The organism is Vibrio algicola (assembly GCF_009601765.2).
Taxonomy (GTDB): Bacteria; Pseudomonadota; Gammaproteobacteria; order Enterobacterales; family Vibrionaceae; genus Vibrio; species Vibrio algicola.
In genome coordinates this window covers 1,845,488-1,903,158 of record NZ_CP045699.1, presented here as the reverse complement: position 1 = coordinate 1,903,158, position 57,671 = coordinate 1,845,488, and the positions used below count along the sequence as shown (strand labels likewise).

General features: G+C 40.8%; 46 protein-coding genes, 1 other RNA gene and 1 pseudogene (1 of these 48 cut by a window edge). 30 read left to right on the top strand and 18 right to left on the bottom strand.

The features are described from left to right. From GFB47_RS08695 to xseA, 3 genes are all read right to left on the bottom strand, one after another. Positions 1 to 690, bottom strand: partial view of a sensor domain-containing phosphodiesterase gene (locus tag GFB47_RS08695; RefSeq protein WP_153447630.1) — the beginning only. 948 nt of this gene lie to the left of the window's left edge; only the first 690 of its 1,638 coding nucleotides appear in the window; the start codon lies at positions 688 to 690; its stop codon lies beyond the left edge, outside the window. Next, positions 668 to 889 (bottom strand): hypothetical protein, encoded by a 222-nt coding sequence (locus GFB47_RS08690; RefSeq protein ID WP_153447629.1) that lies wholly within the window; start codon positions 887 to 889, stop codon positions 668 to 670. The genes GFB47_RS08695 and GFB47_RS08690 overlap by 23 nt, the downstream gene beginning before the upstream one ends. A gap of 68 nt (positions 890 to 957) precedes the next feature. Continuing rightward, the gene (gene xseA, locus GFB47_RS08685) at positions 958 to 2,289 is read right to left on the bottom strand and encodes an exodeoxyribonuclease VII large subunit (RefSeq protein ID WP_153448198.1); all 1,332 of its coding nucleotides are present in this window, start codon (positions 2,287 to 2,289) and stop codon (positions 958 to 960) included. A 362-nt stretch (positions 2,290 to 2,651) separates the two neighbouring features. Between xseA and guaB the strand changes: the two genes are divergently transcribed. The 3 genes from guaB (at position 2,652) to GFB47_RS08670 (ending at position 6,961) form a co-directional block, all read left to right on the top strand. Beyond that, on the top strand, positions 2,652 to 4,115 hold the full coding sequence (gene guaB / locus GFB47_RS08680) for an IMP dehydrogenase (protein ID WP_153447628.1): 1,464 nt from the start codon (positions 2,652 to 2,654) through the stop codon (positions 4,113 to 4,115). Between the two features lie 219 nt (positions 4,116 to 4,334). Beyond that, positions 4,335 to 5,912 (top strand): glutamine-hydrolyzing GMP synthase, encoded by a 1,578-nt coding sequence (gene guaA, locus GFB47_RS08675; protein ID WP_153447627.1) that lies wholly within the window; start codon positions 4,335 to 4,337, stop codon positions 5,910 to 5,912. Between the two features lie 206 nt (positions 5,913 to 6,118). After that, positions 6,119 to 6,961 carry an ion transporter gene (locus GFB47_RS08670; RefSeq protein ID WP_225874260.1) on the top strand — a complete coding sequence of 281 codons (843 nt, stop codon included), beginning with the start codon at positions 6,119 to 6,121 and terminating at the stop codon, positions 6,959 to 6,961. Here the strand turns inward: GFB47_RS08670 and GFB47_RS08665 are convergent. Further along, positions 6,958 to 7,812, bottom strand: coding sequence for a LysR substrate-binding domain-containing protein (locus GFB47_RS08665; RefSeq protein ID WP_153447625.1), 855 nt, complete (start codon positions 7,810 to 7,812; stop codon positions 6,958 to 6,960). The genes GFB47_RS08670 and GFB47_RS08665 overlap by 4 nt on opposite strands. Positions 7,813 to 7,990: 178 nt before the next feature. Here GFB47_RS08665 and GFB47_RS08660 point away from each other — a divergent pair, with 178 nt between their 5' ends. The 6 genes from GFB47_RS08660 to GFB47_RS08635 all read left to right on the top strand — a co-directional run bounded on the left by GFB47_RS08660 (position 7,991) and on the right by GFB47_RS08635 (position 13,673). Then, entirely contained in the window at positions 7,991 to 9,115 is a 1,125-nt protein-coding gene (locus GFB47_RS08660) for an S-(hydroxymethyl)glutathione dehydrogenase/class III alcohol dehydrogenase (protein ID WP_153447624.1), read from the top strand. Between the two features lie 14 nt (positions 9,116 to 9,129). Beyond that, a complete protein-coding gene (fghA, locus tag GFB47_RS08655; protein WP_153447623.1) occupies positions 9,130 to 9,990 on the top strand; it encodes an S-formylglutathione hydrolase in 861 nt (286 codons plus the stop codon). A gap of 432 nt (positions 9,991 to 10,422) precedes the next feature. After that, positions 10,423 to 11,169: an amino acid ABC transporter ATP-binding protein gene (locus GFB47_RS08650; RefSeq protein ID WP_153447622.1), complete on the top strand. Its 747-nt coding sequence runs from the start codon at positions 10,423 to 10,425 to the stop codon at positions 11,167 to 11,169. A gap of 7 nt (positions 11,170 to 11,176) precedes the next feature. Beyond that, positions 11,177 to 11,965: an amino acid ABC transporter permease gene (locus GFB47_RS08645; RefSeq protein ID WP_407701702.1), complete on the top strand. Its 789-nt coding sequence runs from the start codon at positions 11,177 to 11,179 to the stop codon at positions 11,963 to 11,965. Positions 11,966 to 11,973: 8 nt separating this feature from the next. Beyond that, positions 11,974 to 12,792 carry a transporter substrate-binding domain-containing protein gene (locus tag GFB47_RS08640; RefSeq protein ID WP_153447620.1) on the top strand — a complete coding sequence of 273 codons (819 nt, stop codon included), beginning with the start codon at positions 11,974 to 11,976 and terminating at the stop codon, positions 12,790 to 12,792. Then, positions 12,792 to 13,673 (top strand): amino acid ABC transporter permease, encoded by an 882-nt coding sequence (locus GFB47_RS08635; RefSeq protein WP_153447619.1) that lies wholly within the window; start codon positions 12,792 to 12,794, stop codon positions 13,671 to 13,673. Before GFB47_RS08640 ends, GFB47_RS08635 begins: the two co-directional genes overlap by 1 nt. Positions 13,674 to 13,914: 241 nt before the next feature. Here the strand turns inward: GFB47_RS08635 and dgt are convergent, their stop codons facing one another. The 4 genes from dgt to GFB47_RS08615 all read right to left on the bottom strand — a co-directional run bounded on the left by dgt (position 13,915) and on the right by GFB47_RS08615 (position 20,735). Next, entirely contained in the window at positions 13,915 to 15,417 is a 1,503-nt protein-coding gene (gene dgt, locus GFB47_RS08630) for a dGTPase (protein WP_153447618.1), read from the bottom strand. A gap of 70 nt (positions 15,418 to 15,487) precedes the next feature. Continuing rightward, positions 15,488 to 16,387, bottom strand: coding sequence for a phosphoadenosine phosphosulfate reductase family protein (locus GFB47_RS08625; RefSeq protein ID WP_153447617.1), 900 nt, complete (start codon positions 16,385 to 16,387; stop codon positions 15,488 to 15,490). 18 nt (positions 16,388 to 16,405) lie between these two features. Beyond that, positions 16,406 to 19,768, bottom strand: a complete 3,363-nt coding sequence (locus GFB47_RS08620) for a hypothetical protein (RefSeq protein ID WP_153447616.1) — start codon at positions 19,766 to 19,768, stop codon at positions 16,406 to 16,408. A 1-nt stretch (position 19,769) separates the two neighbouring features. Next, a complete protein-coding gene (locus GFB47_RS08615) occupies positions 19,770 to 20,735 on the bottom strand; it encodes a DUF4007 family protein (protein ID WP_153447615.1) in 966 nt (321 codons plus the stop codon). Positions 20,736 to 21,025: 290 nt separating this feature from the next. Here GFB47_RS08615 and GFB47_RS08610 point away from each other — a divergent pair, with 290 nt between their 5' ends. The 5 genes from GFB47_RS08610 (at position 21,026) to GFB47_RS08590 (ending at position 28,928) form a co-directional block, all read left to right on the top strand. Next, complete coding sequence (locus tag GFB47_RS08610) at positions 21,026 to 22,078, top strand: cysteine desulfurase family protein (protein WP_153447614.1); 1,053 nt, start codon at positions 21,026 to 21,028, stop codon at positions 22,076 to 22,078. 115 nt (positions 22,079 to 22,193) lie between these two features. Next, on the top strand, positions 22,194 to 23,843 hold the full coding sequence (locus GFB47_RS08605; RefSeq protein ID WP_153447613.1) for a DEAD/DEAH box helicase: 1,650 nt from the start codon (positions 22,194 to 22,196) through the stop codon (positions 23,841 to 23,843). Then, complete coding sequence (locus GFB47_RS08600; RefSeq protein ID WP_153447612.1) at positions 23,843 to 25,651, top strand: ATP-binding protein; 1,809 nt, start codon at positions 23,843 to 23,845, stop codon at positions 25,649 to 25,651. Before GFB47_RS08605 ends, GFB47_RS08600 begins: the two co-directional genes overlap by 1 nt. Next, complete coding sequence (locus GFB47_RS08595; RefSeq protein ID WP_153447611.1) at positions 25,651 to 26,568, top strand: phospholipase D-like domain-containing protein; 918 nt, start codon at positions 25,651 to 25,653, stop codon at positions 26,566 to 26,568. Before GFB47_RS08600 ends, GFB47_RS08595 begins: the two co-directional genes overlap by 1 nt. Before the next feature lie 23 nt (positions 26,569 to 26,591). Beyond that, a complete protein-coding gene (locus GFB47_RS08590) occupies positions 26,592 to 28,928 on the top strand; it encodes a DUF262 domain-containing HNH endonuclease family protein (RefSeq protein ID WP_153447610.1) in 2,337 nt (778 codons plus the stop codon). Here GFB47_RS08590 and GFB47_RS08585 read toward each other — a convergent pair. From GFB47_RS08585 to smpB, 4 genes are all read right to left on the bottom strand, one after another. Then, positions 28,920 to 30,959 (bottom strand): DNA phosphorothioation-associated putative methyltransferase, encoded by a 2,040-nt coding sequence (locus tag GFB47_RS08585; protein WP_153447609.1) that lies wholly within the window; start codon positions 30,957 to 30,959, stop codon positions 28,920 to 28,922. The genes GFB47_RS08590 and GFB47_RS08585 overlap by 9 nt on opposite strands. A gap of 24 nt (positions 30,960 to 30,983) precedes the next feature. Then, positions 30,984 to 31,517, bottom strand: coding sequence for a hypothetical protein (locus tag GFB47_RS08580; protein WP_218619082.1), 534 nt, complete (start codon positions 31,515 to 31,517; stop codon positions 30,984 to 30,986). Between the two features lie 128 nt (positions 31,518 to 31,645). Then, positions 31,646 to 32,012: a transfer-messenger RNA gene (gene ssrA / locus GFB47_RS08575) on the bottom strand. A gap of 303 nt (positions 32,013 to 32,315) precedes the next feature. Further along, positions 32,316 to 32,795 carry an SsrA-binding protein SmpB gene (smpB, locus tag GFB47_RS08570; RefSeq protein WP_153447608.1) on the bottom strand — a complete coding sequence of 160 codons (480 nt, stop codon included), beginning with the start codon at positions 32,793 to 32,795 and terminating at the stop codon, positions 32,316 to 32,318. A 114-nt stretch (positions 32,796 to 32,909) separates the two neighbouring features. On the opposite strand from smpB, the gene GFB47_RS08565 reads away from it, so the two are divergent. Next, positions 32,910 to 33,347 carry an SRPBCC family protein gene (locus GFB47_RS08565; protein ID WP_153447607.1) on the top strand — a complete coding sequence of 146 codons (438 nt, stop codon included), beginning with the start codon at positions 32,910 to 32,912 and terminating at the stop codon, positions 33,345 to 33,347. Positions 33,348 to 33,435: 88 nt separating this feature from the next. Beyond that, positions 33,436 to 33,750, top strand: a complete 315-nt coding sequence (locus tag GFB47_RS08560) for an RnfH family protein (RefSeq protein WP_153447606.1) — start codon at positions 33,436 to 33,438, stop codon at positions 33,748 to 33,750. Positions 33,751 to 33,859: 109 nt separating this feature from the next. Here the strand turns inward: GFB47_RS08560 and bamE are convergent, their stop codons facing one another. Further along, positions 33,860 to 34,225 carry an outer membrane protein assembly factor BamE gene (gene bamE / locus GFB47_RS08555; RefSeq protein ID WP_153447605.1) on the bottom strand — a complete coding sequence of 122 codons (366 nt, stop codon included), beginning with the start codon at positions 34,223 to 34,225 and terminating at the stop codon, positions 33,860 to 33,862. 344 nt (positions 34,226 to 34,569) lie between these two features. Here bamE and recN point away from each other — a divergent pair, with 344 nt between their 5' ends. After that, positions 34,570 to 36,234 (top strand): DNA repair protein RecN, encoded by a 1,665-nt coding sequence (gene recN, locus GFB47_RS08550; protein WP_153447604.1) that lies wholly within the window; start codon positions 34,570 to 34,572, stop codon positions 36,232 to 36,234. 252 nt (positions 36,235 to 36,486) lie between these two features. Here recN and nadK read toward each other — a convergent pair whose 3' ends face one another. Next, positions 36,487 to 37,371, bottom strand: a complete 885-nt coding sequence (nadK, locus tag GFB47_RS08545; RefSeq protein ID WP_153447603.1) for an NAD(+) kinase — start codon at positions 37,369 to 37,371, stop codon at positions 36,487 to 36,489. A 154-nt stretch (positions 37,372 to 37,525) separates the two neighbouring features. On the opposite strand from nadK, the gene grpE reads away from it, so the two are divergent. The 11 genes from grpE to rpoS all read left to right on the top strand — a co-directional run bounded on the left by grpE (position 37,526) and on the right by rpoS (position 48,085). Beyond that, positions 37,526 to 38,137, top strand: coding sequence for a nucleotide exchange factor GrpE (grpE, locus tag GFB47_RS08540; protein ID WP_153447602.1), 612 nt, complete (start codon positions 37,526 to 37,528; stop codon positions 38,135 to 38,137). Between the two features lie 282 nt (positions 38,138 to 38,419). Then, positions 38,420 to 40,321 (top strand): molecular chaperone DnaK, encoded by a 1,902-nt coding sequence (dnaK, locus tag GFB47_RS08535; protein WP_153447601.1) that lies wholly within the window; start codon positions 38,420 to 38,422, stop codon positions 40,319 to 40,321. A gap of 272 nt (positions 40,322 to 40,593) precedes the next feature. Continuing rightward, positions 40,594 to 41,730, top strand: coding sequence for a molecular chaperone DnaJ (gene dnaJ / locus GFB47_RS08530; protein ID WP_153447600.1), 1,137 nt, complete (start codon positions 40,594 to 40,596; stop codon positions 41,728 to 41,730). Positions 41,731 to 41,921: 191 nt separating this feature from the next. Further along, positions 41,922 to 42,233, top strand: a complete 312-nt coding sequence (gene ftsB / locus GFB47_RS08525) for a cell division protein FtsB (RefSeq protein ID WP_153447599.1) — start codon at positions 41,922 to 41,924, stop codon at positions 42,231 to 42,233. Positions 42,234 to 42,370: 137 nt separating this feature from the next. After that, positions 42,371 to 43,174 (top strand): 2-C-methyl-D-erythritol 4-phosphate cytidylyltransferase, encoded by an 804-nt coding sequence (gene ispD, locus GFB47_RS08520; RefSeq protein ID WP_153447598.1) that lies wholly within the window; start codon positions 42,371 to 42,373, stop codon positions 43,172 to 43,174. A 9-nt stretch (positions 43,175 to 43,183) separates the two neighbouring features. Beyond that, positions 43,184 to 43,669, top strand: coding sequence for a 2-C-methyl-D-erythritol 2,4-cyclodiphosphate synthase (gene ispF, locus GFB47_RS08515; RefSeq protein WP_153447597.1), 486 nt, complete (start codon positions 43,184 to 43,186; stop codon positions 43,667 to 43,669). A gap of 30 nt (positions 43,670 to 43,699) precedes the next feature. Continuing rightward, the gene (gene truD, locus GFB47_RS08510; protein ID WP_153447596.1) at positions 43,700 to 44,749 is read left to right on the top strand and encodes a tRNA pseudouridine(13) synthase TruD; all 1,050 of its coding nucleotides are present in this window, start codon (positions 43,700 to 43,702) and stop codon (positions 44,747 to 44,749) included. Positions 44,750 to 44,817: 68 nt separating this feature from the next. Further along, the gene (gene surE / locus GFB47_RS08505) at positions 44,818 to 45,555 is read left to right on the top strand and encodes a 5'/3'-nucleotidase SurE (RefSeq protein WP_153447595.1); all 738 of its coding nucleotides are present in this window, start codon (positions 44,818 to 44,820) and stop codon (positions 45,553 to 45,555) included. A gap of 61 nt (positions 45,556 to 45,616) precedes the next feature. Continuing rightward, positions 45,617 to 46,243, top strand: coding sequence for a protein-L-isoaspartate(D-aspartate) O-methyltransferase (locus GFB47_RS08500; RefSeq protein WP_153447594.1), 627 nt, complete (start codon positions 45,617 to 45,619; stop codon positions 46,241 to 46,243). Between the two features lie 16 nt (positions 46,244 to 46,259). Beyond that, positions 46,260 to 47,066, top strand: coding sequence for a peptidoglycan DD-metalloendopeptidase family protein (locus GFB47_RS08495; protein WP_153447593.1), 807 nt, complete (start codon positions 46,260 to 46,262; stop codon positions 47,064 to 47,066). Positions 47,067 to 47,119: 53 nt separating this feature from the next. Then, positions 47,120 to 48,085 (top strand): RNA polymerase sigma factor RpoS, encoded by a 966-nt coding sequence (rpoS, locus tag GFB47_RS08490; RefSeq protein ID WP_153447592.1) that lies wholly within the window; start codon positions 47,120 to 47,122, stop codon positions 48,083 to 48,085. Between the two features lie 285 nt (positions 48,086 to 48,370). Here the strand turns inward: rpoS and GFB47_RS08485 are convergent, their stop codons facing one another. From GFB47_RS08485 to GFB47_RS08475, 3 genes are all read right to left on the bottom strand, one after another. Beyond that, entirely contained in the window at positions 48,371 to 49,291 is a 921-nt protein-coding gene (locus GFB47_RS08485) for an IS5 family transposase (RefSeq protein WP_153447591.1), read from the bottom strand. A gap of 372 nt (positions 49,292 to 49,663) precedes the next feature. Next, positions 49,664 to 52,258 carry a DNA mismatch repair protein MutS gene (gene mutS, locus GFB47_RS08480; protein WP_153447590.1) on the bottom strand — a complete coding sequence of 865 codons (2,595 nt, stop codon included), beginning with the start codon at positions 52,256 to 52,258 and terminating at the stop codon, positions 49,664 to 49,666. A gap of 182 nt (positions 52,259 to 52,440) precedes the next feature. Further along, complete coding sequence (locus tag GFB47_RS08475) at positions 52,441 to 53,361, bottom strand: IS5 family transposase (protein WP_153447589.1); 921 nt, start codon at positions 53,359 to 53,361, stop codon at positions 52,441 to 52,443. Positions 53,362 to 53,441: 80 nt separating this feature from the next. Here GFB47_RS08475 and GFB47_RS16725 point away from each other — a divergent pair. Both GFB47_RS16725 and GFB47_RS08470 read left to right on the top strand, forming a co-directional pair. Beyond that, positions 53,442 to 53,624: pseudogene (locus tag GFB47_RS16725) on the top strand (RNase H family protein); the annotation flags it as partial. A 119-nt stretch (positions 53,625 to 53,743) separates the two neighbouring features. Beyond that, on the top strand, positions 53,744 to 53,923 hold the full coding sequence (locus tag GFB47_RS08470) for an AlpA family transcriptional regulator (protein ID WP_153447588.1): 180 nt from the start codon (positions 53,744 to 53,746) through the stop codon (positions 53,921 to 53,923). A 708-nt stretch (positions 53,924 to 54,631) separates the two neighbouring features. Here GFB47_RS08470 and GFB47_RS08465 read toward each other — a convergent pair. Further along, a complete protein-coding gene (locus GFB47_RS08465) occupies positions 54,632 to 57,574 on the bottom strand; it encodes an autotransporter family protein (protein ID WP_153447587.1) in 2,943 nt (980 codons plus the stop codon). Positions 57,575 to 57,671: the final 97 nt, after the last annotated feature.

The following is a 57,671-nucleotide window of genomic DNA, read 5'->3' as shown; positions in this document are numbered from 1 at the left end:
AATATTTTTATTATTCATCTGAATTGGTTCAGCAAAAACCTGTTGCACCGCGTTAGCAAGATCTTGTGCGGTTACTTCTAGTAATTCAGCTTGCTCAACATCATGCACCAAGATCATCTCAGAATTGCTGATGTAATAAAGCGCAGCACCTTCAGGTAGAATGCTCTTTACTTTGGAATAAAATACTTTGGTAAACCGTTGAGCATCAAATAAGCCAAGGTTATCGCGAATTTCATAAGCCTGAACATTACGAATAAATAAGATCAGTAGATTTTCGTGTGCTTTACTTGAATAGTATTCGTTAGCATTAAATTGAGTTGGCAAGTTGGTGAGCGAATGAAATTGGTCAAGCTCTTCGATTTCAAGTGACAGCTTGTCTTTTTCAAGGCTAATTTCTTCAAACTCATGCACTAAGCTTAATGAGATCTCAATCGATTTACGCAGCAGGTCGATTAAATCTTTTACTTTTTGGGCAAATTCTCTTTCATGATCGTCAAGAATACAAAAAGTACCAAAATTTTCGCCATTAGGCAGATTTAAAGGCACGCCGTAATAAGCCACCATGCCTAATTTGATATCTGGGTTGCTATCCCATTTTGCAGAGGTTAAAGCGTTATTGACTTCTAATGCTTGATTACTCTGTACTACGTTATAACAGTACAAGTCATCAGAGACTGCTTCTTTCGCCAACGTTATAAGGATTGTTATCCGTGGTTTGACTGCTGACTAACACTTCCATATTGGTGGTGTTATTGCGCATAATTAAGGCTGCGGATGCATGCGAAATTTCGGCAACTAAATCGACAATATCTTGCCATAGTGTTGGCCAGATACTGGTGGATTTATCCGAGAATAATTTATCTGATGCTGCATTTGATTTTCTAGTCATATTTATAATTTTATTCAGTTGTTGATCTCTTTGACTATCACTAAGATCCGATACAAATGGACTTTTATCTATTCAACTACAGAGTATACATCACCGTCAACGAATGAAATGACAATTCTTTGTCCATTTTTCAAACTAGAGGCCTGAGATACCACCTTATTTTTATCATCTTTTACAATACTATAACCCCTCTTTAACGTTGAAAGTGGGCTCATGGTCTCTAATTTCTCAGTTTTTAAAATAAATTGATAACGATGATTGGTTAACTGCTTCTCAATCGCTTTATTTAAGCGTAGTCGTTTTTGGGTTAATTGATCTTTTTGATGACTAAGTTTTCTCACCGGTGAGTTGCTATTTAATTGATGAGTTAGCTTTTCTACCTGATTATTTTTATTGCGTAAATAGTGATATATAGCACGCTGAAAACGTTGAGTTAAATCATCAAGTTGTTGCGCTTGGTGATTTAATTGGTAGCGAGGATGACGCTTATCTAATGCATGACTGAGTTGAACCACGCGGGATTTTTGTTGCGCTAAGTAATAACGACTGGCATTGATTAAACGTTGATAGTGATGATGCAAAGTTTGGTACTTATGACTGTTATCACGGCTAACCAGTTCGGCCGCCGCTGATGGCGTTGGCGCGCGCATGTCGGCCACAAAATCGGCAATGGTGACATCAATTTCATGTCCAACCGCGCTGACGATCGGGATCTGACTGGCGGCAATGGTGCGGGCCACGATCTCATGGTTAAAGCACCATAGATCTTCTAATGAGCCGCCGCCGCGACCGACGATCAAAATATCACATTCATTACGGCTATTAGCGCGGCCAATGGCTTGCGCGATTTTAAACGCTGCTTCGCTGCCTTGCACTACGGTAGGGTAGACAATCACCGGCAAGCTGGGATCACGACGTTTTAATACATCCAGAATGTCATATAAAGCCGCACCCGTTTTGGAGGTGATCACGCCTATGCGTTGTGGATTTTCAGGTAGCGGTTGCTTTAAGTGCTGCGCAAATAAACCTTCACCGGCTAAACGCATTTTCAACTGTTCAAATTCTTGTTGCAAGCGACCGTCGCCTTCTGGCTGCATGCTTTCAATAATTAATTGATAGTCACCGCGTGGCTCGTACAGTGACAATCTTGCCTTCACTAACACTTGATTGCCGTTGATTGGCTTAAACGTAACGCGGCGATTATTGCCTTTGAACATCGCACATTTGACTTGGGCGCGAGCGTCTTTTAATGAGAAATACCAATGGCCCGACACCGGCGCGGAAAAGTTGGATAGTTCCCCCACCAACCACACAATCCCCATCTCATTTTCAAGCAACATTCGCACTTCGGCATTTAAACGCGAAACAGTAAATATATTGGGGTTAGAGTTTGGGGGCATTGGCACAGTGAATCTCACTAATCTAACGAAAAAGAATGGGCTAAGTATAGCCGGATCTGAGTTTAAATTGTGAGTAGACTTCGCCTTGAAGTGAGAAAAATCTAGCGGTGTAACGCTATTACTATGATTTATCGATATTTGGTACGTCTTGATCAGGATTCATTAAATTATGATAAAAAACACATGAAAACGGCTAGTCAAACGATTGCGCGAGGCGTATAATCCCGCTGCAATATCAAATCTCAAATTCATTTTGTTATGCGAAACGACAAAATGCGTTTATCGCTAGTGGTTTTAGTGCTTTTTAGCTTAATTCCAACAGTGAGATTTATCCTTCTAACACTCTTATGTGAGATATTGCAATGTTACGAATCGCTAAAGAAGCTCTAACGTTTGACGACGTTTTATTAGTCCCAGCACACTCCACCGTTCTTCCTAATACAGCTGATCTTCGCACTCAGTTGACTAAAAAAATCACGCTTAATGTTCCGATGATTTCTGCCGCGATGGATACGGTGACAGAAGCTCGTCTGGCGATTGCGCTTGCCCAAGAAGGCGGAATTGGCTTTATTCATAAGAATATGTCAATTGAACAGCAAGCCGAAGAAGTTCGCTTAGTGAAGATTTACGAAGCGGGCGTGGTAAGCAACCCTGTGACTATTCGTCCAACCGCAACCATCCTTGATGTAAAAGCATTAACCGATAAGCATGGCTTTGCTGGCTTCCCTGTCGTGACTCAAAATAATGAATTGGTGGGTATTATTACCGGCCGTGATGTGCGCTTTGTAACCGATTTAAGCAAAACGGTTGAACAAGTGATGACACCAAAAGATCGCCTCGCTGCGGTTAAAGAAGGTGCTTCACCTGAAGATGTACAACAATTAATGCAAGAACGCCGTATTGAGAAAGTATTAGTCGTTAACGACGCTTTCCAACTTTCAGGCATGATCACCGCAAAAGATTTCCAAAAAGCGGAAAACAAACCCAATGCTTGTAAAGATGAGCAAGGTCGTTTGCGTGTTGGTGCTGCAGTTGGCGCAAGTGCTGGCAACGAAGAACGCGTAAAAGCGTTAGTCGAAGCGGGGGTTGATGTGCTACTTATCGATTCTTCTCACGGCCACTCTCAAGGCGTATTGGATCGTATTAAAGAAACTCGCGCACTTTTCCCAGATCTTCAAATCATTGGTGGCAACGTCGCAACAGCTGCGGGTGCTCGCGCATTGATTGATGCTGGCGTAGATGCAGTTAAAGTCGGTATCGGCCCTGGTTCAATTTGTACTACTCGCATCGTAACGGGTGTTGGGGTACCACAAATCACCGCTATTTCAGATGCAGCAGCAGCGGCAGCGGAATTTGGTGTTCCGGTTATCGCCGATGGCGGTATTCGTTTTTCTGGCGATATCTGTAAAGCCATTGCCGCTGGCGCATCTTGTGTGATGGTTGGCTCTATGTTTGCGGGTACAGAAGAAGCACCAGGCGAAATCATTTTATACCAAGGTCGTTCATACAAATCGTACCGTGGTATGGGATCACTTGGCGCGATGTCACAAGGCTCATCGGATCGTTACTTCCAATCTGATAACGCTGCCGACAAACTCGTGCCTGAAGGTATTGAAGGCCGTACCGCTTATAAAGGTCGCCTAAAAGAAATTATCCATCAGCAGATGGGCGGTTTACGTTCAAGCATGGGCTTAACGGGTAGCGCGACGATTGAAGAAATGCGCACTAAAGCGGAGTTTGTTCGAATCTCTGGCGCGGGCATGCAAGAGTCGCATGTGCATGATGTACAGATCACAAAAGAAGCACCGAATTACCGTCTAGGTTAATTTGGGTTTCTGAGCAGAACGCCCAGTTTTAGCGGTAAAGGTGCTGATTGACTATCGTCATTTGTATTGGTTAATAAGATTTAGCACCTTTACCTTAACTGGAACTTTCTGCTTTGAAATATGAAGTTGCGCTACATAAAATTTTAAATGATGAGTGTTTGAGTCACTTGATGATAAGCACCCATTAATTTCACTTTAATTAGATTTTAGAGAAAAAGAATGACAACCAATATTCATGCTGAACGCATTTTAATTTTAGATTTTGGCTCACAATACACGCAACTGATTGCTCGCCGTATTCGTGAGATCGGTGTTTATTGTGAACTGTGGAGTTGGGATGTTGAAGAATCGGATATCCGTGAATTCAATCCAGATGGCATCATTCTTTCTGGTGGTCCTGAGAGTGTGACGCTTGAGAATTCTCCTCGCGCACCGGAATATGTATTTAACGCTGGTGTGCCAGTATTTGGTATTTGTTACGGCATGCAAACCATGTCTGAGCAACTTGGTGGTAAAGTTGCCGGCTCTAACGAGCGTGAGTTTGGTTACGCACAAGTTAAGATGATGGAAGACTGCGCCTTGTTCGCTAACATCGAAGATGCCATTGCCGAAGATGGTAAGCCTCTGTTAGATGTCTGGATGAGCCACGGTGATAAAGTGGTCGAGATCCCAAGTGATTTCACCAAAGTTGCTCAAACCGATACTTGCCCATACGCGGCGATGGCTAATGATGAGAAACGTTTCTACGGCGTGCAATTTCACCCAGAAGTGACGCATACTCGTCAAGGCTTACGCATGCTTGAGAACTTTGTACTTAACATTTGTGGTTGTAGCAAACTGTGGACACCATCTTCTATCATTGAAGATTCCATCGCGCGCTTAAAAGATCAAATTGGTGATGATGAAGTGATCCTTGGCCTATCTGGCGGAGTAGATTCTTCGGTGGTCGCTATGCTGCTGCATCGCGCTATTGGCGACAAATTAACCTGCGTATTCGTTGATAACGGTTTATTGCGTTTAAACGAAGCAGAGCAAGTAATGGATATGTTTGGCGATCACTTTGGTCTTAATATCATCCATGTTGACGCTGAAAACCGTTTCCTAGATGCACTAGGTGGCGAAGCAGAACCGGAAGCAAAACGTAAAATTATTGGTCATGTCTTTGTTGATATCTTTGATGAAGAATCGAAGAAACTGAAAAATGCCAAATGGTTAGCACAAGGTACCATTTACCCAGATGTGATCGAATCGGCCGCATCGAAAACCGGTAAAGCGCATGTGATCAAATCTCACCATAACGTCGGCGGTTTGCCAGACGATATGGAAATGGGCTTGGTTGAACCGCTACGTGAATTGTTTAAAGATGAAGTGCGTAAGATTGGCTTAGAGTTAGGTTTGCCTTATAACATGCTTTACCGTCACCCATTCCCTGGGCCTGGTCTTGGTGTACGCGTACTAGGTGAAGTGAAAAAAGAATACTGTGACTTACTGCGTCGCGCCGATGCTATCTTCATTGAAGAGCTTCATGCTGCCGATCTTTACAACAAAGTCTCGCAAGCCTTTACGGTATTCCTACCAGTACGTTCAGTTGGCGTAATGGGCGATGGCCGTAAATACGATTGGGTTGTGTCGCTACGCGCAGTAGAAACCATCGACTTTATGACCGCACATTGGGCGCACCTGCCTTATGACTTCCTAGGTAAAGTATCAAACCGTATCATCAATGAAATCGACGGTATTTCGCGTGTGGTTTACGACATCTCAGGTAAGCCACCAGCTACGATTGAGTGGGAATAAGTTTAATATAATCGGCCTGTAAAGCCTCAATAATGAAATGATAAGAGCTACTGATATTGTTCAGTGGCTCTTTGTTTTATCTGAAACGATTCAAACCCTCCAATGTAATACTCTGTTACTTCAAACACCTTCTCAGTATCCATAAAAAGAATATGATATTGGCTTATTTTGCTCTAAATCAATAATGAGATATTTTCTATTTAAGGGTGACACCATTGCAGCAGGTTACAACATTTCGCCATTTAAAAAATGCGTTCAAGCGAATAGATCAGAGTAAGACGTTTCAAATTTTCGTAATTGCCGTGATTCTAATTTCCGCGCTAACAGTTGGCGCACATACTTATGAATTACGTCCCTCGATAAATTCCGCTCTCAATATCATGGACACTGCGATTACGATTTTCTTCTTAGTTGAGTTGATTATCCGCTATTTCGCCAGCGATGGTATTCGTGCTTTCTTTAAAAAAGGTTGGAACGTTTTTGATCTGGTGATTGTGTTGGGGAGCTTATACCCTGCGGCAGGCTCAACCATGTTTGTGGCGCGTTTATTACGAATTTTCCGAGTACTGCGTTTGGTATCAATGGTGCCGGAATTACGGGTGCTGGTGAATGCGTTAATCAAAGCGATCCCGCAAATGGGCTATATTGGTTTACTGATGTTCGTGATCTTCTATATTTACGCCGCCATTGGCAGCATGTTGTTTGGGGATATTAACCCAACATTGTGGAGTGATGTATCAATCTCGATGCTAACGCTATTTCGAGTGGCCACTTTTGAAGATTGGACCGATGTGATGTATGAAACTATGGAAGTGTATTCATTAAGTTGGATTTACTACCTAACTTTTATTTTCTTAACCGCCTTTATCTTCTTAAATATGATGGTCGGTACCATTTTAGAGGTGATGTCAGAAGAGCATAAACTGTTGCGAGAAGAGCAAAATCCCGATGCCGATACCTTCGCAACATCGAGTGAGATCCAAGCTTTGCATCAAAAGATTGATCAACTACAAAGCTCGTTAAGTGAGATGAATAAAAATCGTCATTAAGCTAAATGTTGATCTAAATAGTCGAGCAATAAGCGTACTTTAGTTGAAACGTGGCGGTTGTGTGGGTATATAGCCCATACACCGTCATCTTTGGGTTGGTGCTGCTCCAGTAATGATATTAGCTGCCCTGATTGCAGATAACTTTCCACGTAGTAATCAGGTAATTGCACAATCCCAATCCCTTTCAATGCCGCATCTAACAAACCATAACCATTATTGCATTTCAAACTACCAGTTACCGTTAATTTACGGGAATGAAAACGCCAGTAATCTAATGTGCCTAATAAACAATTATGCTGTTTGAGTTCGATTAAGTTGGTTGGACTGCCATGCTTGCGGATATAACTGGGTGCGGCGCATAAGTATTGGGTTCGTTGTCTTAGCTTTTTCGCCATCATGCTGGAATCTTCTAATGCGCCCAATCGAATCGCCATATCGACTTTCTCTTCAGTTAAATCAACCATTTGATTGGTCAGCCATAATTCAAGAGAGAGTTCGGGATACCGTAAACAGAAATCATTAATCAAGGGCGCGACATGACTTTCGCCGTAAGCAATAGGCACTGATATTTTCAATTGTCCTTGCGGAGTATGGTGCAAATTGGTGACGGCGCGTTCTGCTTCTGCAAGATCATCTAAGATCACTCGACAATGCTGGAAGTACTCTTTACCAATGTCGGTGAGATTCACTTGGCGGGTGGTACGATACAACAGTTGCGTACCTAACCGAGTTTCTAATTGATTGATCTGACGACTTACTTGAGCGGTCGAAATCGCTAACTGTTTTGCTGCCAGAGTAAAGCTGCCGGTTTCGGCGACTGCAACGAATTCACACACACCTTGCCAGTTCATGGTTATCACCTATTTGTATTAATACTTGGTTTATTATGATGATTATTACCGATATGTAAAAGTGTTTTACCTAATGACGGGATTATCATTCGCCAAGATTGAACTATACTGATCTCAAATTAGAACAAGGGTGAACGTTCTTCACTCCTCATTAGTTTTTTGCATTAAAGGAAATATCATGACTGCACAAGTAATTAAATCACGCGCTGCGGTTGCGTGGAAAGCGGGCGAGCCATTGAAGATGGAAACGGTAGATGTCATGCCGCCGCAAGCGGGTGAAGTACGAGTTAAAATTATCGCTACCGGTGTCTGTCATACCGATGCATTTACATTATCTGGTGATGATCCTGAAGGGGTATTTCCTGCCATTCTTGGTCATGAAGGTGGCGGTATTGTGGAATCGATCGGTGAGGGCGTGACTTCGGTTCAAGTGGGCGATCATGTGATCCCACTGTACACCGCAGAATGTGGCGTGTGCAAATTTTGTACCTCGGGTAAAACCAACCTTTGTTCATCAGTGCGTGAAACTCAAGGGAAAGGCTTAATGCCAGATGGCACCACGCGTTTCTCGATTAATGGTGAGCCGATTTACCATTACATGGGTACCTCGACGTTTTCTGAATATACGGTACTTCCTGAAGTATCATTAGCTAAAATTAACCCAGCTGCGGATTTAAAAGAAGTCTGTCTATTAGGTTGTGGCGTTACGACGGGTATGGGCGCTGTCACTAATACCGCTAACGTTCAACCGGGCGATACTGTGGCGATCTTTGGCCTTGGCGGGATTGGGTTATCGGCAGTGATTGGCTCTGCGATGGCAAAAGCTGGGCGTATTATTGCGATTGATATTAATGAATCAAAATTTGAACTGGCGAAACAACTTGGTGCCACCGACTGCATTAACCCGAAGGATTTCGATAAACCGATCCAAGAAGTGATTGTGGAAATGACGGACGGTGGGGTGGAATACTCATTTGAATGTGTCGGTAATGTTCACTTAATGCGCAGCGCACTTGAGTGTTGTCATAAAGGTTGGGGTGAGTCGATCATCATTGGCGTTGCGGGCGCAGGGCAAGAGATCTCAACCCGTCCATTCCAGCTCGTGACCGGGCGAGTTTGGAAAGGCTCAGCATTTGGTGGCGTAAAAGGTCGCTCTCAGTTGCCAGATTATGTCGAGCGTTACATGCAAGGTGAATTCAAACTTAATGATTTCATTACCCATACCATGGGCTTGGAAGAGATCAATACGGCGTTTGATTTGATGCATGAAGGTAAGAGTATTCGAACCGTCATCCACTATTAATGGTTGGAGTTGTTATGGAATCACTCAGTTCAAATAAATCTTTTGGTGGGGTGCAGCAGCAATGTGAGCACCAATCAAAAGTGCTCCATTGTGCGATGCGTTTTTCGGTGTTTTTGCCACCTCAAGCGACAGACGATAATCCTGTTCCTGTTTTATATTGGTTATCAGGCTTAACCTGCAGCGATGAAAACTTCGTGCAAAAAGCGGGGGCGCAACGTATGGCGGCAGAGTTAGGTATTGCGATTGTGACGCCAGATACCAGCCCGCGTGGGGTTGATGTTAACGGCGATACCATTGCCGATGATGAAGCTTACGATTTAGGCCAAGGGGCGGGATTTTATCTTAATGCCACCCAAGCGCCGTGGGATAAGCATTATCAGATGTACGATTATATTGCCTACGAATTACCTGCTTTGATTGAGGCCAATTTTCCGGTTTCGGATAAACGTTCGATTTCGGGCCACTCAATGGGCGGGCATGGTGCACTGACGATTGGTTTGCGTAATGCGCCAAGGTTTAAATCGATTTCAGCGTTTAGTCCGATAGTTAGCCCGCTTAATTGTCCGTGGGGTCATAAAGCGTTAGCGGCTTATTTGGGCGATGACCAAGCATTGTGGGTTAAATATGATGCGGTTGAACTGATGAAAAAAATCAAAGGTGATACCGCGCATTTACCGCCAATTAAAGTATCGCAAGGGCTGGCAGATAATTTCCTTGAGCAGCAACTAAAGCCGCACTTATTGGAAAATGCCGCCAATCAAGTCAATTATCCATTTGAGATCAAGGTGCACTCTGGCTACGACCACAGTTACTTTTTTATCTCGAGTTTTATTGATGAGCATTTGATATTTCATGCGCAGCATTTATTAAAATAAACCATTGCAAGAAAATAACGGTTCTATTCATATTGCCGATGGAAAAAAGTGTCAAAGAACATGGATGTTCTTTTCCAAGTGCCCACGGATGGTTTAAACGTCTTTTCGGAATGGCGATATTGATTAGAACCTTAATGGGATAGATCTAACTTAATCCTTAGCAAAGTACTACAATCCGTTACTAATAGATTACCAAAAAGAATGTATTTTAGAACATGACGTTAACATTTCGCGTCATCTTTATTGCTCTAGATTAACTTTATATCGTATTAATTGATTATTTAACTCTGTGTTATTTTTGTTGTGAATTACTCGGCTGGCGGTATTTGTTGTGGTTATTGTTTTGAGTTGAAAAGTTTAATCAAAACCTGTGTTTATCGATAAAACAAGTTAATGTTATGATAAACAAAAGCATCAATGCCAAGGAATGTCGTGACTAGCCAAGCATCGGAACAAAATACTGTTATAGAATTTAATCAAGTGAATAAATACTATGGTGATTTTCAGGCATTAACGGATATCAATCTGCAAGTCAGTAAAGGTGAAAAACTGGTGATTTGTGGTCCTTCAGGTTCTGGGAAGTCAACCTTGATCCGCTGTATTAACAGCTTGGAAACCATTCAATCTGGTGCGCTATCGGTATTTGGTCAAACCGTTACGCCTAGCCAACAATGGCAGGGGCGAATTGGCATGGTGTTTCAGCATTTTCATCTGTTTCCTCATCTCACTATTATTGAAAATTTGACGTTATCACCAATTAAAACCCTTAAGTTATCGAAAGCGAAAGCTGTAGAACGGGCGATGCATTATTTAGATCGAGTTAATATTGCCGAGCAAGCCTCTAAATACCCCGCGCAACTTTCGGGTGGTCAACAACAACGAGTCGCCATTGCTCGCTCGCTGTGTATGCAGCCGGAGATATTGCTATTTGATGAACCGACTTCGGCGCTTGACCCTGAAATGATCAGCGAAGTGTTGGATGTGATGTCACAATTGGCCGAAGAAGGCATGACCATGGTGTGCGTGACGCATGAAATGGGGTTTGCTAAAAAAGTCGCCGACCGAGTGGTATTTATGGATCAAGGTGAAATCGTTGAGATTGCTGCGCCGAGCGAATTTTTTGCCGCGCCCAAGCATCAACGTACCCAGAATTTCCTCAATCAGATTTTGAGTTATTAACATGTCATTGATGCTTAAAATGGCTAAGCCTTTATTGTCGGCAGTATTGCAGATCGCGGTTTTGCTGATGGGGCTGAGCTGGATTTTGCATACTGGCGCGCAAGCGATGAATTATCAGTGGCAATGGCAACGGGTACCAGATTACTTGTTCTTTTTCGAAGATGGTCGTTGGTATAGTGCTGAGCTTATTGATGGCTTATTGGTGACATTAAAACTCACGCTTATCAGTGGGATTGCGACCTTAATCTTGGCTTTATGTACCGCGTTATTGCGCTTGTCTGATTCCAAAGTCGGGCGATTTTTGTCTTTTATTTACATCGAAGTGATCCGTAATACGCCATTATTAGTACAAATTTACTTACTCTACTTTGTGTTTGGACCGTATTTAGGGATTGATCGATTCAGCACGGCAGTCTTGGCGTTAGCGTTATTTCAAGGCGCTTACACTGCCGAGGTGATCCGCTCAGGGTTACTTGCGGTCGATAAGGGGCAATTTGAAGCCTGTCGAACCTTAGGCTTGTCTCGTGTTAATGCGTATCGCTATATCATTTTGCCGCAAGTGATCAAAAAAACCTTACCGTCATTAACCAACGAAGCGATTTCTTTAGTTAAAAATACGTCTATTGTTAGTGTGATGGCGATTTTTGATCTTACTACTGAAGGGCGTAATATCGTCTCAGATACCGCCATGCCATTTGAAATTTGGTTTACCGTGGCGGCAATTTATTTATTGATTACTTTAAGCTTGTCTGGATTAGCAGCATGGCTAGAACAACGAACCCGAAAAGGGCATTAGGAGCAACAATGAAACGTTTATGGATAATCTGTTTAACAACGCTATTGGGATTAGGTTTGGGGGGCGCGCAAAGTGCGTGGGCAAGTGATACACCAAACTTAGATAAAATTAATCAACGTGGCACTTTAAAAGTAGGATTAAGTACTTTTGTTCCGTGGGCTATGCGTGATGATCAAGGCGAGCTGGTGGGGTTTGAAGTCGATGTTGCTAAGCGTCTTGCGCAAGATTCAGGCTGGAAAGTCGAATTTATTCCTACTTCTTGGGATGGCATTATTCCATCACTAATGGCGGGTAAATACGATGTGGTGATTGGTGGATTAACCATTACCGATGAGCGTTCAAAAAGCGTGTTATTTAGCGTGCCTTATTCTCACTCTGGGATTCAAATTGCTGCCAACCTTGATACCACCAAAGGTTTTAGCAAACAGGACTTCAACTCTCGCAAGATCAAGTTCGCCGCTCGTCGTGGCGCTTTAGGTATCACTATTTTACGTGAAAACTTCCCGAAAGCGAAAATCCTTCAATTTGATGACGAAGCACAAGCCTTCCAAGAAGTGTTAAATGGTAATGCCGATGCGGTGATTGCCTCAACCCCAAAACCAGAATTTGAAGCGTTAAAATACCCGAAAAAACTGTATATTCCGCTGCAAGAGCGTTTATATACTGGTAATGAAGGATTTGCGGTTCGTTTAGGGGAGCAAGATAAAAAAGCCTTTTTTGATAAATGGATTGATGCTCGCACACAAGACGGTTGGTTAGAGCAACGTTATAATTACTGGTTTAAGAGTGTTGACTGGCAAAAGCAAGTCTCGAATACCAACCAATAATGAAAATTAGTTCAGTAACGAAAATAGGTAAATTAAACCGCTTAGATATCTTTTTATTGATGCTAAGCGGTGGCTTTATTTTATGGCTATGCCTGAAAGACAGTGGTTCGTTGTCGTATCATTGGCACTGGCATAAAGCGCTTAATTTATTGTTTACCCCGAAATCGGATGGCAGTGTGTCGTATTTTATCCAAGGGATATTTGCCACGCTGCGTTTGACCTTTTGGGGGGCATTATTAGCATTAGTGTTTGGGGTATTGCTAGGCTTGGGGCGTCGTTCGTCTTATTTCATTATTCGGATGCTAGCAAATTGCTACGTCCAATTGGTGCGTAATATACCGCCGTTGGTGTTTATCTTTATTTTCTATTTTTTTATAGCCAACCAACTGGTGCCATTGCTGGGGCTGGAAGGAATATTGCGCGAACATAGTGGCGAGATCAATGGCTTGCAGCGGTGGTTGTTTGGTGATGCCAATTTATGGGAAAACCTCGCCTCTGGGGTGTTATGTATTGGCATGATCTCAGCGGCTTATATTGGTGAGGTGGTGCGTTCTGGTTTAGATAATATCGATCAAGGTCAGCATGAAGCCGCCAAAACATTAGGCTTATCTACTTGGCATCGTTACCGTTATATAATTGCGCCACAAGTATTAAAAGCGATTGTGCCACCACTGGCAGGGCAACTTATCTCGCTGGTGAAAGACTCTTCTATTATCTCTCTGATCTCGATTCAAGAAATGACGTTTGTCGGCACTGAAATTGCCAATTCAAGCGGTATGATCTTTGAAGTTTGGATCATGGTAGCGCTGTGTTACTTCATTTTATGTTTTAGCCTATCACAAGCTTTTGCATGGTTAGAGCGAGCGCAAAGGCAAATCTAAAATAGCCATAACCTCAAAGCAATATCCACTTAGCGATTTTTTTGTAACGTGACTTGGGTTACATTTACATTAATCACTACAGTCCAGATCGATTAGACCAGAATATATTCACGCTAACTTATAGCAACTCCATAAATTTAATGATCGTTCAAAATTGCGTACAGAGAAAAGTGTCAAAGGACATGGATGGCCTTTTCTCAAGCGCTCAAGGACGGATCAGCGTATTTTCGGCGTATTCAAATTAATCCAATACATTCAATGCACGAAACTCATCGTAGGCGTATTGGTCTGTCATACCGCTAATGTAGTCTTGGATCAGGCGAACGCGGAAGTAAAACTCCCAAACCTCATCACTAAAGTCGTAAGGTAAATAGGCGATCTCCACCGATTTACCTTTTTCTTGTTCTAAAGTTTGCATCGCGATTTTATACGCTCTTAAGTGCTTATTAGGCAACTTTTTATACAACCTTCTCTCGTACAGTGGCGCATCGTCAATATTGGTAAAGGTCTCTTTATCCAGTACAAGTAATGGCTTATAAGCTTCAAGTAACCCAGTCAGAATTCGATAACCTTGTAGCTCACTCTTTTCAACTTCGGGATCGCAAAAGGCATATTTTAAAGACACATTTTTGAGTGTTTCAACCAAGGCATGCTGGAAACTTTGATCTTCAATTAGCGCGCGATTAAAGCTGCCATGAAATACCGCTTCAATATTATGGATGAACTGTTCGCAAGCGTGTTTTGGTAAATGTGTATTTATTTCAACGCGCAAAGCGACAAAAAAATAACTGTCGAGGCTGTGCTGGTTTTTATTCGCACTGGTGTACGCCTTATCGATAATGGTTTGCATCACACTTGGATCGGGCAAGTTATAGCGCTGTGCTAATAATCGAAATTCAGAATCAAGCGCATCTTTAAGTTGTTCGAGTGACAAAATTCCTTTTTCTACCGCATCTTCGATATCCGCAATACCGTAAGAAATATCATCAGCCGCTTCCATTATGTATGAAAATGGAGAACGACAGTGGTCTGCCATCGATAAGACCGATTTCATCGATTCAACATAGCGGTGCTCACTTAAGTAATACCCTACCTTTTTCATTAGGTAATGATAATTTTGCAGTGACTTATTTTCAGGTTGTTTTTTGGGTGAGATTTGATCGCCACGACGAGTGTATTTAAAAATTCCAGACACTTGAGAGTAAGTCAGGTTGAGGCCTAAAAGCGAGTGGACCAAACGAATGGCCTGAGCATTACCTTCAAAATTAATCAGATCTTGGCGGATCGGAGCGGGTAACTCAACTCGGGTGTTACCATTTTCACCTGCCGTAAGAGAGGCCATATTACGCGTAAACCAGTCGTTGATCGCTTGCTCGCCAAAGTGACCAAAAGGCGGGTTACCCACATCATGCATTAAGCAGGACATCTCGACAATCGATTCAATTTGACGATCTAATTCGACTAACTGATATTTTTTAAGATCGTCATTTGAGAGATGTTTAAAAATTAACTGGGTAATGAAGCGACCCACTTGTTGTACTTCTAAAGAGTGAGTCAAACGACTGCGTACCGCTGCATTACGTTCTAATGGGAATACTTGGGTTTTTTGTTGCAGCCGACGAATAGCAGCAGAATTGATAATTCGCCCACGATCACTTTCAAAACTGGTTTGCGGAGCCACCCCCGATGAGCCTTTAGAATAAACTCTAGTGTTACGTACTTTTTGGTTAAAATTAATCGTCATAACGTACTCTCAAGAAATTTGATGTAGTTAAATTGAATAAATTAGAGGGGGGACAATACCCCCAGATTAATTATTTATAACATGTAATACATGCACCACCACCTTCTTCAAGATCGTACATTGCATCCATATCCATAGTATCTATGAGCATCGTGTCATCAACCATGGCATGCATGCCCAAACGCCTTTTTCTTTCACGTTTTTTCTTTTTCTCAAAGCGCTCAATCACTTTCTGATGATTGGCTTTAATTTGAGCAATACGATCTGGGTTTTCTAATGTTTCAAGGGGTTCGTTAGGGCCCATCCAAAAGAAAGTTTCACCATTTTCGCTGGTTTCGGCTCGTTTCTCATAAGACTTTGCTTCTTCAAAAGCTTCAGGGTGACGTTCGCGTAAACGTACCCATTCGATTTTTCTTTGGAAAAAACAGAATGTACAACCAGAACGAGAGCGCCAATCATAATATTTGGGTAATCCTAACCCTGCGCTTTCTAAGATATCAAAAACGCCTTGTTTTTTTATACCATCTTCAGCAAAAGGCATTCTAATTGTTAGTTCTTTTTGGCTTTCATTAGGTCTGTAGCCGTCACGCCATGGTTCATCTGCGCGTATACCCACATAGGATACAACTTCATAACCGTCGTTAAGAAATGGTTTAATCCACTTCTCAAAGGGTTCTAACTTCATTCTTATCGTACACCAACGTTGCTGTCCCGCAGGTAAGAAATTATTGTGCTGTTTTAACCAGTAATCAAAATCTTTACCACTATTAATGTGTTTTATTGGTTTACGCAACTGTATTTCAAGTAATTCTAAGAACTCATAAACTTCAGGTAATTCTTTACCGGTATCAGTAAAAAAATACTCAATATCGAGATCGGGATAATTACGTGCCATGTAAACTGCAAGTGCAGCGCTATCTTTTCCACCGGATAAGCCGAGAACATGTTTTATTTTTTTTGCTTTACTCATGAGTAATACCTATTTATTTTAATCCTGAGCTTCCAATGTCTCTTTGAGCATATATTGTAATACATTAATTTTATCAAATTCGTCTAAGCTTTCTAGATCCGACTTGAGTGTTTCTATCGTTGTTTTAAGTTGCTTACTATCTGTTAAGCGAATTTCTTTTTTATATGAAACTAGCTTCCCATCATCATCTTCAAGTACAAGAGACACCAGCTTAGTTTTAACTGGGGAGGTATTTTCACCTTTAGATGATTGCGATTTCACGACACTCAAGAAGCTTTGAGCGTAATCACTAACTTTGTTTATTGCTGTTGCAAGGATTTCTTCATTCCAATTTTGTTTAATCCTGCCTGAAATGGTTTGAAGCATACTTTCAATCCAGTTAATTAATCCTTGCTCACTTTTAGCAAGATCTAAAGCAAAATTGTGTAGATTACTATCACCAGAAGAGTTGATAACAACGTTACACATTGATGCTAATTCCTCGCCCGTCTCAGGAAAAAAACTTTGCACTTGATTTTTAAAGCCTAAAAGAGTCTTTTCATGCTTTTCTTTTAAAGTTTTAAAGCATTCTTCTAATAATTCGATACGCTCTAGATTATTGAGCATATCTTTCGGGTCGAGTAAATTCACTAAATCTTTGAATAGCAAGGAGTGAGGATCATTCGCTTGTAGGAAGAGATCTCGTATCGATATAACTAACTTATTTTTCTTAGGATCATCTTTAATGAATTGATGAGCATTTTTAACCCATTGGGGTAAGTTATGCATACCGGTCACAAGAGGGGTAGCGACTGCTAGAACGCTGTTAGATATATCTTGGTTTGTTGATATACCACGACTAGCCTCAGAGGAAGCAAATCCTCTTAAATATTGTAACCAGTTTTTTTCTTCTTCTTTTAGAATGATGAATTTAACGGCTAAGTCCTGTGGTGTTTTTATAAGTTTATGCACATAGTCAATATCCGGTTCAGTTATAAACGCAAAGTCACCAGATAAATCTTTTTCATAAAAAGCCAAATCCTGACCGATGGATTTTACAAAGGCAAATAAATAGATAGGAATTAAACCTTGTGTCAAACCATAAGGAGCTTGACTCCATAACGTCTTAATTGCCGATAGCGGAACGGTTTCACCTTCTTGTTCTTTAATTAAAGCTAAAGCTGCATTGAACACCGCATCAAGAGCTGGAGATAAGTTATCAACGTGCCAATGTTTATTTCCATCTTCAATTTCAGAATGGATCGCTGTGTTTTTTAAACAGCTAATGTACATTGATTTCTCTGGAGGGAAGCCTGTAATACCTAAGTATTCTTGGTCTTCATGCTCTAACATCGCTTCTAACAATTTCTTAAGAGCTGATACCGCTGTACCAGATAACTTGTTACGGTTAACGAGTTCATTTTTAATTTTTGGTGAGCAGTTATAAATATGATCAGCTGCCAGTGTTGATATATGGCTTAATGACTCAGTTGAATATTCTTTGCCCTTGTAGAACCAATGACTATTGTTAAATGAGTTAGAGATAGCATTGCTTAACGCTATCTCTGCATTGATTCGTCTGCCTTCATATTCTTTTTGAGCAACTTTATCGTGTTGTAAAATACGACCTGTTTCTTTATCAGACTTTATTAATTCAAGTGCATAGCATTCTTTTGCTAATGTCACGATATCTTCAGAATTATCTGCTATTGCTAATATTACCTTTTCAGATTGAAGGCTAGCATCTTTAAGGTCATATGCCGGGTCAGATTGAAGAATTAGAATAAATGATACAAAAGCGGCGCTGTCAGAATTTTCTATTTCTTGCAGGTCAATATTGGCTGCGCTTGTCACGATTTGTTGTTCAGCCCAGCGTAGTGTGCCGGTAGTATGGTAATGGCCTTTGGCGATTACTTGATCGGTGTATTGAATATAATCAATGGCTTCTTTTGGGTCATTGATTTGCTCAATAGTGCTTTCAACTAATCCTTGGAGATCTAAATCAGAGCCTTCGAAAACCATCCAAGATGACAAGTGCTTACGATAAATAATGCAAGACTTGTCTTTAAGCATTGATAAATATTCATCTAGCTCATTTTTATCTTTAACTTGAGTACTTGCTAAAAGAAGGCTTTCAGTCGCTGTAAGGTTTGCTGGTTTACCGAAGAGGGTAATTAGAGCAATGTTTTTTAGGACGCCTATGGCTATTTCAGGTAAGCCTTTTTGTATGGCTTGGCGAATTGATTCAGTTGCAGTTGCCCACGCATGTCCATCAGGTGAACTAAGGATCGCATGCTCAAGGTTTACTTCTAAATAATCCCAAAGATTGACTAGATCATAACGAGCATCTTTATCTATGGCCGTTTGTAAAAATAATTGAAAGCTATTTTGTTCGTGAGAGTTTAAAAAACTAAAAGTAGAACGTTCATTTTGGCTAAATCTACGTTTAGAGATTGGGCCTAATAATAACGCTGATAATGGGTGAAGTGGGGCGCATTGCTCAAGTCGTTCTTTAAGCAAGGTTTTACGTTCTTTTTTATCATTTAAGGCATTAAGTACAGCTTTTACGTAAATATCATCTTGATGAGTTAGGTTAGACTCATTAACAATTGACTGACCAATTAATGCAACGGTTTCATCAGTAGAAACATTGTAGATAATATCGTTATATCGACCTTGAATTTTGCCCCATTCTTCTTGCAGTTTTGTACCTCTATCTTTCGCATATTCAGAAAAAGCTTGGTGTAATAAACCAATAAAAATGACAGGGGTAGGCGTTCTTCCTAAGACTTCTGCGATATCTTGGAATAAGTGTAATTCACCCTTGTTTTTATTGATAAACTCAAGGCTTTTACCCATTTCATCGGCAAGTAATAAAACACCATCAATCAAGTTGTTAGCTTCTAAAAATAAAGCTTCCCAAGTACGGATCAATTCCGCATCTGTTTCTACGGTAAGTTTTTGATATCTATTAAATAGATTTATTGTATTGGGATGCTCCTTAAGGGCTGATAGTGTTGCTTGCCAAAAAGTAGCAACAGGGCTGTTAACACCGCCAACGGACCGGATTTGTAACCAGCCTTTTTTGAACTCGATGCTTTCCTTGAGGAGTTTTGTAGAGTCCTGGTTTATGACATTTAAAGCTGTACTTCTGAGCTCATTATCATGGCTCAATAGCCCCGTTAAAAGTAAAGCAACCGTAGATTTACCAGAACCATATGGACCCGTTAGTGTATAAGCACGTTGACCCGTTTGAGAATACTGCCTAAAGAGAGTTTCTAATGCTGTTTGAGCTGTTCCGTGATATACCAGTCCAGGAAAAAAAGCACTATTGAGATCACTATCGATACGAGTAGAGCGTTGATGACGGGTTGAGATTGAATAGTGTTTACTTAAAGTCACGTTATTTTCCTTCCTGGGCATAGTAATTTTCCAGGTATTGAGCGGGTTGTTCACTTTGTAAATTATTGAAGCTGTGCTGAATTTGACGTAAACCTTGAGTGTCGGTCCAGGCTATTTTCCCTGATGTTAAAACTTCTAATTGATCAAGTTTTTCACCTAAGCCTGAGCTTGATAACCTGAAAATTCGTCCTGGAGAACCAACATCATTGAGTAAGGAATTAAAGGAAACAGTTCTTTGTTGATGAATAACCTCTCCTGAACTATCTTTTTGCTTTCTTTGTATAAAGTCGATAACAGCATAGGCAAAAACTTCAACAGGCAGTGAAATTTGCTTGGACAGTTCTGCTCGGAAGTCTTTTGGGTTTTCTTGTGTAATTAAGCCGAGCTCTGTAAATGGAGATGCAAAACTATCTTCATTAATTTTATTCGCGGAGGTTCTCTTTACGCCATACATTTGGAATAAGCAGTCGATATCTTTTTTTAGTGTTGCTTCTGTGAGATCTTTCTCATGGTTAACCAATGCAATATTAATTTCTTTTGCTATTTGCTCTTTATTTGTTCGTATGCCATTGAAGTAATTGAAAAACCATCGAGCAGTGTTAAGTTCTGAATTTTGCATGTCAATTGTTTGCATAAGCCAATGTAGCAACCAAACTGTCCCCACTTTATCCATATACTCGTCATAGGCATTAGGAGCCACAAATAGGCTCTTAGCTAGAGGTGTTAATGAATACTCTTGATCTTTCTTATTCGTAGGAGTAATAAGATTTAGTACCCGAATCCAGTGCCTAACAGAAAGCACCATGTTTTTACCCATACCCATTGAAACCATTTGATCTTCAATGTTGTTTTTACTTGTTATGGATTTCCCATCTGTAACTTCTTGAATTATCTTGTATATCCAGCCGTATCTGATAGGGAAGGTTTGATGCCCGGAAAACTTCAGGCTGCTAGATTCAATGCTCAATGTGTTTACCTTGTAATGCGGAGTGGAGATTTTATCCAAACGATGATTCTACAGGATACATCTTTGAGGTCTAGAGGGTATTAATAACAAATGTTAGTTGAAATTTTCTGATGAGTGATCTGTATCGAGTAACTTATTGAACTATTTATTGATATTTATATAAGCTTAGGTATTCTTTTGAAAAGGTTTATTTACAAGGAGTTCGGGTTTAGATGATGATGTTTTCAGTTATGCACGATATGTCTAAAATTGAACGCCTTAATGTTCACAACGAATAATATTATAAAACAATGATTAAGTATTTTGATTATGCCGCATCAACACCTGTTTCCGCACTAGTGTTAGATGCAATGAAATCTTGGCAAAGTGAAAGCTATGCTAACCCTTCAGCTGCTCATAGTGAAGGGGAGAAAGCTGCTAAAGCGATCCAAAAAGCTAGAGAGTCAATCGCAGATAAGATTGGTGCGTTGCCTAGTGAGATCGTTTTTACCAGCGGCGCAAGTGAATCTAATAATCTTGCTTTAAAAGGTGTTGCCTTTAAGCACTTGGAGTTAAAAGGTCATATCATAACTTCCAGTATTGAGCATAAATGTATTCTTAATACATGTGCATTTTTAGAAAGTATTGGATTCTCTGTGACATATCTAGATCCAGGCTCTGATGGGTTAATTGCTTCTAAAGAGTTGATAGCTGCAATAAAACAAAATACGATTTTAATCTCGATACATCATGTTAATAATGAACTTGGAATAATTCAGCCCATAGAGTCATTTGGTGAAATAGCATTTAAAAATAATATATTATTTCATACAGACGCCGCTCAAAGTTTTTGTAAGCTTAATATTGATGTTGATGATATGGATATCGATATGTTGTCCTTATCTGGCCATAAAGTTTATGGACCTAAAGGTATTGGTGCTCTCTATATTCGAGACTCACGAGGTTTAGGATTAGTTCCCTTAATTCACGGTGGAGGGCAAGAGCTTGGATTAAGGGGGGGGACTTCACCAACACCATTAATTGTTGGTTTAGGTGAAGCAGTTGATAGCTTTCCTTCAGAACCTAATTCTAATGATTATTGCATGGTCATGGACTCTCTTAATAAACTTAATTTTAAGCGCAACGGTGGTTCAAATGTTGTTCCGAATATATGGAGTGTTACCTTTGAATCTGATTTGGACGTTGAGAAATTTAAGGTGAATAATTGGTTGGTTTCTCAAGGGTCAGCATGTAATGCGATGAGTAATGTGGCTTCTCATGTACTTTCTGCTTTGGGACTAGAAGAAGCAGAAGCTAGAAGAACCTATCGCATCAGTTTACCACCCTTTTATATTAGTGAATAAGTATAGAAATTGTCTGTGCTTATTTTTATTTGTTGATTGTTTTAGTGCGTGAACATAAACAATGAATTTGCAAACTTTTGTATTTATTAATGAGTGCAATATTTAAGGGTTAATAATGCTTGTAGAAATACTTTTTAATTTTTCAGAGGATGAATTGTTGGCTTTTTTTCCTAAAAGCGCTATCAATTTTGCTCTTAAATTTGATGTTGACGGTGATAATCAAACTTTAAACGATACTTCTTTTAATAAATATAAGTTGGCAAATATCGTTTCTAGTGTAAAGGGAATAGATTTTATTTTTGATGATTTATTACGAAATAAATTAATTGAACGCCTCTCTTCTCAACAATTGGTTAAATTATTTCCAAGTTTTGGACTTCAATCTCATCAAGTTACACCTGAACATTATGATGCGATAGCCAGTTGGGCTGGAAATAATCCTGAAAAGTTTGCGGCTTTATTGGGCCTTTCTGCATTATATGAAAGTCAATTAAGCCAAGATAATGAATTAGAGAGCATTACGTGTATTGAGCCCAATTATGGCCTTTACCCTTACCAACAAAACATTAGCAAACAAGTGTTTTCTGAGCTTGCACAGGATAGCAAACGAGTTTTAATCCACCTGCCAACAGGGGCAGGTAAAACACGCACGGCAATGAATATAGCTGCCGAACATTTAAGGCAATCTGAAAATAACTTAGTGCTTTGGCTAGCAGATAGAGAGGAGCTTTGCTCTCAAGCTTATGCTGAATTTTCTAAAGCATGGCAATCTCTAGGTAATCGCTCTACTTCTCTTTATGGCTTTTATTCAAGTTCTACAGAAAGTCTAAGTGGTATTGACTCTGGCTTTGTAGTTGCTGGCTTACATAAATTTTTAAGTTTAAGAAAAAGCGACTCAAGGCAATTACAGCTTTTATATAGCAAACTAGCTGAAAAAGTCACACTAGTTATTTTTGATGAAGCTCACAAAGCTGTTGCCCCTAAATTTCAAGAAGTGGTTCAAGACTTTATTGATGATGAGACGTTTCATGCTGACTTAATAGGTTTAACAGCAACACCTGGAAGAAGTTATTCTGAGGATGGACTGTCGGAAGAGGACGCTCGTTTAGCTGACTTTTTCTACAACAATAAAGTATCTATGCGAATTTCGGGCTATTTATCACCAATAGATTATTTGGTTGAAAAAGGGTATTTGGCCAAAGCGAACTTTAAGTCATTAAATTATGATCATTCTGGCATTGCTGCATACGAATTAAGAGATGCAGGTGGTGTTGAAACGATGATGACGCTAGCAAATAACATAGAGCGTAATAGACAGATCCTAAAAACGATTATTGATGAATGTAACCTTGGGTCACAAATCATCGTTTTTGCGTGTACCGTAGAGCACGGAATTAACCTGGCTACTGCGCTTGCTTATCAAGGAATAAAAGCAGCATCTATTGATAGTAAAAATGACACAGCTGAGAGCCGTAGAGCAAAAATAGCGCAATATAAAAATGGTGAGCTACAAGTTCTTGTTAATTTTAATGTGCTAACGGCAGGGTTTGATGCCCCTAAAACTAACGTTACCGTAATAGCTAAACCAATGAACTCCTTAGTACAGTATTTACAAATGGCGGGGCGTGCCATGAGGGGTTATAAAAGCGGCGGTAACAAAGAATGCAATATTTATACAGTCATGGATAACATACCTGAGTTTCAAAGTATTAGCCTCGCATTTGGTTATTGGAATGATATGTGGGTCGAAAAGGAAATAAAATAATGAGTAATCGATTTTTAAGTGCTGAGACCGTTATTGAGTCATTAAGAGATAATGGGTATAACAATACTGCTTACGCGTTAGCTGAACTTATTGATAATAGCCTGCAAGCAACGGCCAACCGCGTAGAAGTTGGCTTTATAGAAGAACAATTAAGCGCCCGAAAAAATTATACCGTGTCAGAAATTTCTCTTTGGGATAATGGTGTTGGTATGGATATCGAGACGCTCCGAGTTGCTATGCAATTTGGTGGCGGTACACATCGTAAAGATACAGGTGGTATGGGGAAATTTGGAATGGGATTACCAAACTCATCCATTTCACAGTGTAAGCGTGTTGATGTATGGAGTTGGCAAGCTGGTGGGGAACCTTACCATACTTACTTAGATGTTGATGAGATGAAAAGTGGTGCGCTTGAAGAAGTGCCAATGCCCACAGTAAAAGCTATACCAGTTAAGTACGAAAAAGCGTTTTTTACTAAAAAACCGGAATCAGGCACATTAATTATTTGGTCTAAGCTTGATCGCTTAAGCTGGAAAACGGGCAAATCTATTTATCGCCATTGTGAACATCTTGTCGGAAGAATGTATCGTAATTTTATTAGCGATGAGAATATAAAAATAGAAAGCATTACTTATCGTAAATCAGCTGACGAAAGACTTGATGTTTACGATAAAGAAACTTTTAAAGCTAATGACCCGATGTATCTTAAGAAGAATACTTCGCTACCAGAATTACCTGGTAGTTATAAGAATGAGGCTTTTTTTGAGAAGATGGACGAAGAAGTCATTTCTGTTGAATACATTGATGTCAACGGTGAGCCTAAACGAGATGATGTGACCGTTACTACCTCAATGGTTAAAAAGAATATATCAAATCGTATTTTAAAAGACACTGTTGGTAAATTAGGTGGTACAACTTGGGGTAAACATTGTAGCAAAAATGTAGGCGTTTCAATAGTTCGAGCTAATAGAGAGCTAGTTTTAAGAGATTCATTCTTAACTTCTGCTTTAAGAGAGAGTAAAGGACGCTTTATTGGTATTGAAGTGTCATTTCCGCCAACGCTTGATGCTGTCTTTGGTGTAACGAATAACAAACAAGATGCAATTCGTTTAATTCCTTACGAGATGAAAACAATTTTTACTCAAGCAGGGTTTGAGTCTGAGCAAGAATATTTACGAGATTTAGAAGAAAACTCTGACTCACTACTTCAAGTGCTTAAAGTAGTGGCAGTAATTAAAAAACATGTATCAGCTTTAACTAAAGCATTAGATACAATAAATGTTGAAGGAAAAGCCGTAAAAGGTGATGAGCCAAAAACCGTGTCTGAAGGTGCAGCATCTAAAGCAACGCAAGGCTCCGCACATCGTGAAACCCATGGTCATAAAACTAAAGAAGAAACACCAAAACAGCTGAAGAAGGAAGATGTTGTTGATCACCTTAAAAAAGCAGGTGGAATGAGTGATGAAGAAGCAGAAGAAAAGGCCGAGCGACTCATTCTCACTGGTAATCGTTTTTTAATCGAAGATGTAGCACGAGATTCAGAAGCATTTTTTGATGTATCAACTAGTAAAGGCTTAACATTAGTTTTATTCAATACAAATCATGTTTTCTATCAAAAGCTTGTAAGCAAACTCGGTGGTGATGAGCTTGAAATAATGCAAACCACAATAGCAGGCTTTGCCCGTGTGATGAATGAAACTACAGACGAACGACGTTTAGCCTATTTAAATACTATTCGTAGAGAGTGGGGCTTAGTCATTAGTGAGTTCCTGCAAGGCCCTGAAGATGACGAGTTGGATGATTTTTAATGTCGAGCTTAATCTCAAATACTGAGCTGACACTTCAGCTTGAGGAGTTATTACCTAGTTGCAATGATTTAACTATCATATCTGCTTTTATGACCCAACCAGCGACTCGCTGGTTGGGTCAATTAACTTCTAACAACAAACCTAAAGTTCAATTGGTAGGTCGTTTTACACCGATTGATTTTGCAAAGGGTGCAAGTGACTTAAATGCACTGCGAGATTGTATTAACAATGGTTACCAAGTTAAAGCACTAATAAACCTGCACGCAAAAATTTATCAAATTGATCACGACACTATTTTTAATGGTAGCGCTAATTTAACGGGTAAAGGGTTAGCCTTAGTTAATAACGGCAACTTAGAATCATGTAGCAGAGTAAATGCCTGCGAACAATCCAAAGCATTCATTAATAAAATTGTTGAATCAGCAACTGAGTTAAGTATAAATACGCTTGATAAAATGCAGGCGTTTTTAGAACAACTTGATTATGCAGATGAAACGGAGTTACCTGCTATATGGCCTGAAGAGATACTCCCACAAACATCAGAGTTGTTTGTATCAGACTTCCCCTTAGGTAAACCAGGCGTTATTTTAGATGAATACCAGCTCAACCCATCATTACCTTTTGCTCAAATTGAGTATGCAAAAGATGATTTTACATTAGCGTCAACTTTATTCAAACAAACAAAAGCATACCGTTGGTTAAAAACAAAAGTTACAGAAAACCAATCAGAAAGAGACTTAGGCTTTGGGCAAATCTCAAGGTTGTTGCATGATGCTTTAGCTGATGATCCCGCGCCTTACAGACAAGAAATTAAAGATCTCCATGCTCATTTATATTCTTACCTTAAGCTCTATGCAAGTGATGAAATAGAAGTTTATATGCCAGGCAGAAGAAGTGAAGTTTTAAGAGTTTTATAATTATAAATTAGTAAAGGAAGAATATGGCCAGCCAGTTAGATAAAGTTTTTACAGCTGATCCAAAAAGTGTATTCGAATTATTTTTATCAAAAGGAACAGTTGGATTTTATATACCAGCATATCAGAGAGAATACTCATGGGATGAAAACAACATAGCTAGATTATTTGAAGATATTTGTGGTGGTGTATGTTCTTTGTATGAGCATGAAGATGCTATTACTTTTATAGGCACTATAATTTCGATTTTGGATACAGACCATAAAACTATAAAACCATATATACATGGTGAGTTACCATCAGAAGTTATGTCTGTTATTGACGGCCAGCAAAGACTTACAACCCTTTCTTTGCTTGCTACATGTTATTATCAAAAGCTTGTTGAATTGCAGTATGAAATAAGTTCAGTATCTAAGGAACTTAATTCTTGGATACAAAATACTGTAAATCCAGTCTTAAATCGTTTAAGACAAGTTTTGGAAATTGATCGCTTCTCTAGTGATGAAAAATTCCGTTATTACCCTAAAGTAACTAGATCTTATGCAGATCAATGGTCAACAGATTCTGAAACAGCACAATATGATTCTCCAATTGCCAGTTATTTATTTGATTTTCTAACTTATATCCATTCAGAACAACAGTTCAAACCGAAAGGAGTTTTTACCTATGAGTTATCAAAAAACATTTCAGATGAGAATTTACCTAAACATGAAAGAGTTATTGATAATGTTAAATCACTAAGTAAAAAAATAGATTTGATAATAAATAAAGGAGGCGATGACACTTATCGTTTTCCCCCAATAGATGACATTCTTTCTAATGATGAAATACAAATTCGTCTTTTAGATAAAATAATACCAAAAAATTTACTAGCATCAATTGAAGATATTTCTGAGGGTGAGAGAAGTAAGTTTCATAAGATCATTCGTTTATTTATTTTAGTTAATTTTTTTCTAGATAGAGTTGCTGTTACAAGCGTGGTTGCCACCAACGAAACTTATGCTTTTGATATGTTTGAGGCTTTAAATACTACAGGTGAGCCATTAACTGCATTTGAAACATTTAAGCCCAAAGTTATCGACCTAGTTGGAGTTAAAGCTTATGAAAATTCGCAAGAAAGAACTTATATTAATTATATTGATGAAACTTTAGATAAATATAAAAAAGCAGAAGACAAACAGAATGCAACAACCAGACTGCTGAAACCATTTAGGTTAGCTTTAGAAGGTGATTCCTTATCTAAGCATCTGTCAGATCAACGACGATTTCTAAACAAAGCTTTTGATAGTTTAGATAGTGTTATGAGCAAACATGATTTTGTAAAAAGTATGTATGAAACATCTATTTTTTTAAAACAATGTTGGCCAGAAAAAAAACAAGATTCTCCTAATTTAAAGTGTTTCAATGGGTTTGAAAGTAAAGAGTTAGAGCTATGTTTAGCGATGTTGCGAGATGCTAACCACAGTATCACTTTAGGGATTTTTGTAAGATATTTTTCTGAATATAATTCCTCAAATCAGACTGAGGAAGACTTTAATAAATTTGTCAGTGTTGTTCAGGCTGTAACTGCGTTTTTTGTTTTATGGAGATCTACAAGGCACGGTACAGATGGTATTGATAATGCTTATAGAGACTTAATGAAAAATGGTCATACCCATGATGGCACTTTGATATGTAAACCGATATGTTTTTCGATGAATAAAGGTACTATTGATTTACCAAGTGTAAAAGACTTACAACAAGCTTTATATCTCAAGCTCAATGATAAATTTAAAGGACCTATTTGCCGAGATACTTATATTTCTAGAGCAAAAAACATTCAAACGTTTAAAAACAATAAAGCTTTAACACGTTTTATGCTTCTTATTGCGAGTGATGATGTTGTATGTTCGAGTAAATATAGTGGACTTGTTGAAAAGGGCGTTTCAGGTTCAGCCCCTAATTTTAACTCAGAAAAATGGGAATATTTTAAAACAATAGAGCATATATATCCTCAGTCAAAGCCGAAAGGTTGGGCTGATTGCTTATCCGAGATTAGTAGTGAGCATGTTATTGGTAATCTACTCTTACTTCCTCAGTATATAAATAGCTCTCTAGGGAAAAGAACATGGGAAGAGAAGAAATTAATTTTGACACTTCTGTGCTGTAAAACTGAGGAGAAAAGGAATGAACTAATAGATTTAGCGAAAGCTAAGTCTATAGAGCTATCGTTTTCTACAGAATCTATTGCGATAGGTTCAAAATATATGTCACATGTGGAAGCTGCCTCTCAAGCTGATGATTGGACTAACGACTTTGTAAACAAAAGATCTGAGAATATTTATGGTTTAGTTTGGGACAATGTAATTCATTGGCTAAAGTAATTGACTAGCTTGTAATCTAATTAGTTTATATTTATTGATTTTTACATTTTTTTCATGCAAAAGAGCTTCAAGTTGAAGCTTAGATATATTCAGCCCACCTACTTTTATTAAATCTTTCAAAAGGCGTTTATTAAACGCCTTTTGTTTTTTGTAGTCGTCAAACGTATCATCTATATAATCAATTTTATTGAGAAGTAGTGGGCGTTTTTCCTCAATAATGTAATCAAAAAAGTCTACATCTTGATCTGCCATTTTTATTTTAACACGCTCCTTGAGCTGCGGTAGAGGGGAGTCATAAAACCCTTCGTAACCAAGCAGTGTTACCTTACCTGAATGTATGTGAATTTTAATAAGCTGAATATCATCAAGCTCACCATACATTTGTAAGGCTGCTCCAATATATACGCGAAGTACAAGTGGCAATAAGGTGATAAAGTCTTTATGGAGAGTTAGCGCGTGAGGTTGCCCGTTTTCAAAGTCGATTTTACCTGCGGGTAGTAGTTTTTCGGCTTCAATGCACAATGATTCAATCAGAGCACTGTCAGCAATTTGAAAAAGTAGCTCAGTGGCTTGGTGCTGCGCTATTTTGTATGTATCGAAAAATGCCTTTATATCACGTTTTAAGTCTTCTGGCTGTTGCGTGTAAGGTTTACGCTTTTCAAACATGGCAAGTGCAAAGTAAAGGAGTAAATCTTCTTTTCGCATGGTTTCAGCAGTTTTTAGTTCGTCTTCTTCAAACCACTTTAAAACAAGTTGCAGTGCTTTTTTATTAGAGCCAACAACCTCTTTTATTTTTTCAGTTTGTGCAAATTCGTTGTTAGCAGGGCAGCGGCCTAGTGTTAAGCAAGTAAGCCAAAACGATTCAAAAAGTTGCTGGTGCTTCGCAAATAGAATACGAGCTTGATCTTCGTTTACCGGTTCTGGTGCTGTAAGATACTGCCATTTATAGGCGCGTTTATGGCGATTTTGTAACAAGTGTTGTTCTAATTGTTTATCTTTAAATATATAAAATATACCAGGTGCTATTGCTATGACATTTTCTTGTAGACATCTTTCTATATAGGCTTTTATTTCTGATTGTGCATAATACTTTTGAAAGGTATTTCTAGATGTAATCACACCATCTTTATACGACTTAAATTGTGATATGTAATTTTCGTTAGCAAGCATCACGGAAACTACAAGTATCCTATCAGTCAATTCCCATGCCCCCAGTAATGCATCTAATCTTTCGTCTTGGTCTTCGATAACGTTAAGCACAAAGCCTAAATTAATGATGTCAGAGTTGATTTTTTCATTATCAGGCTGAAACTTTGGATCCCAACCTAAAGCATCAAGTCCGTGAGCTTCTAATTCTCGTAAATCATCGCCTCGACCGCAACCATAATCAAAAATAGAATATGAGCCTTCGAGATAACCATATTTTGCTAATGTTTTCATTGGGGCGGAGAGTTCATGTCTCACTAATGCCGTTTTATGTCTGTCAATACCGATATCTTCTGGTTGAATGACTGCTGAACTTCTGAATAATCTCCCATCAACTAATTCGTAGCCATGACGTGTAATTATATTTTCCCATGAGCGTTTAAAGCCAATGAGACGTGAATTTTCATATAAACCTGCATTCTCACCTTCTTTAGTAATTTCGCAGAAAGTATCGTAATGCGGGTTATCGGCTAAAATCATAGCTTCTTTACGATGTAAAATCGGAGGGTTTTCTGAATCAGAATATAAAGTAATTTTATGAGTTAGCTTCGCCAGATCAACATTCAAACTTTGTTTGAGGGGAGGGTAAGAATCAGTATAGAAATCAGGGTAATGTAATAATGAAAGTCGGAATTCTTTTTTAAATAGTTTAACTAAATTCCAATCATTATCATCTATGTTAAGTGCTTGTGCAACGGCAGGTATGAAGCCTTTTAAGGTTTTAGGCAAAACGGAAAAAGCATCTTTATGAAGATATAATGCATCGGGCAGTTGCTTCCCTGATGATATTTCTTTCACTAAATTTGCAAATAGTTGCGCATCCATACGATCCCTTAATTTATTGAATAATCAAATTGAAATATTTAATAACTCTATCGCTTTATCACCTTTCGCACCTTTACCTAAATTCCGCTTACCATACCTGTCGCGTTCTTTGACATGCAGGTAACGTGAATGATCTGGTCCAAAGGTTATGTGAATAGGGCGATCTTTACCATAATAATAAAGCCTATCAAATGGTAATTCGGTAATGACATATTGTGCGATAAGGTGCATTTTTTCCTTATAACCTTCAACATAAATATCGCAAGCTGCCCCATCACGCTTACATATCCTAGTTCCTCGACTATTTAATTCAAAAGCGGCATGTTGGTCTAGTTCTGGTGCCATATCTCCAGGACTGTATTTTTTAATATATTTTAACAATTCAAATGAAGTAAAGCCGTAAGTTATGTCAATTTCACCAAAAGACTCTTCAATTGGTTTTAATAGCTGATAACTTAGTTGTTGAAGAGCTAGGCTTGATTCATCATCAATAGGTCGATTTTGGCCCTTGAAATTTTCATGTTTTGTTTCGTGCCAATTAATTAGTCGCTCAAACATAATTAATGCCTATAAATTAGTTTAATGAGGATTTATCTTAATTGAACATACCTCACAATGAAAGTCGAAGTAGAGTAGATGAACGCATACAAAAAAAGGCTATCCGAAGATAGCCTTTTTTGTTGAATTGGTGGAGCTGGCGGGATTTGAACCCGCGTCCGAAAACGATTCATCGTTGGTACTACATGTTTAGTCGATCTTTAATTTCACCACCGACCTGCGAACCGACACGCTAGCTGATGGCTATCCTGAATTATTTTTAATGCTTTGTCTCTCAGGCTGGAGACGCCACACGAGTTCGTTTGGGTTTGACTCTCTGTTGTTCCCCGTCTTACAAACGGAAGCTAGGGCAGAAAGGCTCTCAGCAGGTTATTAAGCTGCTAGTGCGTAGTTTTCGTCGTTTGCGACTATTTTTTTGCGGCTTTTTACGTGGCAAACCGCCCCACGACATGCACCTAAGACTTCAAAATTCCCGTCGAATCCTAAATCAGCCCCAAGTTTTCTGTTTGATGTATTTTGAACTACTCATCAAAATGTCAAACGTGCGTTATTCACGCGGTGTTTCTTAATACTTAATGCGCATACTAACATAAAACGTTTTCGAGTCTAGTGACTTGTGGTTTAGTTAGTAAAGCGTGGTGACTAAGTGGCTAATATTGCGCCACTTAGCGGTAATGCGTAAACTTAGCGGTAATCCATAAACTTAGCGGTAATCCATAAACTTAGCGGTAATCCATAAACTTAGCGGTAATCCATAAACTTAGCGGTAATCCATAAACTTAATGGTAACGCATAAACCTAGCGTAAGCTGCTCTTCATTATGCGAGCTTTATCGCGTTGCCAATCTTGGTTTTTCTGATCGTCGCGCTTATCGTGTAATTTCTTACCCTTAGCAACACCGATCTTCATTTTGACCCAAGATTGTGACCAGTAAAGCGATAGGGCAATGAGAGTCATGCCTTCACGATTTACACGACCAAATAGGTTGTCTAATTCACGACGATTAAGCAATAGCTTACGAACGCGAGTTGGGTTAGCGACAATATGGGTAGAAGCTTGATTTAATGGTACGATTGACGCGCCACTCAGAAATGCCTCGCCATCGCGAAGGAAGACATAGCTTTCTGCGATATTGGCTTTACCCTGACGTAAAGATTTAACTTCCCAACCTTGCAGCTCCATGCCTACTTCAATCTCATCATCGATGAAATATTCGTGTCGGGCTTGCTTGTTGAGAGCGATAGTATTGCTACCGACTTTGGATTTTTTCTTTGCCATAATCCCGACATTATACGGATTGCATTAATTTTGGCGAACCATTTTGTGCGCTTTCCTGTTAATATTTATGTTTATTTTTATAAATCTGCTCACTGCGTCATATTAGGAAGTATTATGCCTCACGTTAATCGTTCAGCTTTGGTTTCGTTTAGTGCTGAACAAATGTTCTTTTTGGTCAATGATGTAGAAAGTTATCCTGAGTTTCTTCCCGGTTGTTCAGGATCGAAACTGATAGAATCTAGCGATACTGCATTAATTGCCTCGGTAGATGTGGCCAAAGCGGGGATCAAAAAAACTTTTACCACTGCCAATGTAATGATCCCTGGCCGTGTGATTGAATTGCAGTTGGTGGATGGTCCATTTAAGAGTTTAACTGGGCGTTGGAATTTTATTCCGCTGGATGAATTTGCTTGTAAGATTGAGTTTCAATTGGATTTTGAATTTACCAGTAAGTTAATCGAGATGGCATTTGGTAAAGTATTTAAAGATTTGACTAATAATATGGTGAATTCGTTTACCCAAAGAGCAAAACAAGTGTATACCAATCCATAATTTGCCTGAGTAAGAAATAGGTCTCACTATTCGTTAGGTGTAAGATCGGTTATGTGCAAGATCGGTTATACGTAAGAAGAGTAAAAATATGACAGAACAAAATACAAATGATGAATTGATCCATGTCGAGGTGGTGTACGCTTTGTCGCACGAGCAACAGGTTTTTCAACTGGCTATTGCAAGTGATATGACGGTGCAAGAGATCATCGAGCAATCGGGAGTGTTGGTCGCGTATCCCGAGATCGATTTAAATGTGAATAAAGTTGGTGTGTTTAGTCGCAATATAAAACTCGATGCCACCGTTCGAGATAAAGACAGGATTGAGATTTATCGCCCATTACTTGCCGATCCGAAAGAAATTCGTCGTAAACGAGCGGCGCAAGCAAAAACCAAGTCGAATTAACTCTTCATAGAGTGGCTGATCGCTTTACTCAATATAAAAATCCCCACCGCAAAAATGCGAGTGGGGATTTTTTTATCGAAATAACCAACCTCTGCTTATGGCAGCGCTGTTATTGAAGAGGCGTATTGAAATCAGGGCTAAGCTTGAAATCTCCAGACGCCTTGGTGAGCGTTTGTGACATTTCATCGAACGTTACCTGAAAGTCTTTTTGTACTGTGTCATCGTGACCATGAGTAAAGTTATAAATGTAATACCAAGTATCAGGGTAACCATTTTGAATAAGCATAGGTGAACCCATAACAAAACGAACTTGTTCTTTGGTCATGCCAATACGAAGTTTATCAACATCCGGTTGTTCAACGTAGTTACCTTGGGCGATATCAATTCGATAGACGAAACGTTCTAGAACGCTACAGCCAGAGAGTAAAAGGGTAGAAACTAAAGGGATAATCATTATCCACTTTTTAAAATGCATAGTGGCTTTCTTTGTGTTTGAGGGTAAATAACTGCCCTGATGATAAACAAGCGCAGCCCATAAGTAAAAGCACTCTTGTTCGAAAGATGAAAATAAGACCACATTTTTAGAGTTTGGTTGCAGAAAAACAATAAAAAGCCCGAAAAATGAAAAGTTGATTGACGCCTATCATGCGTTTTAGGCAGAAACGGACCAGCCTAAATCCAAACCTTAAGCTGAGACAACAAATTGAAACCATCGCTCGAATCGGTTAAAAAAGTTGCATAAAAAACTTTACTGTATAAAAAGCCAGTATATACTGTTTGGACATACAGTGATTTTTTGGATCTTTTTAAGGTGGTTTTATGCTCTCTCATTTAAGTGTTAATAATTTTGCGATTGTTAAGTCTTTGCAGCTAGAGCTTTTCAAAGGAATGACAACCATTACCGGTGAAACGGGGGCGGGTAAATCGATTGCAATTGATGCGCTCGGACTTTGTTTAGGTGGGCGAGCCGATAGCAATATGGTACGTCCTGGTGAAGAGAAAACTGACGTTAGTGCTTCGTTTGTGTTGGATAACAACATTAACGCAACTCGCTGGTTAGAAGATAACGAATTGCTGGATGGTGGTGAGTGCATTATTCGCCGTATTATCACCAAAGAAGGGCGTTCGCGTGCTTTTATTAACGGTAATCCGGTGCCATTGTCGCAATTGAAATCACTGGGGCAAACCTTAGTGAATATTCATGGGCAACATGCGCATCACCAATTAATGAAGCAAGAATACCAACTGACTTTGCTTGATCAATATGCTGGGCATCAACGCCTAATTGAAACCAGTAAAAAAAGGTATTCAGATTGGCGTCAAAAGCAAAATCAATTGAAAACCTTACGCACTAATAGCCAAGATAATCTAGCGCAAAAGCAGTTGCTTGAATATCAAGTAAAAGAGCTCGATGAACTGGCATTAAATGAAGGTGAATTCACTGAACTTGAGCAAGAGCATAAGCTGTTATCCAGTAGTGGCGAAATAGCTTTAACTTGCCAGCAAGCACTGAATGAGCTTTATGACGGCGATGATGTTAATGCGTTAGCTTTGCTTAATTCGGTAAGCCATGCACTGGCAGAGTTAGTGACGCTGGATCCTAAATTGGCTCACCTGCCAAGTATGCTATCGGACGCCATGATTCAATTAGAAGAAACCCATTTAGAATTACGCTCTTATGCCGATGGTATCGATGTTGATCCGGCTCGTATTGCTGAAGTCGAACAGCGGTTTAGTAAAGTGATGAGTACCGCGCGCAAACATAATGTGTCTGCCGATGAGTTGTATCAACACCATCAAAATATTAAAGCGCAAATCGAAGCGTTAGATTGTTCCGATGAAAAATTCGAACAACTCGAACATGAAGTAGAAGAAAAGTATCAAGCCTTTCTGCAAGCGGCGGAAAAATTGAGCAAGAGTCGCAAACGTTATGCCAAAGAACTCAATAAGCTGATCACTCAAAGCATGCATGAATTAAGTATGGAAAAAGCCCAGTTCTGCATTGATATTAATAGCGAAGCCAAACATGCGGCGCCACTGGGCATCGACAGTATTAACTTTTTAGTCTCCGCCAATCCAGGGCAGCCGTTGCAAGCGATCGCTAAAGTGGCATCCGGTGGTGAGTTATCACGTATATCGCTGGCAATCCAAGTGATCACGGCGCAAAAAGTGCAAACCCCAAGCTTAATTTTTGATGAAGTGGATGTTGGGATCAGTGGGCCAACCGCCAGTGTGGTCGGAAAAATGTTGCGCCAATTAGGCGAATCAACCCAAGTTCTGTGTGTGACTCACTTACCGCAAGTGGCAGGTTCAGGGCATCAGCAGCTGTTTGTATCAAAACAAGCCAAAGCTGGCAAAACTGAAACCCGCATGCACTTTTTAGATAATAGCCAGAGAGTCGATGAACTGGCGCGTTTACTGGGTGGTAGTCAGATCACTGATTCAACCCGAGCTAACGCCAAAGAATTATTGGTGGCGGCTTAGCTGGCAGCTTATGTCGAGAACCTAGCTAAGGAAATACAATTGAATTGCTGGTGAGTTGCTATTGAGTTGGTGATTTAAAGCGTAAAATAAATTGTGGCATCTTGCTTGCTACCGGTGATTTTCAAGCTACAAGATGCCCAATTGTTTTTTATCTGTTTAGAGTTTTCGCGCCAAGCATTTTCGCACCAAGCATTTCGAGCTAGGCGTCTTCGTCTCTTAAACCCGTGAGTTAAAACAGTTTGAACGCGTGAGTTAAAATAGCTTGCTCGACCAACCGAGTTTTTTACGCAATACATGATAATAGCTGTAATCTTCAGGGTGGATCAGTTTTAAGCTACTTGGGCTTTTAAATATTTGGATCTCATCGCCAGGCGATACAGGTAGAGAAATTTGACCATCACAACTCACTTCTTGGGTGCCGCGATTATCTGGCGAGACTAATAATTTAATTGTGCGGTCGCCATCCACCACGAGTGGGCGGCTTGAAAGAGTATGGGGGAACATCGGCACCAACGAGATCGCATTTAAACTTGGCGATAAAATAGGGCCACCGCCCGACAAGGAATAAGCGGTTGAGCCGGTTGGGGTTGAAACAATCAGCCCATCAGCGCGTTGAGAAAAAGCAAATCTGTCATCAATATAGACTTCAAACTCAATCATGTGTGCCACTTTGCCAGGATGCAGCACCACTTCATTTAAGGCTGAGTTATGGCTTTTTACGTGTCCGTGACGATGCACTTCAGATTCAAGCAAGAAACGGTCTTCAACTAAATAGTGTCCTTGTAAGACTTTTAACAAACAGTTACGAAAATCTTCAGGGTTGAGATCGGTTAAAAATCCTAAGCTGCCACGGTTTACGCCAATCACAGAAATATCAAAGCGAGAGAGAATTCGCGCCGCGCCCAACATGTTGCCATCACCGCCAACCACAATAGCTAAATCGGCCAGTTCTCCAATCTTTAATAAGCTGGTAAAGCCTTCTTTTGGCAGGTCATCTAATATGTCGATCAAGCGATCATCAACTAAAACTTGATAGCCTTGTTCGACTAACCAAAAATACAATTCTTTATGTGTCTGTACCGCTTTATGGTTGCGGGGCTTACCAATAATGGCGATCACGTTAAACGGCTTTTGCATAATATCTTCTGCTCTTTCGTTAAGGATTCGTATTTTGCGCTTGAATCAAAAATCTTCGTCCCCATAATAAAGGCAAGTGGAACGACTATGCGAGTGTTTTTGGGTATTAAAGTTTGCTCAAACGCATAGTGCTGATTAATTTCTTGGAGATGTCATGACTGATAAACAAAATACGCCACACGAAGAAGAGTTGAAAGCGGAAGAAGTACAAGCAGAAGAATTGCTTGATAATGAAGAAATGGAAACGATTGGCGGTGAAGGCGATATCGATTGGGATAACGTTGAAACAGAAGGATCACTAGTGGCAGAACTAGAAGCGGCCTTAGTGGCAAGCCAAGTTCAAGTTAAAGAACAACAAGATTCAGTGCTTCGCGCCAAAGCAGAAGTTGAAAACATGCGTCGTCGTAGCGAGCAGGAAATTGATAAAGCGCGTAAATATGCCCTGAACAAATTTGCTGAAGAGCTGCTACCTGTGATCGACAACCTAGAGCGCGCAGTACAAGCGGCAAATCCTGAAGATGAAGCGGTTAAAGCAATCCTTGAAGGGGTTGAAATGACACATAAATCATTTGTTGATACCGTATCAAAATTTGGTCTAGACGTTATTAATCCTGAAGGTGAAGCGTTTAACCCTGAACTGCATCAGGCGATTGGCATGCAAGAAAGCCCAGATCACGAATCAAATACCGTGATGATCGTCTTGCAAAAAGGCTATCAATTAAATGGTCGTGTGATCCGTCCTGCGATGGTGATGGTGGCGAAATAACTTTAAGCCGATCCATTTAAGCTTTTTAATGTCGAGAATGTAAAATTCTCGACATTTTTTTATCTCGTCCCTTGAAATGAATTTTGCAGCCCTTATCTATATTCACTGCAAAGGGCATCTTTAAGTGACTTGAATATATACATGCCAAGATGTTTGTTTAAATAAAGGCATCAAACTAATTTACAGATAGGGTTGAAATCCAAATCTGAGCCCCCATCTCTTTTGTATGAAAAAGCTGGGTACAGCATAACTGATTAACTGAATTGTTTGGAGAATGTTCTAATGGGTAGAATCATTGGTATTGATTTAGGTACAACTAACTCATGTGTTGCGGTATTAGACGGCGACAAACCACGTGTAATTGAAAATGCTGAAGGCGAACGCACAACAGCATCGGTAGTGGCTTACACCGACGGCGAAATCTTAGTAGGTCAACCTGCAAAACGCCAAGCAGTCACTAACCCAGAAAATACATTGTTTGCTATCAAACGTTTGATCGGTCGTCGTTTTGAAGACGAAGAAGTTCAACGTGATATCGAAATCATGCCTTACAAAATTGTAAAAGCAGATAACGGTGATGCATGGGTAGAAGCGAAAGGCCAACAAATGGCTGCTCCTCAAGTATCGGCTGAAATCTTGAAGAAAATGAAAAAGACGGCTGAGGATTTCCTTGGTGAAGAAGTAACTGCAGCAGTAATCACTGTTCCTGCTTACTTCAACGATGCACAACGTCAAGCAACCAAAGATGCTGGCCGTATCGCAGGTCTAGAAGTTAAACGTATTATCAACGAACCAACAGCTGCAGCACTTGCTTACGGTCTTGATAAAAAAGGCGGCGACCGCACTATCGCAGTTTACGACCTTGGTGGTGGTACATTTGATATCTCTATCATCGAAATTGATGAAGTTGAAGGCGAGAAAACTTTCGAAGTACTTTCTACCAATGGTGACACTCACCTAGGTGGCGAAGATTTCGATACACGTCTAATTAACTACTTAGTATCAGAATTCAAAAACGAGCAAGGCATCGATCTGACAAAAGATCCTCTTGCAATGCAACGTGTGAAAGAAGCAGCAGAAAAAGCGAAGATCGAACTTTCTTCAGCTCAACAAACTGACGTAAACCTTCCATACGTTACTGCAGATGCGACGGGTCCTAAGCACATGAACGTTAAAGTGACACGTGCCAAACTAGAATCTCTAGTTGAAGACCTAGTTCAACGTTCTCTTGAGCCGCTTAAAGTTGCTCTAGCAGATGCAGACCTAAGCGTTGGCGATATCACAGATGTTATCTTGGTTGGTGGTCAAACACGTATGCCAATGGTTCAAGCTAAAGTAACTGAATTCTTTGGTAAAGAACCACGTAAAGACGTTAACCCTGATGAAGCCGTTGCCGTAGGCGCAGCTGTTCAAGGTGGTGTTCTTGCTGGTGACGTAAAAGACGTTCTTCTACTAGACGTTACTCCTCTATCTTTCGGTATCGAAACGATGGGCGGCGTAATGACAAAACTGATTGAGAAAAACACTACGATTCCTACTAAAGCGAATCAAGTATTCTCAACGGCAGAAGACAACCAAAGCGCGGTAACGATTCACGTATTACAAGGTGAGCGTAAGCAAGCGACTTACAACAAATCTCTAGGTCAATTTAACCTAGAAGGCATCAATGCAGCACCACGCGGCATGCCTCAAATCGAAGTAACATTCGACTTGGATGCGGATGGTATCTTGAACGTGTCGGCTAAAGATAAAGCGACCGGTAAAGAGCAAAAAATCACTATCCAAGCTTCTGGTGGCCTAAGCGACGAAGAAATCGAAAAAATGGTTCAAGAAGCTGAAGCTAACAAAGAAGAAGATAAAAAATTCGAAGAGTTAGTGACGACGCGTAACCAAGCGGATCAAATGATCCACGGTACTCGTAAGCAAATGGAAGAAGCTGGCGACAAGCTTCCAGAAGAAGACAAAACCAACATCGAAAAAGCGATTGGCGAGCTAGAGCGTGTTAAGTCTGGTGACGACAAAGCGGCTATCGATGAAAAAGTTCAAGCGTTAGCAGCGGCTGCGCAAAAACTAATGGAAATGGCTCAACAACAAACTCAAGGCGCAGAAGGTGAGCAAGCTCAACCTGAAGACGACGTAGTGGATGCTGAGTTTGAAGAAGTAAAAGACGAAGACAAAAAATAATCCATTGGATTAAGTCGAGTCTGAAAGTGAGCGATCTTCATCGCTCACTCATATCAGAATAAGCTGCGGGCGTTAGAGGTTTCTCTCTCGCCCGCACTTTTCGATAAAAATAACCGTATTAAAATTGAAACTGTGGATCTAAAATTGTCTCTCTTGATAAAAGTGTCGATTGGTATAATGGCTTTTATCCAGATAGATACATACATAAGTTAATACATGGTCAGTGGTCATTAGCAGCATTGGCTTTAAAGAATAAAATTGGTGAATCAAGCATGTCAAAACGTGATCTTTATGAAGTATTAGGCGTCAGCCGTGATGCATCCGAACGTGATATCAAAAAGGCGTACAAACGTCTGGCGATGAAATTCCACCCTGACCGTAATCAGGAAGCGGATGCAGCTGAAAAGTTTAAAGAAGTGAAAGAAGCGTATGAGATTTTAACCGATGCACAGAAAAAACAAGCGTACGACCAATACGGTCATGCTGCCTTTGAACAAGGTGGCATGGGCGGTGGCGGCGGCGGTGGTGGTTTTGAAGATATGTTTGGCGATGTGTTCGGCGATATCTTTGGCGGTGGAGGCGGCGGTCGTCGTGGCGGTGGTCAACGCGCGCAACGTGGCTCAGATCTGCGCTACAACATGGAAATGTCTTTAGAAGACGCGGTTCGTGGTTGTGAAAAAGAAATTAATATTCCGACCCTAGCAGAATGTGATGTGTGTGATGGTAGCGGTGCGAAAGCCGGTTCAAGTTCACAAACCTGTGGCACTTGTCATGGTCACGGCCAAGTACAAATGCGCCAAGGTTTCTTTGCGGTGCAACAAACCTGTCCAACCTGTCATGGTAAAGGCAAGATCATTAAAGATCCTTGTAACTCTTGTCATGGTGAAGGTCGCAAGCAAAAGAACAAAACGCTTAATGTTAAAATCCCAGCCGGTGTTGATACTGGCGACCGTATTCGTTTAACTGGAGAAGGCGAAGCCGGAGAACGTGGCGCACCAGCGGGTGATTTATACGTTGAAGTGCATTTACGTCAGCACCATATTTTTGAGCGCGACGGCAGTAACTTACATTGTGAAGTGCCCGTTAGCTTTACTTTAGCGGCATTAGGCGGCGAAGTGGAAGTACCAACCTTAAATGGTCGCTTTAAATTGAAAGTGCCAGCCGAAATGCAAACCGGACGTATGTTCCGTATGCGCGGTAAAGGCGTGAAGTCAGTTCGAGGTGGCGCGGTAGGCGATTTGATCTGTAAGTTAGTCGTCGAAACTCCGGTTAAATTAAGCTCTCGTCAAAAAGAATTACTGCGTGAATTAGAAGATTCATTTGGTGGTGAAGCCAGTCAAAAGCATAAGCCTAAATCAGAAGGCTTCTTTGATGGGGTTAAAAAATTCTTTGATGATTTGAAAGGCTAATCTCTTTGATCACCACATGAGTTATTGATTGAATAAACCAAAGCCTACCTTAGCGTAGGCTTTTTGCTATTTTAAGCATTGTTTCAGCCTGACTGATAGTTTGTTGTCGTGAGGATTGCAGCGTACTAATGCCTTAATGAGATGAATAAGGTATGATTAGCGCCAGATCTGAAATTTTTTGTGAGTAAGTAATGCGCATATTTACTTTAGTGCTAATCGCCTTATTAGGTTTGCTTCAGTATGATTTGTTTTTTGGTAAAAATGGCTTAGTGGATTATAACGCCGTGCATTCTGATATTGCGGTGCAAGAGCAAGTAAATACCAGTTTAAAAAAACGTAACGATTTGATGTTTGCTGAGATTGACGATTTACGTCAAGGGCTTGATGCAATTGAAGAACGTGCCAGGCACGAATTGGGCTTGATCAAAAAAGGCGAAACATTTTACCGTATCACCGGTGATGATACCGATGATGGCTCGACTTTTAATTCAGATGCGGGCTGATCCTCTTTCATACTTTACTCGGCAGTCGAATGCTTTGTATTGCGTAATGTGCTTATTATCCTGTCATTTAGATTTAAGGGGGAAGTTGTGATGCGTCCCCGTTATCACCTTTTAATCATCTAGGTTATCTCTTAACTATGACTCACTCTTCATCTGGTGCTCATCAAAAAACGATACCGACTTTTGCAGTCGTGGTTCCGGCGGCAGGGGTTGGCAAGCGTATGCAAGCCAATCAGCCTAAGCAGTATTTACTATTGCATGGTAAAACATTACTCGAGCATACGGTTGAGCGCTTATTGTCGCACCCAAACATTGATTTAGTGGTCATTGCGGTGAGTGAGGGGGATGAATATTTCCCTGAGTTATCGTTATCAAATCGAAGTGATGTGGTTCGGGTTAATGGCGGCCAAGAGCGTGTTGATTCAGTATTATCAGGCTTGGAATATTTAAGTGAGCATCACGGCTCGCAATACGCATGGGCGCTGGTGCACGATGCGGCGCGCCCTTGTGTTACTCATCTTGATATCACTAAGTTGATTGACGCATGTCTTGGCAGTTCAACCCCATTATGCGGTGGGATCTTAGCTTCACCAGTTCGCGATACTATGAAACAAGCTATGACTCAACAAGCCACTAGTCAGCTAACCACGACTCAGCAAGGCATGGCGCAAGTGACGATTGCTCACACTGTCGATCGCAGCCAGCTATGGCACGCATTAACGCCGCAAATGTTTCCATTAGAGTCACTCAAAAATGCACTCTCTACAGGGTTAAGCAAAGGCCTTGCGATCACCGATGAAGCTTCTGCGATCGAGGCTTGTGGCCTATCACCGTTATTGGTGACTGGACGTGCGGATAATATCAAAGTGACACAACCTGAAGATTTGGCATTAGCGGAATTCTTCTTGCATAAACAGATTAAATCAAGCAACAGTAAATAAGAGGTTTCGATGATTCGTATTGGACACGGTTTTGATGTACATAAATTTGGTGGTCAAGGGCCAGTTATTATTGGTGGTGTCGCGGTTCCTTATGAGCAAGGCTTGATCGCGCATTCTGATGGCGATGTGGCATTACACGCTTTAACCGATGCGTTGCTTGGTGCAATTGCTGCTGGCGATATTGGTAAACATTTTCCCGACACCGATGAGCAATGGAAAGACGCGAATAGCCGCGATTTATTGCGTGAAGTGTACCGCTTGGTGAAAGAAAAAGGCTATGTAATTGGTAACGCCGATGTCACCATTATCGCTCAAGCACCAAAAATGCTGCCGTATATTGAATCAATGCGGGCGGCGATAGCGCAAGATCTCGAAACCAGTATCGATAACATCAATGTGAAAGCGACCACCACAGAAAAGCTCGGTTTCACCGGTCGTAAAGAAGGCATTGCTTGCGAAGCGGTTGCGTTAATTCAATCAGTGAATTCTAACTAATTTATCACCTCATTTTAAAATAAGAAGACCATGACAGACATTCTAGCCTCATTAGCGTATCAACTGAGCACCCCGATAGCCCAAGCGAAAGTGAAAGCTCAAGCCAGTGACTTCCAAGTACGAGAAGATTTAGGTTTTGATTTTTCCGGCCACGGTAATCACTTAATGGTCAGGATTCGTAAGCAAGGTGAAAACACCAGTTATGTCGTGAATGAACTGGCCAAGGCCTGTGGCGTACCATCGAGCAACGTTGGTTGGGCGGGACTAAAAGATCGTCATGCAGTGACCGAGCAATGGTTGAGCGTACAAGGTGCTAAGGCTGAGGGTTTTGATATTACCCAATTTGAAGCCGATCACCCAAGTGTCAAAATTCTGGCGACTGCTTATCATAATAAAAAATTACGCCCCGGCGATCTGATTGGTAATCAGTTTGTGATCCGTTTAGCGCAAGTATCCGACATTAACGATGTTTGCCAGCGTTTAGAGAAAGTGAAATTGAATGGTGTGCCTAACTATTACGGCGCGCAGCGTTTTGGTCGAGAAGGTAATAACTTAGAAGAAGCACGTCGTTGGGGGCGTGACAATGTCCGCACTCGTAATCAAAATAAACGTAGCCTATACCTTTCTACAGCCCGTTCTTGGATCTTTAACCAAGTGGTGTCACATCGAATTGAGAGTCAGTGTTTTTCACAATTGCTCAATGGTGATATTGTGATGAATAGTCAAGGGAATCATCAATTAGTCGATCAAAACAACATGGCTGAATTGCAAGCCCAATTGGATAATGAAACAGTACAATTGACCGCGCCATTGGCGGGCGATAATGCTTTGCCAACCCAAGACGATGCCGAAGCATTAGAGCGACCATTCTTAGATGCCGAACAAGATTTAATGGCGCTTATTTGTGGCAATCGCATGCGTCATGATCGTCGTCCCGTCGCCTTATTTGCACAAAATCTAACATGGACCCACGATGACGATAGCGTCACGTTATCATTTAGTTTACCGGCAGGCTGCTTTGCCACCTCAATTCTACGTGAGTTGATTAACGAAATTGCGTTTGAACGTACTTACGAATAAAGCATAGATAATGTGCGATTGGAAGGCGGATTTTCTAAGTGATAAAACATAAGAATAAGGGATGATAAATGAAAATATTACTGAGTAATGATGATGGCGTGCATGCGCAAGGTATCAATACATTGGCGCAAGCGTTGTCGGATATTGCTGAAGTGATCATAGTGGCGCCAGATAGAAACCGCTCTGGAGCCTCAAATTCATTAACTCTTGAAAACCCGTTACGAGTCAATCAAATTCGCCCGAATGTCTACAGCGTACAAGGTACGCCAACTGATTGTGTGCATTTTGCATTAAATGAATTAATGAAAGACGAATTGCCAGATTTGTTGGTTTCCGGCATCAATCATGGTGCCAATCTTGGTGATGATGTGCTGTATTCCGGCACTGTCGCCGCGGCGATGGAAGGGCACTTCTTAGGTATACAAGCGATTGCGATTTCACTGGTCGGTCATACCCATTTTGAGAGCGCAGCCCAAATTGCAAAAGATTTGGTATTGCAACATGTGAAACACCCTATTCCTAGGCAACAACTGATCAATGTCAATGTGCCTGACCTAGCGTTAGAACAACTGGCCGGAACAAGCGTAACTCGACTGGGTGCTCGTCATCACGCCGAAGATATGATCAAGCAACTCGATCCGAGAGGGCAAGAAGTTTATTGGTTAGGGCCTCCAGGTAAAGAAGCCGATAACGGTGAAGGCACCGATTTCTATACGATTGAAAAAGGCGAAGTATCAATCACGCCATTACGAGTTGATTTAACTGCACATAAAGCCATTGCGGGTATGCAGGATTGGTTGAAGTAATAACGCGGTTATCTTTTACCTTACGGATTTTCATTTTAATAAAGACAATACACAGGCAATAATGAAGAATATTAAAGCCCATCAATTAGCTGATTTTTTAATGGATAACGGCATCAATAACCCTCAAATTTTAGAGGTGATGCAAACTCTGCCAAGAGAGTATTTTTTGCCTCAAGCGATGCGTCATCAAGCTTATGACAATAATGCGCTTCCTATTGGTGCAGGGCAGACTATCTCTCAGCCCTATATTGTGGCAAAAATGACGCAATTGTTGGAACTTAAACCGCATAGCCGAGTATTAGAAATTGGCACCGGATCTGGTTATCAAACGGCTATTTTATCCAAATTAGTGGATCACGTTTATTCAGTGGAGCGGATCAAGTCTTTGCAGTGGAATGCTAAACGCTTATTAAAGCAATTGGATGTTTACAATGTATCGACCAAACATGGTGACGGCTGGCAAGGTTGGGCGGCAAAAGGTCCTTATGATGCGATTATTGTTACCGCAGCAGCGGCACACCTACCACCTGCTTTATTTGACCAATTAGCCGAAGGGGGGCGTTTAATCATCCCAATCGGTGACCAACAGCAAAATTTAATCAAAATACAAAAGCGACAAGGTGAGTGCCTATCTACTTTGGTAGAAGCGGTAAGATTTGTCCCTTTAATATCTGGGGACTTAGCCTAAATTGAACAGAAATTCGATGTTGCACTGGATGAAATGGAGCGCCACTATTTTGGCTTTATTGTCATTATTATCAGGTTGTGCGCTAAATGGTACAAAAGACGGACGCGGCAGCTTTAAGGGTAGCTACTATCAAGTGAAAAAAGGCGACAGTGTGTTTACCATAGCCTATATGGCAGACAAAGATTTTAATGAAATCATCCGCTTTAACCACCTAAAACCCCCTTACACTATCCGCCCAGGTCAGAAGCTAAACCTATGGCGCACAGCTTATGTTCCACCATCATTTGATGGAACCGGCGCAGGGGGGAGTCAAAATAAGGCTTCATCTAAGACTAAAGTGGTGCAAAAACAATCATCGACAGCTGTTGAACAATCGAAATCAGAAGAGTATGTTGGTAACACAAGTAAACAAAGTGTTAATCAAAATGTCACTGCAACGACACAACCAAATGAAAAAATAGATAAATGGGTGTGGCCAACCAGAGGACGAGTAATATCTAAGTTTGCTTTAGGTGACCAAGGTAACAAAGGACTCGATATTGCTGGGCAACGAGGTCAAGATGTATCCGCTACCGCATCAGGGGTGGTGGTATATGCGGGTAACGCACTTCGAGGCTATGGGAATCTCATTATTATTAAACATAATGAAGACTATCTCAGCGCTTATGCTCACAATGATAGCTTGCTAATAACAGAAGGACAAAGTGTAAAAACTGGCCAGAAAATTGCAACAATGGGCAGTACCGGTACCAATAGTGTTCGGTTACATTTTGAAATTAGATACAAAGGTAAGCCGGTTAATCCAAATAACTACTTACCATAAGGACATATTAAGTTGTTATGTCTTGCTAACTTAATTCGCCAGGGGAGGCGCTTATGAGTATCAGCAATGCAGCAGTTAAAACCAACGACATCGATAATAGAAAATTTGATGTTAAAGCAGTAGAAGCCAAAACTCGCAAGGAAGAGAAAAAAGGCGAGTATGAAGTCTCGGCCAAAAACCTTGATGCCACTCAACTTTACTTAGGTGAAATCGGCTTTTCTCCTCTACTGACCGCAGAAGAAGAAGTGCTTTATGCACGCCGAGCTTTACGTGGTGATGCCGCAGCTCGTAAACGTATGATTGAAAGTAATCTGCGTTTAGTGGTTAAGATTTCTCGTCGTTATAATAGCCGTGGTTTAGCGTTACTCGATTTAATCGAAGAGGGAAACCTTGGCCTTATCCGCGCGGTCGAAAAATTTGACCCAGAAAGAGGTTTTCGCTTCTCGACTTATGCGACCTGGTGGATCAGACAAACCATCGAACGGGCGTTAATGAATCAAACCCGTACCATTCGGTTGCCAATTCATGTGGTTAAAGAGTTGAATATCTACTTGCGTACTGCGCGTGAACTGGCGCAAAAACTCGATCATGAACCAACCGCAGAAGAAATTGCAGAAACGTTGGATAAGCCAGTGGGTGATGTGTCAAAAATGCTGCGCTTGAATGAGCGTATCAGCTCTGTCGATACCCCAATTGGTGGCGATGGTGAAAAAGCCCTGCTAGATATTATCCCTGATATCCATAATTCAGATCCGGAAGTGTCTACTCAAGATGATGATATTCGAAATTCATTAATCAATTGGTTAGATGAACTCAACCCAAAACAAAAAGAAGTATTAGCGCGCCGCTTTGGACTTTTAGGCTATGAGCCCTCCACTTTAGAAGAAGTTGGTCGTGAAATTAATCTAACTCGTGAACGTGTGCGTCAAATCCAAGTTGAAGGCTTACGTCGCTTAAGAGAGATCTTAATGAAACAAGGCTTGAATATGGAGTCATTGTTTAACGTTGAAAATGATTAAACGAAACGCTAATGACTCATTAACCCAATCTAAGCTAAGCCAAGAAAAGCTAAGAATAGAATAGAAAAATACAGTACAGAAAAATAAAAGGGAAGCCAGCGTGGCTTCCCTTTTCTATTTTTAGGCTATCAAGCTATTTAACTTCAATCAGATCATCCGGTTTCCAGCTAAGATCGAAGTATGCTTTGGTTGGGCCAAATAAGCGGAATAAGAAGAACCAGCCTTTATTAGGGGCTTTGTTGCGTAATTCAAATTTAGAGGTGACAACACTAGAATGGTATTATTTCAATCAATTCGGTAAGTTTTAGGCATACCTAGCCCTGTTAGTTTATTTAAAGCTTTGATCATTGCGTAAGCTTCCCCAACTTGGGCATTATAATTTCTTAAGCTGAGTGTTCCGCCCAATAGCTTTTTCACTCGATGCATTGCCGTTTCTGAAATTGACCTTTTATGATACCCAAACCGTGTTTTCCACTGCTTATTAGAACCATAAAACTGTTGAAACCCGACGGATAAATTTCGTGGATGTCCCTTTTCCCAAAAGACTGCACCAAGTCTTGGAGGCACAAGTGGGGTGGCTTTTTTGATACGAATGGCTTCATAGCATTGTCGAGTATCGTAAGCACTATCGCCTGATACTTTTAAGATCTTTCGACGTGTTTGCTTTAGTAAATTAGGTAGAACGTCTCCGTCACTGACATTCGAGAAAGTGAGTTCTGCCGCAATAATTTCATGAGTAACGACATCAACACCTATATGTAACTTACGCCAGATCCGGCGCTTCCCATCAGTTCCATGTTTCCTGACTTTCCATTCACCCTCGCCGTAAACCTTGAGGCCAGTAGAATCAATGGCTAAGTGTTGTATCGTGCCACGAGCTTTCGTTTTGAATGAGACTTCAACCTCTTTAGCCCTACGACTAATACAAGAATAATGAGGGCAAGTGAGCGGGACATTAGCAAGTTGAAATACAGAATCAATAAATCCCTGCAATGCTCTTAAGGGCATTGAAAATATACGTTTTACCATAAGCGCTGTTGTTATTGCTAAATCACTGAAAATACGAGGTCTACCACGTAGCCCTTGTTTAGCTTCTTTCCATTCTTGGATAGCTTCTTCATCAATCCAGAAAGTCAGTGAACCACGTTTAATCAGTGATTGATTATATAACTTCCAGTTTTTGGTCTTATAACGAGGTTTTGGCATGAATATCGATGGTTTAGTGGGGAGTAAACGATCTGATCGTCAGTTTCACATTTAGTTTCATCGAATTACGCAACAAAGCCCTAAAAAACAAGTAATTATTAATACTGTGATCTAAGGGTAATTATTATGAATAGAGATGAAAAAAAGGGAGGGAGTACTCTTTCTTGATGTTTTTAAGGGTTAATAAAACTTGGTTAATATTGAGCAGTTCAATATCAATAAGATGATTCATTGGCTGGTTTGAGTTAATTATCTCGAGTGGCGAATGTTTATGTCGATACTCGAGATAATAAGGTTAGCTAGAAAGTGCCGTTACTTTAGTCGTCAGTAAGGCTTAGAGTAAAATCACCGTACCACTACATAGCCCTGAACTCATAGCAGCGTTTTTAAGCGATACAATGCCTCTAATGCTTCTCTTGGGCTCATATCATCGGGATTAATTTGGCTCAATGCTTGCTCCACTTCACTTGGATCGGGGATCAAACTCAACTGTTGCTCAACTCGTACCGGTTTTACGCCCGTATTATTTTGCACCGCTTTTTGCTGACCAAGTGATTCAAGTTGCTTAAGTTTGTTTTTGGCTTGGGTGATCACTTGTTTGGGAACACCGGCCAAACTGGCGACCGCTAAACCATACGATTTACTGGCCGCGCCTTCTTGTACCGCATGCATAAAGGCGATGGTGTCACCGTGCTCGATGGCATCAAGGTGAACATTAGCCAGATTATCAATTTGGTTTGGCAGCTCGGTTAATTCAAAATAATGGGTGGCAAATAAGGTCAGCGCGCCAATCTTGCTCGCCAACCATTGCGCACTGGCCCAAGCTAATGACAAACCATCGTAAGTGCTGGTCCCGCGGCCAATTTCATCCATTAGTACCAAACTATTTTTAGTCGCATTATGCAAAATATTGGCAGTTTCGGTCATTTCGACCATAAAGGTAGAGCGGCCAGAGGCAAGATCATCTTGCGCGCCAATACGGGTAAAGATCCGATCAATCGAGCCGATAGTGGCGGACTCGGCCGGAACATAACTGCCAATGTGAGCCAATAACGCAATTAAGGCCGTTTGACGCATATAAGTCGATTTACCCCCCATGTTAGGACCGGTGATGATCAGCATTTGACGCTGCGGATTTAATTCAATCGGGTTGGCAATAAAAGGTTCGCTTAGCACCTGTTCGACCACGGGGTGACGACCGGCGGTAATGCTCAAGCCAGCGGTTTTAGTCATCGTTGGGCGACAATAGTTAAGGGTGTCGGCGCGTTCGGCTAAGTTTTGCAGTACATCAAATTGAGATAATGCCGAGGCGAGATTTTGCAACGCTTCAAGATCGGGTATCAATAAGTCAAATAACTCTTCCCATAAACGTTTCTCTAGTGCCAGCGCTTTGGATTTCGAATTAAGCACTTTATCTTCATGCTCTTTAAGCTCAGGAATAATGTAGCGTTCGGCATTTTTTAAGGTTTGACGGCGCACATAATGCGGAGGCACTAAATGGCTTTGACCGCGGCTAACTTGAATAAAGAATCCGTGCACATTGTTGTAACCAACTTTTAAGCTCTCAATGCCATGACGTTCTTTTTCATCTGCTTCCATTTTATCTAAGTAATCTTTGGCACCATCAGCCAAATTGCGTAATTCATCTAACTCGGCGTTGTAGCCTTGTTCTAATACGCCACCATCACGGATCACTACCGGCGGATTTTCTTTTATTGCTCGCTCCAGTAATTCACAAATTGAATCCATTGGCTGGGTTAGAGCGGTGAGTTTTTGCAGATAGTCATGCTTAAAATCGGCAGAAAGAGAGGCTAATTCCGGCAATTGTTGCATGGCATTTCGTAAGCGAGCCAGATCTCTTGGGCGAGCAGAGCGCAGTGCCAAACGGGCTAAAATACGTTCAATATCGCCAATGCCTTTTAATACAGGATGCAAATCAGCAAAGTAGGTGTTTTGTTTTAATTCGCTGATGGCATCAAGACGCTGATCCAATACTCGGCTATTACGTACCGGCTGATGTAGCCAACGCTTAAACATCCGGCTGCCCATTGGAGTGGCGGTGTGATCAAGTACTTCTGCTAATGTGTTATCGCTACCACCGGCAAGGTTTTGGGTGATCTCTAAATTACGGCGAGTGGCGGCGTCTAAGATAACTGAATCATCTTGTCGGTCTAAAGTTAGCGAGCGAATATGCGGCAGGGCGGTGCGCTGGGTATCTTTTACATATTGAATTAAGCAACCGGCGGCGCATAAACCGAGCTTGGCATTTTCTACGCCAAAACCCACTAAGTCGCGTGTGCCAAATTGCAAGTTGAGTTGTTGCTTGGCAGTATCGAGCTCAAATTCCCAGATCGGGCGGCGACGTTGACCTTTGGTTTTTTCCAATAACTCACGGCTGGCAAAATCTTCTGGATACAATAATTCTTTCGGTGAGGTTCTTTGTAACTCAGCTTGCATTGCTTCAAAGCTTTGTGGCTCGCATAACTGGAAGCGGCCCGAAGTCATATCTAAAGTGGCGTAACCAAATTTATCGTCTTGCTGGAAAATAGCCGCGACTAAGTTATCGATCCGCTCTGGCAATAAAGCTTCGTCGGTGACAGTGCCAGGAGTCACAATGCGCACCACTTTACGCTCAACCGGCCCTTTGCTGGTGGCAGGATCGCCAACTTGCTCACAAATGGCGACCGATTCACCTAATTGGACTAATTTGGCGAGATAACCTTCGACTGCATGATAAGGCACGCCCGCCATTGGAATAGGCTCGCCAGCAGAAGCGCCACGCTTGGTGAGTGAGATATCCAATAACTGGGAAGCACGTTTAGCATCGCTGTAAAACAATTCATAAAAATCGCCCATACGATAAAACAGCAAGATGTCAGGGTTTTCCGCTTTTAAACGTAAATATTGCTGCATCATAGGTGTATGTAATGCTTTTGTGGCGTTGTTTTTAGTGGCTTCTTTTGGCATTTAGGTACCATAAATCAATAAGTTATGAGTTTTCGGGATTTTCAATAAGTCCCACTAAGTATCAAAAGGTTTCATTGTAGCGCGATAATTAGTGTAGGTAAAAGTATGGTTTTTTTTATTTCCTATACTGGCTTTGTTGCGTAATTCAAATTTAGAGGTGACAACACTAGAATGGTATTATTTCAATCAATTCGGTAAGTTTTAGGCATACCTAGCCCTGTTAGTTTATTTAAAGCTTTGATCATTGCGTAAGCTTCCCCAACTTGGGCATTATAATTTCTTAAGCTGAGTGTTCCGCCCAATAGCTTTTTCACTCGATGCATTGCCGTTTCTGAAATTGACCTTTTATGATACCCAAACCGTGTTTTCCACTGCTTATTAGAACCATAAAACTGTTGAAACCCGACGGATAAATTTCGTGGATGTCCCTTTTCACAAAAGACTGCACCAAGCCTTGGGGGCACAAGTGGGGTGGCTTTTTTGATACGAATGGCTTCATAGCATTGTCGAGTATCGTAAGCACCATCGCCTGATACTTTTAAGATCTTTCGACGTGTTTGCTTTAGTAAATTAGGTAGAACGTCTCCGTCACTGACATTCGAGAAAGTGAGTTCTGCCGCAATAATTTCATGAGTAACGACATCAACACCTATATGTAACTTACGCCAGATCCGGCGCTTCCCATCAGTTCCATGTTTCCTGACTTTCCATTCACCCTCGCCGTAAACCTTGAGGCCAGTAGAATCAATGGCTAAGTGTTGTATCGTGCCACGAGCTTTCGTTTTGAATGAGACTTCAACCTCTTTAGCCCTACGACTAATACAAGAATAATGAGGGCAAGTGAGCGGGACATTAGCAAGTTGAAATACAGAATCAATAAATCCCTGCAATGCCCTTAAGGGCATTGAAAATATACGTTTTACCATAAGCGCTGTTGTTATTGCTAAATCACTGAAAATACGAGGTCTACCACGCAGCTCTTGTTTAGCTTCTTTCCATTCTTGGATAGCTTCTTCATCAATCCAGAAAGTCAGTGAACCACGTTTAATCAGTGATTGATTATATAACTTCCAGTTTTTGGTCTTATAACGAGGTTTTGGCATGAATATCGATGGTTTAGTGGGGAGTAAACGATCTGATCGTCAGTTTCACATTTAGTTCCATCAAATTACGCAACAAAGCCGGTTGGAAACGTCGCAATTGGCGTAAAGCAAATAAAAAACCGATAGCTCATCAAGACCTTTGGGAGCTAGTGGATAAACGAAGTGCAGATAAAAAAGTTGAGGTGAGGAAAGTCGCTGCCTGTTCCGCAGGAAAAGGTGCTGCTTATAGATACGCGCTTGCAGCGGCGAATCGTCAATTATAATAAGAATGAATCACTTGTTGGCATAGCCAGCAGGTGTTTTTTTGTTGTTACTGGATTTGAAGGTGGCATTGAACACTACAAGTTACAAAACGGTATTTTTCTACGTGCCAGGTAATCACATGGGAACCAATAACATAGGAGGACGTCCCATGAGATTTCTAAAACTAAAAGAAGTAATGCAAAAGACCGCCCTTAGCCGTTCAGCGATTTACAGAAAAATGAATGATAATAACTTTCCGCAATCAATCAATTTAGGTGATAGAGCCGTCGCTTGGGTGGATAGTGAGGTTGAGGATTAGATGGAAGCGTGTTTGGGAGAACGTGGAGTTAGGGAGCGATAGCTTTCACCGAAATGATGAGTGTGAAGAGGATGTTGATGCTTTCTCTTCATGTTTTACGTAATGCTTAAACTAAGAATCGAACACATTGTAACTTATTCTTGTCGGGTGGACGACACCTGTTACCAAGTGCCGTCTCCCTAAGAACCCAGCGTGCAACTTTCACTGCACTGTGCCTTTTGGCCACAGCGTATTAACCACTTCCGCTGCTTGTGAAATTACGCATCTGACGTCGATTCACTTCTGTTCATCATACTGACTCCCTAGCACTTACCCGATTTATGTGGTTATCAGGAGGAGCTTCCTCTCGCGATTCAGTTCCCGTCCATCAGATAGACTTTGTTACATTGTCAGGCTCGCTTCTCACGCCCCAAAGTTTGTTGCGCTTCTAAATACGTTACAGATAGCCAGCTAGTTTTGATATACAAAAAGTAATGTGTAGCAAAACGCAAGTCCTGCCCCCACCACTACTTCTCTAAGTGATTTAGAAAGCCAAATCACTAGGGTCCAGAAAATGAGTTAGGAACTATAAATATGTAACCAAAACTACTTAGCCACAAGATAACAAAAGACAACAAGATGAGGCTGACAATGCCAGCCACAACAGTCACTGTTATCATTCGAATGATAATACACTGATGGTATTTACAAAATGCTCAAATATAACTATCACCATCGATAGCTTACATTAAGCGATCCGCCCCATTCACTACCGTGCGTAGATTCAGTCGCAGTGACCCCCCCATTAATTTGAACAGCACTAGTCACATCACTAGTCAGCCCCAAACCCACCGTTATAGAGTTTTCTCCACGACTCTGCCCGACAAAATCTTGCTTGTAATTGGGGTTTGAAACGAGCCCAGCGCTCACTTCATGTTCGTTATTTTTATTAGCATACCAATCATGCTCATAACGAATGTACGCTTCTGGATAAATAGCATAATTTTTGGAAAGGCTAGCAAAAGTAGCGCTGAGTCCAAGTGATGTAATAATTGATTGTGCATCACTGTCATCCAGCTGCAGACTTAAGCTTGGGTCGTCGCCCTTCTCCGAAAAACCTTCTTGCTTAAAGTAGACATAGTTAAATCCTAGGCCAGGCGATAACACCACCCAATCATTACTATACCAATTCGTTGTTGCCATTATCCCAGCATAAAGACTGTGACTATTATAATCCGCAGTCGCGTTAGTACTCAAATTAGATAGCTGCACACCGCGCGATGACGAGTGATTGCCATAAGCATAACCAAGTAGTGATTTTAACTGCCATTGACCCAGATCAGGCTGATTCAAATACAAACCTAAGTGATAAGCCTTATTCGAAAACGTCACGCTCGCACTATCATGCTCATCCATGTCATAGGTTCCAGTAGAAAAATACATACCTAACGTCGCTTTATCGAATTCAGCAATATCTCCCCCTAAAGTGAGGTGCGATAAGTTATAGTCGTAATCCCCTAAATGTTCTTCACCTTCAACATCCCCTTGAATTTTACCGATATCTAACCACATACGCTGGCGGGTAGCTGGTGTAGTATCCTTGATAGCGCCATCAACGTTAGGAGAAAAGGCTTTCCTTCCTACCTGAGAAAATACTGAGTTCATCACCATATCAGTGTGTTCAAGTGCAACCGTCATGTTTGAGGAATAAGGTTCGGCATGAATGGAATTCAAGTGTGATGATACTTGATCATTAGTGAGGGTACTAAGTGCTGATTGTGTATTGCCCTGAGCATGACTAGCAGCAACCACAAGTTTGGCTGCACTTTGCTGGTTTGGTGTGGTAACGCCTTGGTGAGCCGTTAATGATTGTGCCGGTAGTTCAGTTAGTTGAACACTGACTTGATTATCGGCACTGGGTGTTTTTACTTGTGCAGCCGCTAACAAAGCGGGCATATTACCACCCAAAGTGATGCTAGGCTTATCCACATCAGCCGTTGCACCATCTTGTAAAAAGACCAAATCATAGACACCATCGCTGGCTGCGCCACCGGTTGCGTAGTCATTGGCGGCTAAAGCGGTTTTGGCCGAATTTAATTCAATATTAAGCGTATCAAAGCCGGTGATGTCTGCTCGCTTAATGAAAAGTTCATTTGAGTAAGATTTTATGCCTGTTCCTACAATAACTTCAGTTCCGTTGGGGTCTATATTAGAGATAAACGTATTACTTCCTGACCAAGCAGCCAAATCAAAATTAAATGCCATTCCTTGAGCGTATTTTTTGCTCCCGCCTGATTGCGCGATTAGGCCGGGGTTAATTGTCGAATTATTATTCACCCAAAGCAATGCACGATCATTGCCAAAGTCGACTGAGCCCGAAATGGTCGAATCTGTAACACTTAAGGTAGACAGGTTAGAAAAGTTAATTCCACGTCCCTCGTAGGTACTATCGTTTATTGTCAGTCCGGCTACATAGGTTTCGGCGGTGACATTACTTAAGCTCACGGTAGCGTTATCGATATACCAGTCTGACGCTTGAAACTTAGCATTGCTGTCGCCTGTTATCGTTGTTGTTCCGTTATTAAAATAAAAGCCACCGTAGCCCTCCCATGGCGCAGCGTCTTTAGATTGGCCACTGAATATGGCGCTGTCACCAAGCTTAATCGTATTATCTCCTTCGAAGGTGACCGCCCCTTGGATTGTGGTGTCGTCTGTTGAAAAATGACGATAGGAGCGGAAAGAATTATTATTACCCAATGTTATGGTGGAATTAGTAATTGTTGGATTAGTCAGGTGTAAATGGGCGAAAAATGGACCGATGAATGTGCCCGATATATTAATGGTGGCGTTATCTATTGTTGATGCCTTGAAGTTAGCATTCGATGTTTCCGAAGTCAGTACAATTTGGCTGTTTTTTATATTCAACGTTGAGCCTGAACTCAGCGTAAGGTTACCGTTGAATTTATTATAAATTTCACTCGTATTTTCAAGTGTCAGATCTGAACCATCAAAGATGTTTAATGATGTTGAGCGAGTAGCAGGGCTATCCCACGCCAGTGAACCAATCTTAATTACATTGCCAGATCCTCGAACATTAATCTCATGATCGCCTAACCAATAGAGTTTACCTTTATTTCCGAAAGTAAGTTGAGATGAATTTAAATTGATCGCATCGTATATCAGTAGATCTGGCTGATTAGAAAGCGTACTTGCCGGAGTGCGGTCTGTGACTTGTAAATGAACGTTATCTAAATTCAAGGTTCGCAGTTCGTATTCATAAGGGGTAGTATTCGGATTATCAGAACCAGGAACAGCGTTTTGAGCAATCGCCGATATGAAAAAAATCTCTGACTTATTTGCTCCTTCGACGTAAAAATTCTGAAGTGGTTTAAGTCCAGTTATGCCAACTGAATCGACATCGGGGACATCTACAAAAAATATGTTATTAAATTGCGTAGAATAGCGCACGCCATCATAGTCGCCCGTTAAGTCGCCCGTTAAGTAGGAGACGAAGAAATCACTCCCTTTATTCGCTTCATATAAATACGTAAAAGCGGGAAAGGATGCGTCCGCGGGGTGTCGCCGTCTATCATCCATCACGAGGGTAGTGGCTTGCACTTGATCTAAGGTTAATGCCATGCTCAAAGTTGTGGCTATGCGTGATAATTTCATTATTTTTATCTTCTTCCCTGCTGACTTAATCTTAAGCTGTAGAAATTCCCTTCTCAGCTTGAACTTTCGTAAAGCAATGTTCAAGGCAAATTAACCT

Coding starts and splice junctions, on each gene's coding strand:
- GFB47_RS08690 (WP_153447629.1), bottom strand. CDS start 889: ATGACTAGAAAATCAAATGCAGCATCAGATAAATTATTCTCGGATAAA.
- xseA (WP_153448198.1), bottom strand. CDS start 2,289: ATGCCCCCAAACTCTAACCCCAATATATTTACTGTTTCGCGTTTAAAT.
- guaB (WP_153447628.1), top strand. CDS start 2,652: ATGTTACGAATCGCTAAAGAAGCTCTAACGTTTGACGACGTTTTATTA.
- guaA (WP_153447627.1), top strand. CDS start 4,335: ATGACAACCAATATTCATGCTGAACGCATTTTAATTTTAGATTTTGGC.
- GFB47_RS08665 (WP_153447625.1), bottom strand. CDS start 7,812: ATGAACTGGCAAGGTGTGTGTGAATTCGTTGCAGTCGCCGAAACCGGC.
- GFB47_RS08660 (WP_153447624.1), top strand. CDS start 7,991: ATGACTGCACAAGTAATTAAATCACGCGCTGCGGTTGCGTGGAAAGCG.
- fghA (WP_153447623.1), top strand. CDS start 9,130: ATGGAATCACTCAGTTCAAATAAATCTTTTGGTGGGGTGCAGCAGCAA.
- GFB47_RS08640 (WP_153447620.1), top strand. CDS start 11,974: ATGAAACGTTTATGGATAATCTGTTTAACAACGCTATTGGGATTAGGT.
- GFB47_RS08635 (WP_153447619.1), top strand. CDS start 12,792: ATGAAAATTAGTTCAGTAACGAAAATAGGTAAATTAAACCGCTTAGAT.
- dgt (WP_153447618.1), bottom strand. CDS start 15,417: ATGACGATTAATTTTAACCAAAAAGTACGTAACACTAGAGTTTATTCT.
- GFB47_RS08625 (WP_153447617.1), bottom strand. CDS start 16,387: ATGAGTAAAGCAAAAAAAATAAAACATGTTCTCGGCTTATCCGGTGGA.
- GFB47_RS08610 (WP_153447614.1), top strand. CDS start 21,026: ATGATTAAGTATTTTGATTATGCCGCATCAACACCTGTTTCCGCACTA.
- GFB47_RS08605 (WP_153447613.1), top strand. CDS start 22,194: ATGCTTGTAGAAATACTTTTTAATTTTTCAGAGGATGAATTGTTGGCT.
- GFB47_RS08600 (WP_153447612.1), top strand. CDS start 23,843: ATGAGTAATCGATTTTTAAGTGCTGAGACCGTTATTGAGTCATTAAGA.
- GFB47_RS08595 (WP_153447611.1), top strand. CDS start 25,651: ATGTCGAGCTTAATCTCAAATACTGAGCTGACACTTCAGCTTGAGGAG.
- GFB47_RS08590 (WP_153447610.1), top strand. CDS start 26,592: ATGGCCAGCCAGTTAGATAAAGTTTTTACAGCTGATCCAAAAAGTGTA.
- GFB47_RS08585 (WP_153447609.1), bottom strand. CDS start 30,959: ATGGATGCGCAACTATTTGCAAATTTAGTGAAAGAAATATCATCAGGG.
- GFB47_RS08580 (WP_218619082.1), bottom strand. CDS start 31,517: ATGTTTGAGCGACTAATTAATTGGCACGAAACAAAACATGAAAATTTC.
- smpB (WP_153447608.1), bottom strand. CDS start 32,795: ATGGCAAAGAAAAAATCCAAAGTCGGTAGCAATACTATCGCTCTCAAC.
- GFB47_RS08565 (WP_153447607.1), top strand. CDS start 32,910: ATGCCTCACGTTAATCGTTCAGCTTTGGTTTCGTTTAGTGCTGAACAA.
- GFB47_RS08560 (WP_153447606.1), top strand. CDS start 33,436: ATGACAGAACAAAATACAAATGATGAATTGATCCATGTCGAGGTGGTG.
- bamE (WP_153447605.1), bottom strand. CDS start 34,225: ATGCATTTTAAAAAGTGGATAATGATTATCCCTTTAGTTTCTACCCTT.
- recN (WP_153447604.1), top strand. CDS start 34,570: ATGCTCTCTCATTTAAGTGTTAATAATTTTGCGATTGTTAAGTCTTTG.
- nadK (WP_153447603.1), bottom strand. CDS start 37,371: ATGCAAAAGCCGTTTAACGTGATCGCCATTATTGGTAAGCCCCGCAAC.
- grpE (WP_153447602.1), top strand. CDS start 37,526: ATGACTGATAAACAAAATACGCCACACGAAGAAGAGTTGAAAGCGGAA.
- dnaK (WP_153447601.1), top strand. CDS start 38,420: ATGGGTAGAATCATTGGTATTGATTTAGGTACAACTAACTCATGTGTT.
- dnaJ (WP_153447600.1), top strand. CDS start 40,594: ATGTCAAAACGTGATCTTTATGAAGTATTAGGCGTCAGCCGTGATGCA.
- ftsB (WP_153447599.1), top strand. CDS start 41,922: ATGCGCATATTTACTTTAGTGCTAATCGCCTTATTAGGTTTGCTTCAG.
- ispD (WP_153447598.1), top strand. CDS start 42,371: ATGACTCACTCTTCATCTGGTGCTCATCAAAAAACGATACCGACTTTT.
- ispF (WP_153447597.1), top strand. CDS start 43,184: ATGATTCGTATTGGACACGGTTTTGATGTACATAAATTTGGTGGTCAA.
- truD (WP_153447596.1), top strand. CDS start 43,700: ATGACAGACATTCTAGCCTCATTAGCGTATCAACTGAGCACCCCGATA.
- surE (WP_153447595.1), top strand. CDS start 44,818: ATGAAAATATTACTGAGTAATGATGATGGCGTGCATGCGCAAGGTATC.
- GFB47_RS08500 (WP_153447594.1), top strand. CDS start 45,617: ATGAAGAATATTAAAGCCCATCAATTAGCTGATTTTTTAATGGATAAC.
- GFB47_RS08495 (WP_153447593.1), top strand. CDS start 46,260: ATGTTGCACTGGATGAAATGGAGCGCCACTATTTTGGCTTTATTGTCA.
- rpoS (WP_153447592.1), top strand. CDS start 47,120: ATGAGTATCAGCAATGCAGCAGTTAAAACCAACGACATCGATAATAGA.
- GFB47_RS08485 (WP_153447591.1), bottom strand. CDS start 49,291: ATGCCAAAACCTCGTTATAAGACCAAAAACTGGAAGTTATATAATCAA.
- mutS (WP_153447590.1), bottom strand. CDS start 52,258: ATGCCAAAAGAAGCCACTAAAAACAACGCCACAAAAGCATTACATACA.
- GFB47_RS08475 (WP_153447589.1), bottom strand. CDS start 53,361: ATGCCAAAACCTCGTTATAAGACCAAAAACTGGAAGTTATATAATCAA.
- GFB47_RS08470 (WP_153447588.1), top strand. CDS start 53,744: ATGGGAACCAATAACATAGGAGGACGTCCCATGAGATTTCTAAAACTA.
- GFB47_RS08465 (WP_153447587.1), bottom strand. CDS start 57,574: ATGAAATTATCACGCATAGCCACAACTTTGAGCATGGCATTAACCTTA.